Origin of the sequence: Shimia sp. R10_1, assembly GCF_017744095.1 — a bacterium.
GTDB lineage: Bacteria > Pseudomonadota > Alphaproteobacteria > Rhodobacterales > Rhodobacteraceae > Shimia.
Window position 1 is genome coordinate 1 of sequence record NZ_JAGHQX010000008.1, and the last position, 57,671, is coordinate 57,671.

Below are 57,671 nucleotides of genomic sequence, written 5' to 3' on the forward strand. Positions count from 1 at the left end.
CATAGAATAGCGACGCCTGCGCTTCCTGCCTCGGTCCCAACATCGCTCTATCCTCCCACTCATTGGAAGAATTGAATCAGCAGTTCATGCACCGATCAAGGATGAGTTTTTCAACAAAATACGCCCTTAACTCACGGCGTTTTGGCTTTTGTACCCCAAGCAGTTGTAAGCCAGGCGGGTAGTATCAGGAAAAATGCGGTCAACAGAGACGCTGCCAGCAACATGTCGTGGTACAATTGATGCGTCTGCCAGCCACCGATTGAGCGTTGAAACAGCTCGATTGCGATTACGGCAGTTGCGGTAAAGTAGGCGGTAGAGATCGTGTTCTCAACTGCCCGACGTGCAGGCGTAAGCTCGTTCCTAAGCCTTTCTCGGCTTGCAACTCGAAAGCGTTTTAGTCTCGCGAGCAGGCTTTCTTGCACGGGACTTTGATCGGGGATCGCCGTCAGCTCTACCGCCTTGTGCATTTCACGATACCGAGCTGTGATCAAATACGGATCCTCTTCTGGGTCGGATGGGTTGACATCAAGGCCGCTTAACTCGCGAATAAATCGACGCAGATGCAATGGCATCTGGGTAATCGCATTTTCGTAGTTATGTATCGTTTTTCCTGTGCATCCAAGAAGACTGCCCATCTCCTTCTGATTAAGCTTCATACTCTTCCTCAATCTAAAGAGCCTTTCACCATCCTTTGGGTGAGCTTTCGAATCATGCTTGTTTCTCACGTCGGTCCCGCCTTGCCCTGTCGCTGAGTTTTGCACACCCAGTTTTGCATTTTTCGAGCGGACGGTTCCAAAAAAGTTTTCTGGTCATAGACCAATGCGTCAAAAGCTGGCTTGGTTGAATTCACACGAAGAAATCCCCCTAACCGGAAAAAAATTTCCCCCAAACCGCTGGGGATGTCGTCGCCCGGCAATAAGTTAGACTTCTCAAAGGCTTGCGGGGGCACTCGGTTTACATGCAAAGTCCGCAAAGGTTCGCACCTAAAAGCGAACGGTGATGAGAGGACAAGCGAGTGACAGACCAAGAGCGGACCAGGCTGGAAGCCCACGAACGTCTGAAAATGTCCCTTAGACTGAATGGGACAAGCCTAGCCGCCGAAGCCCGCAAACTTAAAGTTTCCCGTACAACTCTGTCACTTGTGGGTCTTAGAAAATTAAAAAATGAGAGGATTGAGCAGGCTCTGGCAGAGGCCATTGGTGTACCTGTTTCCGAGCTGTTTGAGCCAACTGAACCACAGGAGGTCAAAAAATGAGCGAGTAAAGCTATGACATTAAAAATATGAGCCCTTCGAGAGCAGGGCTCCTGAAAGGCTCGTGCAAGAGATTAGGACCCCTTTGCACATCCTTCATGACCCAATTCTGGTGATCCGTCAACCGCGCTGATCGTTTCAGCGGGCGGGTCACCTTTTGTCTTAAAAAATGAAGAGGAGCCGAACGGCACGGGTACTATCCGCTGCCACGGCTAGAGATATGTCTAAAGATTACGACGACGATTTCTATCGTCCTCCCGCACCCACCACGGCAGGACTCATGTTTCCTGCGCGCTCAAAATTCACTGTGCGCGGTTTTACTTTGGCCAAGACGCCCGCCGAAATGTACTGGCGGCAGATTATTTCGGCCAGTCAACTTGAGCGGGTAACCTGCCTACTCGCACTGGCGGATCCCAAACTTTGGAACCTGCATGATCAGCCACGCCCCGTCAGCTATATTGACGGTTCAGGACGACAGCGTACTCATCGCTTCGATTATCTGGCAGAGCTCCGGGATGGATCGAGCGTGGCGATGGCGGTCAAGCCAGAAGAACGCGTCGAAAGGTTGAACTTCCGGGAAACGCTCGTCGCGATCCGCCGTGATCTGCCGATGGGATTTGCCGACAAAGTCTGCCTCATCACAGAGCATAATCATCATCCAAAAGAAGTACAAAATGCGGAGCTTCTGAATTTCTTTCGGCGCTGTCCGGACGAGGAAGCCGATCTTTTGGTCGCTGAGCTTGTTTCGGGCCTCACAGGCGAACTCTCGATTAGTGAACTCACAAAGCCGCTGGGACTTGGTGCGCGCGGGTTCCGCGCGGCATTCCGAGCCATCTACGCGGGGCTTCTAAAGGCCAATACGCGTGAACTCATCTCTATCAACACAATCATTTTCCCAGGAAAGGGCTGATCATGAAAGATATCCAGTTTCAACTCAACATCAGTCCTGAAGATGCCGTGCTTGGCAAGGGTGAGCTTCACTTTGTTCAAAAGGTCACAGACAGCACGGTGACTCTGCTTGCAAAGCAAGCGGGTGCTGTACCTCTGACGTTTGCCCATGCGGAGCTCGCGAGGTTACTCGAGGATGGACATTTCTCCGTCGAGTATGGCTATTTCTCGGATCGCCAAGCCTCCCGACGCGCGCGGGACGGACGGGCACTGCTTTCGCGTTTATCTTTGAAAACACAGGTAAAGGCCTTTGTTGCCGAAGCCTGGTGCGAGGCGATGAGTGAAGGGGAAGACGAAGAGTGGTTCAATAGATCATCCAAACGGTGGTTTGAGTTTCTGCCGAAGCTTCAAGATCGTGTGCAACAAAAGCTTCAGGATGGGTTGTTCAAGGCCTTGAACGGGGAAGAGATCGACCCGGGACTTCTGTCTTTCGTGCCCGGTCGCACTGGCATCATGGAAAAGTACCGCGAGTGGGAAAAGACCAAAGATCCGATGATTTTTGTGAAGAAATCCATCTTCAATGGCCAGAACGGTAAGCGCATCGACCCACGGGTCGAAGGAATTATTCAGATGGAGTTCACGAACTATCTCCATCCCAACGAAATCTATCCTTCGCAGGTATTGGATGCCGTAAATGGGGAAGTACGACGAAGGAACATTTCACTTGGCATCGCAGGTGAGGATCTTCTTCCTGAGGTCTCGTTGACCACAATCGGGCGCCGCATCAATGAGTTGGACCGGTTTGAGGTGTTGGCTGCCCGCAAAGGCGTTGCATATGCCAAGAACAAGCTGGGTGCCCATGTCGGCGGCATTAAGCTTCAAGCCCCATTACACCGCGTCGAAATGGATGAATGGGAAATCGATCTCATTGCAATCCTGCAGGGTGCCGGTATCGATATTACACATTCGAGCCTACGTGATCTTGCACTTGGCCGCTATTGGGTGTGCGTTGCCATGGACTCGGCAAGCCGCTCGATCCTGGGTCTCAAGCTGTCGACTAAGCCAAGTGCAGAAGACGCAAAAGCAGTCATCTGGATGGCATTGCGTAATAAGACTGCGCTAGCAGCCGGACTGGGATGTGAAACGGCTTGGGCGCAGCATGGTCACATCTATCAGGTTGCGGTCGACAATGGACCTGCCTTTGTGAACGTTGATTTTAAGTCCGCTCTCTCAGATTTGGCAATCGACTATTCGGTGTTGGCTGCTGGAGCTCCCAGGTTGAGAGGGAAGGTTGAGCGTGTGTTTGGCAGCCTTGCAACTTTGTTGATGCCCTATCTGACCGGGCGCACCTTTTCCAGTCCACAAGAACGAGGGGATTACCCGTCAGAAAAATACGCTGTGCATACCGCAGAAAGCATCTTGGAGTTGATGGTGCGGTTCACAGTTGATGTCTACCACAACCGTAAGCATCGCGGCTTGGAGTACGCTACGCCCAACAACATGTGGGATAAATTGGTAGCTGAGTTCGGCTGGTCCCCACCAATGAGCATGCACAAAATCCGACATATCTTGGGACTAAAATTCAAACGAAATACAGGTCCGCACGGCGTTCTGATGAACGGTGTGAACTACCATTCCGAACGGCTCGCAATGCACGTTCAAAAGTACGGTCCACAACTGGTCGAGGTCAGTATCGACCCCGAAGATATGGGGTACATTTCCGTGTGGCTTGAGCGCGGTGAAGACAGCGGTTGGTCGACTTTGCGGGCGACCATCGATGGGCTTGACGGAATATCGTTCGCGTCCTGGGAGCGTACGATCTTTGAGCTGCGCAAAAACAATCGCGCGGCCGCCAGCCTGACACAAGGTGTGGTAGACCGAGCTATTCGGCGGATCAAAGAGATTGATGCTGAGCAACGGGCGATGCGCCAGCTTGGCCCGATCAACCTTACCAGGGATGAAATCAAACGTGCCCAACGAGAAACGTTCTGGGGCCTGTCCCTAGGGGCAGATCCAAACATAGCCACCGGCGAAAGCGCGGCACTCCCGGAGCAAGAATTCGACCTCCTTTCCGATGAAATCCCCTACCAGCCAGGCCCGCCTCGTGAAGAACAGCCGGTATTGTCGGAGCCCAGCGAAGGCGAATGGCTCTTCAGCGATGAGTTGGACGACGAAGGCGGCGATCAGACGAGTTCAAACAACACAGATTCAGACGAGGAGAAGGGTGATGAATAAACACAGCAGGAAGTTCCAGTCTGACAAAGACGTCCGGAAAAAGGTGCAGAGCTTAAGAAAGCTCTACATCCCACGGCCAGAATTTGACAAGCTTGATGCGCGCTTTGGCAGCATCCTTGAGCAGCGTCGGGCAGATGAGGCTGATGGCGTCGTGTTCAAAGCCCGAAGCATAATGCTGGTGGGGCCATCCGGCAGCGGAAAAACCACCGCAGTTAGACAGCTCGTCCACAAATACGCACATCTGATGGCCGCGGACCCGGAGAAGGATATCTGTGAGTTTATTGGCCTACAGGTGCCCAGCCCGGCCACGATGAAGTTTGTTGGTGCCGCAACGCTGCGTGCGCTGGGATACCCGTATTCAGGCAACAAACAAGGCCCGGCAATCTGGGACCAAGTCAAAGAGCAACTCAAGCTTCGCCGGACGCTTTTTCTTGGGTTCGACGAGGCGCAGGATTTGGCCCGTTTCCAAACTGACAAAGAAAGACAATCTGTCGTCAATACTCTTAAATCGATGATGGAAAACTCCGTTTGGCCGGTTGGATTGCTGCTGTCCGGGATGCCAGACCTCAAGAAAATCGTAAATCAAGATGCACAGCTGGCGCGACGGGTTGATCCAATCCAAATCGGACGGCTGCATTCTCTGCGTGATGTCGAGCATGTCATCAAGATCGTACAAAGATATGCCGATCGGGCGCAGATCGATGTCGTGGCTTCGGTTAAGAATGAAGCCTTTGCCATGAGGCTCATGCACGCGGCGGACTATCAGTTTGGGCTCATGGCCGAGATCATTGTTTTGTCGGTGTCGCATGCATTGTTCACAGAAGGCTTCGAGGCAAAGCTGAGCATTCGGCATTTTGCAGAAGTCTATCGCGAGCGAAATGGCGCAGATGACTGGATGAACATCTTTGTCGCTGAGGACTATGGGCGCCTTAACCCGAGAAAACTCCTGGACGATAACGACAGTCCTGAAGATGGAGAAGATCCATGAGTGTCCCGTTAACCCTTAGTCTTCCCCTCATCGAGGGGGAGACCCCGACAGGTTATGTCTCTCGATCGGCGCATTTCTATCGGACCACACCACGTGACTTCTGTTCAGACCTTGGTATGCGGTGGCCCTTTCTTTGCAGCGGTCGAGACGATCAAATTGAACGTTTGGCGTGGCTCATCGATGTTACGCCGTCGCGCCTGCAAGACTGGATCACACGAAAGATTGCCGTTGGCCGCTATCAGGTCGCAAAAGCTTTCGCTAGCACGGGGGTGTTGCGGCGTACGGCGGTAAGGCTTTGTCCCCAATGCGTCGTTGAGGCATTAGATGAAAACGGGCCGTCTGGCATTTACCAGAGACTGGAATGGTCAGTGCTCTGTATCGAACGATGTGACCGGCACGGGTGCGCGCTCATATCGGTGCCTTCAACGCAGTATTCACATTCCACATATGATTTTGTGTCTCGGGTCCTGGAGCACAAGGAAGTGGTTCTCAGAGCCAGTCAGAATGCACCCACGTTGCCAGCTTCGGCCTTTGAAACCTACGTGCGTCGACGTCTGTCTCATGGGGCTGAGAAGGATTGGCTTCAGGACCTCGATTTAACCTATCTGCATCGCGCCAGCCTTTCCCTTGGCGCTGCGCTGTGTGGACAGACCAAAAATCGCTTGCGTGATCTTGACCCCAAAGACATGCACGAACTCGCAGGCGTTGGTTTTGACCGTTTGATCGCTGGGCCAGAGGGCTACAAGACGGCTTTGGAAGAACTTCTGCGGGCGAGTTCTGCGGAAAAGCCTTTTTATACAACTGACCTTGGTCCTCACTATTTTTGGCTCCGGGAAGTCTTCAAGGACCCTGAAATGGGGACCATGATCGACATAATGAGAGACCATGTGTTTGCAGTGTACCCGGTGCCCACCGACAAACAGGTGTTTGGAAAAAGTCCGCAGAAACGGGAATTGCTTACCATCGAGGAGGCACGCAAGCGCACAGGGCTGGGGGCGGTCACGCTCAAATTGATGCTTGGGTATCTTGAAGGCATACCGAAAGAAGAGGTTTTGAAACGCACCGAAATTTCTGCAGAGGAGACCCAAAGGGTGCGCGTATTTAAGGCCAAGTTAGCCACATTTGCCGAAGTGACGAAACAACTTGGTATTTTTCCTGAGCAGTTGAAAGCGCTGCAGAACCTGGGCGCTCTCACCACGCTCAAGCTGTTGTCATCCCGACGCTATCTCTTTCGTGCAGAAGTGGCTCAGTTGCTTGCTGATGTCGCGGCCTTGCCAGCGTCTCTTCCAGGCAAGTCTACGGCGCCCTTGAGAGAGTTTTGCCGTGTCAGGGGGATTCCTTTGGCGCGTGTTATCTCCATGTGGAAACAGGGCGAACTGAACGGGGCTCTCTGTGCCGGAATGGGAGACGGTTTGCATGCTATTGAAATTGACTGGGATGCGGTGTGCGACAGCAAAGCTGTTGACCAAGCGCGCGACCTGACGTTGCCCGAAACCGCGCGCCACCTTCAGATCAATGTAGGCTCCATTCGTTCGCTAAGAGACAACGGCTATTTGCGCGAGGTTTTGCATCAAAACCCCGACACCAATCGTGCAAAAACCTACATTGCCTTGTCGAGCATTCAGCAGTTCCAATCAAGATATGTTACGCTTGGGCAGATGGCGCTACGCCAGAAGATGGCAGCGATCCATTTGGCGCGACGGCTGGATCGTGAGGATGTGCCTCCGGTCAATTGTGGTGAGAGGCTGGTCCGCGTTTACGACAAGCGCTTGGTGCATTGGGAGTGAGTTGGCATGAGCGACAAAGAAGATATCGAGGAAGCAAGCCCACGGGAATCCGCTCGAGCAACTGAGCCGCGCGATACGTCTGACATCGGTTATGAGGAGCTGTTGGCCAGAATGCGGGCGCTTCAAAAAAAGGTTAAGTTGATGGGCACGATAGATCCGGATTTCGACATGAAGCACTTTTCTGATGAGCTATCTGATGAATTAGAAAAATAGCTGGGCTGGATTTGGGGCCAACGTTTTGGAACTTGAGGACTCAAATGCCGAAGACAGATTGTAGACAGCACCAGCTTTATCCGGCTGTCCTGCACTATGAGGGCGGGGTTTGAGGGTATTTTGTGCCTGAGATTGGCGGTGGAGGTGCTGGCAGCCGCAAAGCAGCGCTACGCGGTGCCCAAGAGCTTATAGAGTTGGGCCTGGCGAATCTGATTGCGCGCGGAGAGGTTGTTTCTCCCTCAGAGCTGTCAGATCAACTTAGCGCGGATGGCGGGCCGATCGTGTGGTTGCCTGTTGATGCGATAGGATCGGCCCTGTGAGGATGGCTCAACTGCCAGCATAAATAGGTAGCGTACTCAACCAGAGATCGCTTCACATAAAACCCGTTCAGAGACGTTCTCGGTTTGTTACAAAACCGACAAACATCCAGTGGTTGCAGAAATTTGCAATTGGAGATTCTTGGCGGATGGTATCAACAAACTGCATCCCCCAAACGCATAGCATTTCAACCTGTCATAACTCTGTGACAATCTCTTCCGGCTCGCGTCGCTTGAAGCACTCGTTCGATCCTTCGTTTCCTGACTTTAGGGCCGGATGAACTCAAAGAGGTAGGATTGCTCACAATCGCCAACTGGATGTATTCGCTGGTTATTGCTTTCTTTCTTGTTAGGGTGCAGCCGTTGCAGAATTAAATCTGCATTTGTTTTACACAGCGTTTGTTGGAGCTGACTTTTGATTATTCCATTTCATGTGCGAGAGATGCTTCGGCGCATAAAGGCGCGGTATGATGTTGAACGCACGCCCCAACAGATGGCCCCGAATGACGAAGGGTTTTCGCCTTTGCGCCCGTCTCGCACCGCAGACAACAAGACGGTGGCGCGGTTCTGGGATCATCTGAAACCCACGGCAAGCGATGCGGATCAGGCGCTGATCGCGGATCCGGCGGCGGTTGACGCTTCTGAAACCTACAGCGCGAATATCGAAAACTATATCGGCACCGTGAAAGTGCCGGTTGGCGTCGTTGGACCATTGCGGTTGAACGGTATGAACGCCAACGGGGATTTCTATGTGCCTCTGGCAACGACCGAGGCTGCTCTGGTCGCCTCTTACGCGCGCGGGGCCTATGCTGCGGGTCGCTCGGGAGGGGTCAGCACCGCCGTGCTGTACGAAGGTGTCCTGCGCACGCCCGCCTTTGTGTTCGAAGGCCTGTTGCAGGCCGGACAGTTCGTTGATTGGGTGGTCAGCAATATCGAGGATTTGCGCGCCGCGGCCGAGGCCACGACCCGGCACGGCAAGCTTGTCTCGGTCGAGCCATTCATCGACACCAATATCGTGTTCCTGATTTGCCGCTACACGACCGGGGACGCAGCGGGCCAGAATATGGTGACCATTGCCACGGATGCCCTGTGCTATGCGATCGTCGATCATTGCCCGATACCCATGGAAAACTGGTATATCGAGGGAAATTTTTCAGGCGACAAAAAGGCCTCGGCGCTTGGGTTGGTGACAGGGCGTGGCCGGAAGGTCAGCGCGTCGGTCACCTTGCCTGCAGATGTCGTTGAAAAGTCGCTTGGAACGAGTGTAGACGCCATGCTGGCCTATGGGCGGGTCGCCAATCTGGGCGCGCATCTGTCGGGTCAGCTGGGGGCGCAGGCCCATTATGCCAACGGGCTTGCGGCCTTTTACATCGCCACCGGGCAGGACGCGGCCTGCGTCGCCGAAAGCGCGATGGGCGTTACGCGGATGGAGCCCAAAGGGGATGATCTTTTCTGCTCGGTCACGCTGCCGAACATTCTGGTGGGGTCCGTGGGCGGCGGCACCGGTCTGCCCAGCCAGAGTGCAGCGCTGAACATCCTGGGGCTCAAGGGCGCGGGCCATGGGACGGCGTTGGCCGAAGTGGCCGCAGCCATTTGCCTGTGCGGAGAGATTTCGATTGTCGCCGCAATCGCTGCGGGCCATTTCACCCGCGCCCATGAAAGCCTGGCCCGCCAAAGATGAATGTGCTGGCGCGATTGTGGATCTATCAGGCCGAACGGTTTCCGTTGAAAAAGACCGTTCCGCTGTTGCTGGTGTTTTCGGCGGCCAGCATCTGTGTCTCGGCCCGGCTTTCGGATCGCCCGTTACCCGAATGGCCCGGGTTTCTGGTTGGATTTGTGCTGGCCATGGCGCTGTTTTTCCAGATGCGCGTTTGCGACGAGTTCAAGGATGCCGAAGACGACCGCCGCTATCGGCCCGAACGTCCCATTCCTCGCGGGCTGGTTTCCCCGACCGAGGTTCTGGTGCTGGGCCTGCTGACCCTGCCGGTGGCTGCCGCCGCTGCATGGCTCTGGTCCCCGCTGGTTCTGTGGTGCCTTGTGGGGGTTTGGGTCTGGCTGGCGGCGATGACTGCTGAATTCGGCGCGCCCGCATGGCTCAAGGCGCGGCCGGTGCTTTATCTGGTCAGCCATATGGCCATCATGCCGCTGATCGACCTGCTGCTGACCAGCATCGAATGGCTTCCCGCCGGAGGGGCCGCGCCACAGCTTTGGTTGTTCCTGGTGCTGTCCTTCGTCAATGGCTGCGTTCTTGAGATCGGGCGCAAGCTCTGGTCGCCCGAAAACGAAATTGATGGGGTCGATACCTATTCGGGCCTGTGGGGATACCGCCGCGCTGCCCTGATTTGGCTGTGTTGTGTTGGCCTGTCTTTTGTCTTTCTGGTGGGGACAGGGTTTGCGACGGGCGTGGGCTGGTTCACGGTTGCGGTTGGGGCCGTTGCGCTGTTGCCCTGCGGTCTGGCCGCGCGCAGCTATGTCAAGGCGCCGACCCCCGGTGCGCAGGACAGAATGGATACGATCGCCGGGCTTTGGGTGTTCTTTTGCTATGCCACAGCGGGCTTTTTGCCGTTTCTGATTGGAGCTTTCAGATGACCCTTATCGTCAGCCAATCCGATGCCACGGACCCGAGCCAGGTCGGAGGCAAAGCCGCCGCGCTGTCGAATCTGGCCCGCCATGGCTTCAACTCGCCTGCGTTTTTTGTCATCACCGACGCCGCGTTTCGCAAAGGCAAGTCGGGGCCGGTCGCGGCCCGTGGGCTGAAAGGCGCGCTGGATGCTGCGTTGGATGCGCTGGGTCCGGGGCCGTATGCGGTGCGCAGTTCCGGTCGGGCCGAAGACGGGGCAGACCACAGCCATGCAGGTCAGTTCGACACGGTTCTGAACGTCTCAGGCGGAAACGTGTTGGGGGCGGCGAAACGGGTATGGCAATCCGGGTTCGCAGAGACAGTCGCCACCTATCGCGCCGTCAAAACCGGGGGCGCGGCAGAGGCCCCGGCGATCATTGTTCAGCGCATGATTGATGCAACGGCGGCTGGTGTCGCGTTCTCGGCTGATCCCGTGACCGGGCAACGGAACACGGTGATTGTGTCCGCCGTCAAAGGTCTGGGCGATGCGCTGGTGGCGGGGGAGGTTGATGGGGAGGATTGGACCATTGGCCAAAATGGGCGCCCCGAATGCGCGCATGCGACGCCTCAGATCCTGACCCCGGATCATGCGCTTCGGGTCGCAGCGCTGGCGCGACAGGCAGAAGAGGCTTGTGGCACACCGCAAGACATCGAATGGGCGTTTGATGCGGATGGTCTGCATATTCTTCAGACGCGGCCGATCACAACCGCATTGCGGCCCGCGGCATTGCCGGATGAGTCGCTGACCATTTTCGACAATTCCAACATCGTCGAAAGCTATCCGGGCATGGTCAGCCCGCTGACCTATTCCTTTGCCGTGCATGTCTACGGGCGGGTCTATCGTGCCTTTGTGCGGCTGTTGGGCGTGTCAGACAAAGCCGTCGCGCGGCACGGGGCCCTTTTCGACAACTTCCTGGGGCGCATTGACGGGCGGGTTTATTACAATCTGGTCAATTGGTACCGCGCGTTGGCGTTGTTGCCAGGGTTTTCGCTGAATCGCGACTATATGGAGACGATGATGGGTGTGTCCGAACCCATGCCGTCTGAAATCACCGATCAGATCGGGCCGCCGCCCGCCAAAGGGGCGCGCAAGATATGGGAATACGCGAAACTGGCTGGGGTTGCGTGCGGCCTGATATGGCAGGCCCTGCGTTTGCCGCGCACCCGGCGCAATTTCTACAACAGGCTGAATGATGTTCTGGATCGTGATCTGGACATCGAAACGGCGAATGCGACCGAGTTGGCCGCTGAATACCGCGAAATCGAAAGCACTTTGCTGGATCGCTGGGACGCCCCGCTGGTCAACGATTTCCTGTGCATGATCGCCTTTGGCGCATCGCGCAACCTGCTGCACAAGTGGCTGGGGGAAGATGGGCTGGCGCTGCATAACGATGTCATGATTGGTCAGGGGGACATCGTCTCGGCGGAACCGGCGCAGCGTATTGCCCGGATGGCGCATATGGTCCGCGACGCAGGGATTGCGGATCATCTCAGCGCTGATTGCCGGTTGGAAACCCTGGACCCTTACCCCCCGATCAAAGACGAGGTCCAATCTTATCTGGATAAATTCGGCGACCGATGCACCGAAGAGCTGAAGCTGGAAAGCATACCGCTGCGCGACGACCCCTCGAGCCTGTTGATGGCGGTTGCAGCCAGTGCTGCCCGACCCGAAAGCGCACGGCACACGGGCCGTGAACCGGACTGGACATCCCTGTTCCCCGCCAACCCTGTGAAACGCCATCTGTCCAAATGGATCGTGGGCTGGGCCAAAGCCCGTGTCCGGGACCGAGAGAACCTGCGGTTTGAACGCACGCGCATCTTTGGCCATGCCCGACGTGTTTTCCTAGGGATCGGGCGCGAGTTTGCGGCACGGGGGCTGTTGGCCGAACCCCGTGATGTGTTTCACCTGACAACGCATGAGGTTCTGGGGGCCGTCGAAGGGTTCAGCCTGTCCCCGGACCTCAAAGCCATTGTCGCGCAACGCCAACGCGAAGATCGTGCATCGTCGGAACGCCCCGACCCGCCGGAACGCATCGAAATCCGGGGGCCTGCCATTGCGCCGATCTGGGCGGCTGCCGAACTACCCGAGGGCGATGGGGAACGGGTGAAGACCGGCACGGGCTGTTCGGCCGGACAGGTTACCGCCAAGGCCCGCGTGATCCGTGACCCACGCACCGAGGCATTGCAGCTCGGCGACATCCTTGTTGCAAGGCACACAGACCCGGGCTGGATTGCGGTGTTTTCGAATGCCTCGGCCATCGTTGTTGAACGGGGCTCCTTGCTGTCTCATTCCGCCATTGTGGCGCGAGAGTTGGGCATTCCCTGTGTCGTCGGCCTGAAAGGCGCGACGCAGTGGATCAGGGATGGCGAAACGCTTTCGGTTGATGGGGTGAGCGGCAAAGTGGAACGGTGCGATGAGGCAGAGTGAAATCGAATCCAAGGCAGATTTCGACCACATCCGATACGCGCAATTGTGGGAGGACGCGGATGTTCTGACCGCATCGCTGGGCGATTGTGCGGGTGGCACGCTGGTTTCCATCTGTTCAGCCGGGGATAACGCGCTGGCGATGCTGACGCTGGACCCGGCCAAAGTTGTGGTTGTCGATTTGTCCCCGGCGCAGATCGCCTGTTTGAAGCTGAGGATAGGCGCGTACCAGACCCTGACACACCCTGAATTTCTGGAACTGACCGGCTCGCGCTCCAGCAGCCGGCGCGCTGATTTGCTGTCACGCGCGCTGGGGGAGACCGACCCGGATACGCGCGCCTTTTGGATCGCGCTTACCCCTGAGGTCGTGCGCTATGGGATCGGTGGGGTCGGCAAGTTCGAACGGTATTTCCGCATCTTCCGTACCCGGCTATTGCCGTTCGTTCATTCCAGAAAAACGATTGACGATGTCTTTGCGCCGCGCTCCCCCAAGGCGCGCGAAGTCTTCTTTGACACGCGCTTTGATACCTTCCGGTGGCGGTTGCTGTTGAACCTGTTCTTCTCTCGGTTCGTCATGGGCCGCATGGGGCGGGACAAGGCGTTTTTTGATCACGTAGAAGGCAGCCCGGCCCAGCATGTGGCGCGTCGTATTCGCCATGCGGGCGTTGATACGGACCCGTCGCAAAACCCCTATCTGCACTGGATTTTGAAAGGCACGCATGGCGATGCCTTGCCGATGGCCTGGCGGCCCGAACACTATGACACGATCCGCGACCGTTTGGATCGTCTGGATATCCGTCCGGGATCGCTGGAGGCATTTGTCTCGACCGGTGAAAAGGCCAACGGGTTCAACCTGTCTGACATTTTTGAATATATGTCGCCTGACATGTTTGAAACGGTTTACGGCTCGATCCTGTCCGCCGCCGCGCCCAATGCCCGCCTGGTCTATTGGAACATGATGGCCCCGCGCCGTGTGCCAGCCCGTTACCAGAGCAAAGTGGAAACCCTTCGGGCGGTTGAGGATAAGCAGAAAACCCGCGATATGGCCTTTTTCTATTCGGACTTCGTTGTGGAACAGGTGCGTGCATGAGCGTTGCGGCCCAGATCCTGTTGGCTGTGATGTCCGTTCTGACCTTGCTGGGGTTGATGGCAGTAGTCCGGCGGCTGGCGCAAAAGGTCGGACTCAGCGGCGAAGTGCAACGGAAACTGATGCACGTCGGCACCGGGCTGTTTGCCATGCTGCTGCCGTGGATTTTCCCGGATCGCTGGCCGGTCTACATGCTGATCGGGGCGACAATGATCGTGATGCTGGTCTTGCGTTTGCCCCGTTTCTCAAAAGGTCTGGGGGCCGCCATTCACAGCGTCGAGCGGACGTCATACGGGGATTTCCTGTTGGCGCTTTCGGTGGGGCTTTGTTTCTTGCTGGCCGGTGAAAATACGCTCTACTACGTGCTGCCGATCGCTGTTCTGACGCTGGCCGATGCCGCAGCCGCATTGGCCGGGACCACCTATGGCACCAAACGCTATGTGGTCGAAGATGGCGACAAAAGCCTGGAAGGTTCGGTGGTGTTTTTCGTCGTAGCGTTGTTGGTTGCGATCATCTGTTTCCTGTTTTTGTCAAAACTGCCGCCGTCCAACATTATGATGCTGTGCCTGATGATTGCCGGTTTCGGCACCCTGGTCGAGGCGCAAAGCTGGCGTGGCTTTGACAACCTGTTCCTGCCGCTTGGCTTGTTGATTTTCCTGAAAACCCACTATCACAGCTCCTTGGCGGAACTGGCGGTGCTTGCCATTTTGTTCTTTGCCGCGTTGGTCAGTTTTGGCGTGGTGGGAACCCGGCTGGGCCTCAGCAAACACACGACCCGCGTGTATGTCGTTGCGGTTTTTCTGATGCTGGCCGCCGCAAAAATGCAAAACACGGTCCTGCCAATCCTGGTGCTTGCCGCACATGGCTGGGCGCGCACTGCGTCTCCGTGTGACAGCAAGTATCCTGATCTGGATATCGTGGCTGCCTTGGGCATTTTGGGTTTTGGTTGGCTTGCGGTGGGCAATGCGACGGGCTGGGATGCGATATCCATTTTCGGCCTCAGCGCCATGGGGTTGGCCATGGGGCTTTGCGCTGTGGCGTTGCGGGGCATACCTGTTGCGATACCGCTTGCGGCCGCTGTCCTGTTTCTGATCCGTATCTGGGTCGTTTCGCTGAACGCGGACCATTCGAACTGGGCCGAGCCTTTGACGGCTTTGTCGCTTGTCACTCTTGCCGTGACGGCGATTGTTCCTTTGGCGTTTCCGGATGTGTTTCAAAAGAACCGGGTGTCGCGGCTCACGCTCTTGGCGCTGCTGCTGCCGCTGACCTATTACATCTGGTCCATAGCCGGGGGTATCAGCGCCCGGATCGCTGACGGAGTTATTTCATGACGCAGGAAAGCATTCGTACCGACGGTGCCAAACTGGCCCTGTATCTGCAGGGCCCTGAATGGGATGGTGTGCCCGCGGCAACCATCGGTGACTTCTCATGCAAAACGCCCGAGGCCGGTTTGCACGCCCTGCATCAGGCCATCGAACGGGTCCGCAGCGCGGGGATTGACCGGATCATCGGTCCGATGTCCGGGGATACCTGGCACAGCTACCGGTTTGTCTCGGAAAGCGACGGATCGGCCCCGTTTCTGATGGAGCCGACGAACAAGTCACATGATCCCGACGTGTTCAAGGGGGCGGGTTTTGCGCCCATCAGCAGCTATTTCTCGGCGCGCGTTCCTTTGGCACAAACGGCCAGTTCGTCCTTGGCGGCAAGTGATGCGTTCACGGTCGAACCCTGGGACGGGACTGATCCCGAAGGTTTGTTCCGGCAGGTCTATCATCTGTCGGTCGAGGCGTTCGCGCAAAACGCGTTCTACAAACCCATCTCTGAAAGCGACTTTCTGGCGATGTACATGCCCGTCGTTCCGATGCTGAAGCGCGAGTTGATCTTTTTCGCGCGCCGCACGGACGGGTCATTGGCGGGTTTTCTGTTTGGCATCCCGAACTATGCAGAAGGCCCGAAACCCAAAGCCGCGATCCTGAAAACCTATGCCAGCCTTGAGCGGGGCGCAGGGCGCCACTTGGCCAGTCATTTCCATCAATCCGCCTTGGATCTGGGTTTTGACACGGCAATCCACGCGTTGATTCACGATGACAACCAATCAGCAGAGCGCAGCAGTGTTGAAGGGGGCACTGTGTTCCGGCGATATGCTCTGTATGGGCTGCGTCTGGATGGCTAACCTGCTGGACCATTTTGCCGACGCGGTCGCGCGGCACCCGGACCGGACGGCCATTGTTGAGGGCAATGGTCGCGAGGTTAGATTCCGGGACGTGCAGACACGCGTGCAGCAATTGGCCAGCAAGTGGGCGCGCAAAGGTCTGCGCCATGGCGACCGGGTTCTGCTGGCCATGCCCGTCAACGCGGATCTTTATGCCAGCCTTGCCGCCTTGTGGTCCTTGGGGGTCACGGTCGTTCTGCCCGAGCCTGCGATGGGTCTGGCCGGGTTGCGTCACGCGGCAAGAACAACCTTGCCCAAGGCGTTCTGCGCATCGGGTTACTTTGCGCTGCTCAGCTTTGTGGTGCCGGAGCTTTGGGGGCTGCCGCTGTTACGGCCGGGCCAAGGGCAAGGCGAACCCGATGTCGTGGATGTCCAAGACAGTGATGTAGCGCTTATATCCTTTACATCCGGAACCACAGGTCAGGCCAAGGCCATCCCGCGCAGCCACGCGTTTCTGATGGCCCAGCATGACGCCATCGCACCGCTTCTGGACAGTGACACGGCCGAGCGCGATCTGGTCGCGTTTCCGGTCTTTACCCTGATCAACCTAGCGGCCGGACGCACGACAGTTTTGCCGAACTGGAAGATGACCAAGCTGGATCACCTATCGCCCGATGGGTTGGCGGGCTGGATAACGAAGCAAAAGGTCACGCGGCTTTTGATCCCGCCGTCCCTGTGTGAAAAGCTCACGCAGTGCCAAGATACCGGCCAATTGCATACCGTCTTTACCGGCGGCGGTCCTGTCTTTCCCGACCTGACCCAAAGGCTGCTCAAACGGCCCGGCCTGGATGTAGTCTGCGTTTATGGCTCTACCGAGGCGGAACCGATTGCGCATCTTGATGCGCGCGACATCTCGGACCTTGATCATCGTGACATGGCGGCGGGCAGGGGGCTTTTGGTCGGACGCCCCGTTTCGCACATCAACCTCCGAATCCGAGACGACGAGGTTCAGGTGGCAGGAAATCACGTCAATGACGGCTATCTTGATCCAGCGCATTCCAGGGAAAACAAAATCAAGGACGGCACGACGATCTGGCATCGAACCGGCGACGCGGGTCAGTTGGATGAACAGGGGCGTTTGTGGCTGTTGGGACGATTGGGAAGTGATGTGAAAACCCCAACCAGACGCATCTTTCCCTTTGCCATTGAAATCGCTGCCAGCCAATGGCCGGGTGTGACGAACAGCGCGCTGATGAGCCTGAACGAGCGCCCCGTTTTGTGCGTCGAAGGGGATGCGGACAAGTTGCCAAACTGGAATAGGCTGGCGCAGGAGTTCGGCGTTGCCAAAGTGACCCACGTGAAAAAAATCCCCTTGGACAAACGCCACAGATCCAAGATTGACCGAGTGGAACTTGCTCACTTCTTGGGGTATTGATCTACAGTACTTTTCCCTTGAGTGTTCTCACGGAAAACCACAATTGAGTACGGTGTTGTTTTTGCCCGCTGGCCAAGCAGCAGAAAAGTCCGGCAACCTGTGGAAAGCAATTGCCAGCATAGCTGCGCGCCACATGAATGACCATTTCTCCCGCTGCAAGCTGGCAATCTAAGCTGCGAGAAAAAATCCAAGGGCAGTTTGGGCTCGTCAAATTTTTTTTGGGTGGATGAGAGGCTGATCGACCTGGGTCAGAAATGCTTGACGTTTGGGTCAGAATTGAATGACGCGATTTGCAGATTTATTGAGGTTTTGGCTGTCAATTGAGTTAAACATTAGTGACGTTCCACACAACTTGTTGTGAGACGACACATAGTTCTGTCATTTGCGACAGCACCTTTCCATTCTTATTGCTCGATGTTGAACCTCACATGACGTTGACCTTTGTGTCATAAACTGACGCAACATCTCCATTTTGCTCCCGCAGACTGTTTCGATTGATCTGACTTCCCTTTTCGGAAAATCAGGGCTGATTTGTAGGTTCAGTCGGCGCGCGCAAATTGGGGGACGTGGGCACTGTGTCTCTCGTCGTTCAATGATGCGATGGAGGATCTGCCCTCATGTTTTTGCGACTTATGGTTGCGTGGGGTGATGAGCAGTTGCTGCTTGGGTTTTGGAGAGCAAATTCCGGGTCCTTTCTCCGCTGGCTGAGCAACCGTAAAGCCCCGCCATTTTGAACCGAATTTTGCCCGACTGAGTGCGGTGCGGGGGGCGTTTCTTTAGGTTTTGTTAGCGTGTCAAACCTAGGTGCAGCGCTGGATTAACCAATCATTCGGTCAAAAAGAAAGCAAAGACATGAAAACCATTCTTGCAGCCGGCAGCCTCGCGCTGGCTAGCCTGTCTGGCACCGCCAGCGTTGCAGAAACCCTTGTCGTGGGCGTTGAGAACATCGACTATCTGCCTCACTACAAATGGGACGGAGAGTCCTACACTGGCTTTGCAGCTGATGTGCTGTCTGCCTTTGCGGCAGATGAGGGGCATGAGTTGCAGTTCAAAGCGCTTCCGATCAACCGTTTGATGCAGGCTGTGGTGTCCGGGGATGTGGATTTGAAGTATCCGGACAATGCCTATTGGTCAGCGGATCTGAAAAGCGGTGTTGAGATGCACTATTCCACTGTGGTGGAGACGACTGTGGAAGGGGTGATGGTGCCCCCCGCAAAGCTTGGTACACCGGTGGATGACATCACGCAGATCGGCACGGTTTTGGGCTTCACCGCCTTCTCTTGGCTCGACCGTATCGAGGTAGGTCAGGTGACGTTGACGGAGAACCCAAACTTCAGTGGCTTGGTGCGCCAAGCGCTGGCCGGGCGTATCGATGGCGCCTATGCGAATGTGCATGTTTTGAACCGGGTTCTGAGCGACATGGGTGAAGAAGCAGGGGCGCTGGTCTTTGATGAGAGCCTGCCGCATTCGCAAGCGGATTATCATCTGTCTTCCAGCACCCGCGCCGACATTGTTCAGTCGTTCAATGCGTGGCTTGCCGCCCATCAGGACACGGTTGCTGTTTTGAAAGAGAAGCACGGCTTCTGATCTGTCTGAACAAGAAAAACATGTGAAACGCCGATCATGGAATGGTTGGCGTTTCCTACTTTGTGGGCTGTGGTTTAAGGCATCTGCGAGATCTCTTTGGCCTGCAGCCAGACGCCGCCTTCTGGGCGCAGGGTCAGGATCATCACGGGTTTGGGGGCGCGCCCCGGGATGGGGGCGAAGTGAAACCGGCGCAGTAGGCTGGCGAGGATGATCACCGCCTCCTGAATGGCAAAGCTGGCCCCGATGCAAATGCGCGGCCCATCGCCAAAGGGCAGATAGGCATAGCGGTCTATGGTCTTGCGGTCGACAAAGCGGTCTGGATCAAAGGCGTCCGGATTGTCCCACAGTTGGTGGTGGCGCCCCAACGCATAGATCGGGATCATGACGGTGTCGCCGGGGCGGATCTCGCGGGCGCAGAGCGTGTCATGCCGCTGTGCCGTGCGGGAAATGATCCCGGCAGGCGGATAGAGGCGCAGCGTTTCATCGACGATCTGTCGGATATAGGTGAGTTGGGGTACATGATCGCCGGTGATCGGGGTATCTCCGCAGATTTTTGCGATCTCTGCGCGGGCTTTGGTCTGCACGTCTTGGTCGAAGGCGCAAAGATAGAGCGCCCAAGCCAGCGTCAAGGCGGTGGTTTCATGGCCCGCGACGATGAAGGTCAGCAGGTTGTCGCGAAGCTCGGCTGTGTTCATACGTTTGCGGGTTTCGGGATCTTCGCCCGCCAGAAGCAGATCCAGCAGGTCGGGCGTGTCTTTGGCGCCTCGGATGCGGCGCGCCTCAATGGCGTCATCGGCGACCTGTTTCATGTCTTTCATGGCATGGCCGGTGCGCAGGCGGCTGGGGCGGGGCACCCAATCGGGCACCCCCAACATGTCGAGCAGAGAGATTTTGCCAGCTTCGGCGATATAGGCGTCTATCGCATTGTGCACGGCGCCGCTGTCAAAGCTGCCATCGCCGGAGAAGGTGACTTCTGAGATCACGTCAAAGGTGGTTTTGACCATCTCATCCATCAGATCGACGGCGCGGCCAGAGGCGGATTGGATGCGATCGCCAGCACGGTCAGCCGCGTCTGCCATGACGGGTGCGAGGTTGGCGATATTGCGATGGGTGAACACAGGGGCCGCGGCGCGGCGTTGCCAGCGCCAATGGGCGCCTTCGGCAATAAACAGGCTGTCGCCAATCGCGGGGCGCAGGATGTTTTTGGTGGCTTTGGACTTGGGGTAATCGTCGACCTTTTCCAAAAGCATCTGCCGGATGGCACCGGGATCCATCACCATATGCCAGCGCAGGCCGGTGCGGCCCGTCAACATGGGCTGGCGCGTGGCGATGTCTGGGATGATGGAGAGCAGGTTGCTGCGCGCAGCTTTCAGGGAGCGCCACAGGCCGAGGGGCTCTGTCACCAACGGGGCCCGTACGGGCAGGGCAGGCGCGGAGGCGGGCTTGGCCCGCGCAGAAGGGGGGATATCATCAGGCATCTTGATCCTTATACGCAGAAGAGTAGGCGCAGGATCAGTGCAAAGAAAGGCCAAGATTGCGCGGGCGCTGGGCATGGGCTATGTCATCACCCAATCAGAATGAAGAGCAGTGGGAACAGCTTACATGGGCAGGATTGGGGTGTGTTTGGCGGCGTTGGCCGTGCTGGTGTCTTGTGGTGCCAAGAGCACAGAGGTGACCAGCGAGAAGCTCGATCTTGGTGACTTCACCATGGGGCACAACATTGTCGTTGCGCCGGATCTGCAAAAAGGCCCGCTGTCGCGTGAATTGCCCAAGGAGCAGTGGATCGCGTCGATGAAAGACGCCGTGGACAAACGCTTTGGCCGCTATGAAGGTGAGCGGTTGGTGCATTTTGGCATTAACCTGTCAGGCTATATGCTGGCGCAACGGGGCGTGCCGCTGCTGTTGTCCACGAAATCCGCGTTGATCCTGACGGTGACCGCCTGGGATGACCGGGCGGGCGGTAAATTCAATGCGGAGCCTCGCGAGATCATTGTGCTGGAGAGCTTTGGCAGTGGCACGGTTGTGACCTCCAGCGGCTTTACCATGAGCGCAGAGGAGCAGATGGCCAATCTGACGTTCAATGCGGCGCGCGAGATTGAGCAGTGGCTGCATGAGAATCGCGCCTGTCTGGTGGACAATGTGCCCCCTGAGGTGCTCGCAGAATGCTGGCCCACAGAACAGGATGAGCGCAAACGCGCAGAGTTGGAACGCGAGCTGCGTCGATAAAGAGCAAAGCGGCTTGATTTTTGGTGCGTAACCCAATATGTCGCGCGCGGTAGAGGAAATTGGGCCAAGTCCGGCCCCCCACAAAGTAGAAGGCGCCCGAGATGGCTAAGGAAAAGTTTGAGCGCAGTAAACCGCACTGCAACATCGGCACCATTGGTCACGTTGACCACGGCAAAACCACGCTGACCGCAGCGATCACCAAACAGTTTGGTGACTTCAAAGCGTACGACGAAATCGACGGCGCGCCTGAAGAAAAAGCACGTGGCATCACCATCTCCACTGCGCACGTGGAATATGAAACCGAAGCACGTCACTACGCACACGTTGACTGCCCAGGCCACGCTGACTACGTGAAAAACATGATCACCGGTGCGGCGCAGATGGACGGCGCGATCCTGGTTGTGAACGCAGCAGACGGCCCAATGCCACAGACCCGTGAGCACATCCTGCTGGGCCGCCAGGTTGGCATCCCTGCCATGGTTGTTTTCATGAACAAAGTGGACCAGGTTGACGACGAAGAACTGCTCGAGCTGGTGGAAATGGAAATCCGCGAGCTGCTGTCTGAGTATGAATTCCCAGGCGACGACATCCCTGTGATCGCTGGCTCCGCTCTGGCGGCTCTGGAAGACCGCGACGACAACATCGGCAAAGAGAAAATTGCTGAGCTGATGGCGGCTGTTGACGAGTACATCCCACAGCCACCACGTGCGACTGACCAGCCGTTCCTGATGCCAATCGAAGACGTGTTCTCGATCTCTGGCCGCGGTACTGTTGTGACCGGCCGTGTTGAGCGTGGCGTGATCAACGTTGGCGACGAAATCGAAATCGTTGGCATCAAAGACACTCAGAAAACCACCTGTACCGGTGTTGAAATGTTCCGCAAGCTGCTGGACTCCGGTGAAGCGGGCGACAACATCGGCGCGCTGCTGCGTGGTGTTGACCGTGAAGCGGTTGAGCGTGGCCAGGTTCTGTGTAAGCCAGGTTCCGTGAACCCACACACCAAGTTCGAAGCAGAAGCCTACATTCTGACCAAAGACGAAGGTGGCCGTCACACCCCGTTCTTCGCGAACTACCGTCCACAGTTCTACTTCCGTACAACTGACGTGACCGGCACTGTTGAACTGCCAGCGGGCACCGAGATGGTGATGCCTGGCGACAACCTGAAGTTCAACGTTGAGCTGATCGCACCGATCGCAATGGAAGCCGGCCTGCGCTTCGCGATCCGTGAAGGCGGCCGCACCGTTGGTTCCGGTGTTGTGTCCAAAATCGTCGAATAATCAGAGCCTCTGATTTTTGATGGAAAGGCCGTCCCTCGGGGCGGCCTTTTTGCTTGGGGAAGGGGCGGTTCCGCCAAGGTAAGAAAGCCGCCGAGAGAACGCATTTTGCGCGTTTTCCCTCTTGCCCTTCCCGCAGCACTGCACTACGAACCATCTCACGTTAGGGGTATAGCTCAGTTGGTAGAGCGACGGTCTCCAAAACCGTAGGTCCCGGGTTCGAGCCCTGGTGCCCCTGCCATTTCACAGAAATATTGATCACCCGTGGTCGCCGTCTTTGTCGGTGTATTCTGGCAATATGGTATCGCAGTTTGTTGTGGGCCCACGTGATAAACAGAAGCCCCTGCCCATCGCTTGAACGGGCTTGGCGATGCCTTTGCGGAGCAGAGTTCTTCCTAGTCATCACTGCTTTTTGGTTTGCGCCGATTGGTCACTGCCGCCGCTCATGAGGCGCGTTGACGCAAATCGGGCGCGGGATCCAAGCTGAGACGTTCCGCGCATTTGTCACAGCCTGAGAACTCCTGTGAAAGGGGCGAAGTGAGCCTTGATCAGGAGAGATTTTTCCCTTTATTATCGCTAAAATTGAAAAGGTCCGGCACGTACCAGGATCAGAGGTTTCAGGGCTCTACACCGTAAAATGCTGAAAAATGACCTAAAACTTTCAAAGTCCCAACTTGCGTGGATTAGGTAATGTTAACCTTTTCAGCCGTTAAACTGGGGGTTGAGAAAAGCGCGGTTTTGTCAGCATTATGAGAGTCCTTCAGGCCAACGCACCAGTAGAACGGCTGAGTGATCGTAAGATCGCGCATGCGCGCCGCAGTCGATTGCTGTGTGAGTATGTGAGTGATCGCGTGACGCAATTGCGCACGCGCCTGTTTCTGTACACATTTGGCTGTATTGTCTCGGCTTTTGCTGTCACGCCCACCTTGGCCGCGATCGGTTTTACGCTTGTGGTGACAGGGGACTTGATTGATTGCTTTGTCTTGCATCGTTTCGCATGTCGTTGGGCAAAGTCGGGACGTTTGAAGAAAGCGCAGCGGCTTGCTGGCGTTACGGGCTCGATGCAGGCTTTGACGCTTGTCGGGGGGGTGGCGCTTTATTTCTTTGGACTTGGGCAGGACGCCGATGTTCTGTTTGTGTTTGGTGCGCTTGGCATTGGTGCGGTGAATGCGGCGATTGCGCTCCCCAAAAAACCATCGGTGGCAATACCGCGCTTGTTTATCTATGGCTGTGCGCCTTTTGTCTTTATTGCGATACAAGCGCATCAAACCGGAGAGATCGCGCCCTTCTTGGTGGGCGATGCGGCTGGTTTGATTCTGGCGCTGTGCATTGGGTATGTTTTTGTCGCCTTTACCATGTCAGGCTTGGATAATTTTCGCATACGTGAGGATCTGGAAGCGCAGCGGTCTGAAACGCAAGCGGTTGCGGCGCGACTTGAAGCCCAACAGACGGAGCTTCGGCGGTTGTCACTGGTCGCGCGAAACGCCAACGACAGTGTGATTTTCACAGACAAGCAGCGCCGCATTCTTTGGGTCAATCATGCGTTCGTCCGGGTGACCGGGTATTCATTTGCCGAAGCGATCGGGCAACATATCGGTGAGCTTTTGGCGCGGGACGACCCAGACCAGCCAAAAGAGCATCCGATTGAAGTAGCGGTTGCGCGCGGGGAGGGGTTTCGGGGCGATTTTGAAAACATCCGCAAAGATGGACGGCCAATCTGGGTGGATGTGAACCTGTTTCCAATTCACGATGACACCGGTGAGGTGGAGTTTTTTATTTCCATCGAACGGGACGTGACAGACGCCCGCAAACTCGCAGAAGATATGATTCAGGCGCGCGAGGCGGCGGAGCAGGGCGCGCGGGCCAAGGCAGAATTTCTGGCCAACATGAGCCATGAAATACGCACCCCCCTTACGGGGGTTGTTGGCATGGCAGATCTGTTGGCGGAAACCGAACTTGACGCGGAACAGCAACGCTACACCGAAACCATTCGCGGGTCTTCCATGTCTTTGATGGCAATCATCAATGATATCCTGGATCTGTCCAAGCTTGACGCGGGCCGCATGGAATTGCATCCGGTGACATTCTCCCCGCATGCCTGCATCAAAGAAACGCTGGACCTGTTGAGCCCGTCAGCACACGACAAGGGGCTGTCGATCACTTTGGACGTAAGCCAGGCAACACCGGACTATGTCAAAGCGGATGATGGACGGATCCGGCAAATTCTGACCAACATTTTGGGGAATGCGATTAAGTTCACGGATGTCGGCGGTGTCGATGTCACGCTTTGTCATGAAGACACAGAAGATGGCCAGAGGTTGGTGTGGGTCATTCGCGACACGGGGATTGGCATTCCAAAGGAACAGCAGGACCAGATTTTTGACCATTTCACCCAAGCGGAGGCGGCGACGACGCGCAAGTTTGGCGGGACCGGTCTTGGCCTCTCGATCACGCGACATATTCTGGATGTGATGGGCGGCTGTATCTCGGTGCAGTCAGATCCGGGGCAGGGCGCGACCTTCCGCATCGAAATACCTTATGAAGACGCTGAGGCCTCTGAATTGGCGAAGCTGGCGACGGCCAGTGCGGATGCGCCTGAAGCCATTGCGCCGGGGTTGCGTGTTTTGGTGGCTGAGGACAACCAAACCAACCGCTACCTGCTTAAAAAGTTCTTGAAAGACCAGCCCATCGAGCTCGCGTTTGCGCACGACGGCTTAGAAGCTGTGGAAGCTGTTGAGGGCTTTGCGCCCGACTTGATCTTTATGGATATGTCGATGCCACGCATGAACGGTGTGGATGCGACACGTGCTATTAGAAAGATGGCGATCGCGCAGCCAACCATTGTGGCGCTGACGGCGCATGCGTTTGACGGGGAGATGCAGGCCTGTTTGGATGCGGGCATGGATGACTTTCTGACCAAACCCCTGCGCAAGGCGACGTTGCTGAACTGGATTGCGAGCCATCAGCAAAATGGGTTCATCACGGGCGCTGCTTAGTTGTGTGTCAGCGATCGCGCGCAAGAGTGGCGTTGCTTGTTTCCGAGAGGGTGTGCCGCTAGCGTGAAGCGCAATACTGAAGAAGATCGAAATGCCTGTTCGTGATCATGTGGCCTATGGCTCGCCATGGATACAAGGCTGACTGGGGGCCTGTTTGTTTCAGAAGTTGAGGCAGTTGTTTGTGCGCGACAGCGCTTTCCCGGTGCCAAAGCCTGACGCACCAATTTGTGTGGTTGGGGATGTTCATGGGTGTTTGTCCCTTTTTGAGCAGCTGTTGCAAAAGATTCCGCAGGATCATCAGGTGATATTGGCTGGAGACTACATCGACCGGGGTGAGCAGAGCGCCGGGGTGTTGCGAGAATTGAGCGCACGCACGGATGTGATGTGTCTGATGGGCAATCACGAAGAAATGCTGTTGCGATTTTTGCTAAAGGGCGCTGAAGAAGGTGGGCGCTGGATCCACAATGGTGGATTGGAGACTTTGGTGTCCTTTGGTCTTGGGTCGGCCAAATTGCACATGAGCAATGAAGAGCTGAATGCGTGCCGCGATGCTCTGATGGCGGAAATGGGGGCGCCTATGGTGACGTGGCTGGCAGAGTTGGAGAGTGCGGCCCTAACAGGTAATGTTCTTGTGTCTCATGCAGGAGCCAATCCTCATAAGGCGCCAAACGTGCAATCCAAAGACGCGTTGAGATGGGGGCACCCTGACTTTTTGCGGTCTCCGCGCAAAGACGGCATTTGGGTTGTTCATGGCCATACGATTGTAAAACAGGCGCGCGCGGAACGCGGCCGGATTGCGGTTGATACGGGAGCTTATGCGTCTGGCGTGTTGTCGGCTGTTTGTCTGGATGGAGGTCCGCCCCGGTTTATCACGGCGCAGCTGTGACGCTTTGGGCACAAGGCGGATGCGGGATGAAATGGCCTTTGAAAGGACACAATTGCTCGGCAGGCTGGTTTTGTTAGAACGATGGGCTATCTCGGCCCCATTATTGTGTGAGAGGTATGCGTGAGCCAATTAAAATATGGATATATGGGTCACACTGCTGACTTTGTAAAAGTTGGTCAGCGTGTTGGCGCGGCAAGCGCAAAATGCTGGCACTTACGCCGCAGCTGCGAAGTTTTGGTGACATGCCGCCGGGAAAACTTGCCTCGTATTTCGCGAAGCGCTAACACAAAAGACGTTGTTGTTCCTAGGATTTTTTAAATGCTTATTACACCAGTCCTTTTATGCGGTGGCTCTGGAACCCGACTTTGGCCATTGTCGCGCAAAAGCTATCCCAAACAATTTGTGCCTCTCGTGGGGGAGGAGACGCTGTTTCAGGCATCTGCCAAGCGCCTGTCGGGCGCGGACGGTGCATTGAGTTTTGCAGCACCTATTGTGGTGACCAACTCTGATTTTCGTTTCATTGTGCCAGAGCAACTGCAGGCGGTTGGCATCGATCCGGGGGCAATTCTGATTGAGCCTGCGGCGCGCAACACAGCGCCAGCGGTGCTCGCAGCGGCGCTGAAGGCGCATGATGACAACCCGGAAGCTGTGCTTCTGGTGGCGCCCTCTGATCACCTGATCCCGGATGTTGCAGCCTTTCATGAGGCGGTTGTGCGCGGACTTGCGGCTGTGCAGGAGGGCCAGCTTGTGACCTTTGGCATCACGCCGACCCACCCAGAGACGGCTTATGGCTATCTGGAGCTCGCGGGCGCAGCTGCCGAAGATGGTTCCCCGATTGCGCTGAAGCAATTTGTGGAAAAACCAGATGCGGAGCGCGCTGCAGAGATGTTGGCGGCGGGCACATTCAAGTGGAACGCAGGGATTTTCCTTTTTGCGGCCAAAGATATCATTGCTGCCTTTAAGACGCATGCTCCCGAACTTGTGGCCCCTGTGAGCACCGCTTTCTCGACAGCTGAACCCGATCTTGGGTTTTTACGCCTGGCGGCGGACCCGTGGGGCGAAGCCGACGACATTTCCATCGACTTTGCGGTGATGGAGAAAGCCGACAATCTGTCTGTGGTGCCTTTTGACAGTGCCTGGTCAGATTTGGGCGGTTGGGATGCCGTTTGGCGCGAAGCCGGCCCGGATGAGAACGGGGTTGTGGTGACGGGTGCAGCGACGGCGATTGACTGTTCTGACACTTTGTTGCGCTCTGACAGTGAGCGGCTGGAAGTTGTTGGGATTGGTCTGGACAATATCATGGCCGTGGCGATGAATGATGCCGTTTTGGTGGCTGACAAGTCCCGCGCTCAGGACGTGAAGAAAGCCGTCTCTGCCCTCAAGGCCAAAGGATCTAGCCAGGCGACCCATTTTCCGAAGGACCACCGGCCTTGGGGATGGTTTGAGAGTTTGGTCGTAGGAGACCGGTTTCAGGTGAAGCGCATTCTTGTGCATCCCGGCGCATCGTTGTCTTTGCAGAGCCATTTCCACCGTTCTGAACATTGGATTGTGGTGGAAGGCACCGCACGTGTGACGGTTGATGAGGATGTCAAACTCGTGACCGAAAACCAGAGTGTTTATATTCCGCTCGGGGCTGTGCACCGGATGGAAAACCCTGGCAAGGTGCCAATGGTCCTGATTGAGGTGCAAACCGGGGCTTATGTCGGTGAAGATGACATTGTGCGCTATGAGGATATTTACGCGCGCAGTTAGGGGCATCGCGTGCCTTCTATAGCTGGCCGGACCGCTTTTCCTTTTAGATGAAAGGCACACAATCTTTGTGTGGGATCTGCGAGGGCTTTGGGTTCGGCTTGCCAAGTGTTTAGTTTTGGGTGATGCGCTGATGAGACGAGTTGTCGTTTTGAACGATGCAAGTGTGGCGCGGGGCGGTGCGACGGGCCTTGCGATGAAGCAGGCGCGCCTGCTGTGTGAGCGCGGCGTTCAGGTGCTGTATGTGGCAGGAGATCGCGCGCCTGAGCATGCCCTTTTCCCCGACCATGACATAGATGTGCGCCACGTGGGGGGCATGGCCCTGATGAAGCGTGGCAAGGTCGCTGCGGCAACGCAGGGACTTTACAGCGGGGCCGCGCGCGATTTCGTGGCGCATTTGATTGCCGAGGAAGACACGCCTGACACGGTGTATCATGTGCACAGTTTTTCAAAGGCGCTGACGCCGTCTATTTTCTCTGCGTTGCAAACCGTGGCGGAGCGGGTGTTCATACATGGGCACGATTTTTTTCTGGCCTGCCCCAATGGTGGGTTTATGGACTATCAAAAGGAGCAGGCTTGTGAGCGCCGGCCTTTGTCCATGGGCTGCCTGAGCACACAGTGTGACAAACGCAACGGGGCACAGAAAGCCTGGCGCGTGGCGCGCCAGTTGGCGCTGCATCGTGCCATGCCGCGCACGTCGGCATGGGGGGGCATTTTGATGATCCACCCTGCGATGCGCCGCTTTTTTGAGATGGCGGGCTACGACGCGGAGGCCCTGCATACGGTGCGCAACCCCGCGCAGGCGTTGACCGCTGGGCGGGTGCCTGTAGAAGAAAACGACCGCTTCTTCTTTATTGGCCGTGTCGAAGCGGAAAAGGGCATTGAAGATCTCATTGCCGCGGCACAACTGGCACAGGCACCCCTGAGCGTTGTTGGCACCGGGCCACTGGAGGACAGTCTGCGCAAAGCCCATCCGGAGGTGACATTTTACGGATGGCAGGAGCGGGCGGAGATCGGGCGCGCCCTGATGGGGGCACGTGCGCTGGTTATGCCATCGCGGTATCCTGAGCCATTTGGGCTGGTCGCTGCGGAGGCATCGCTGTCTGGCTTGCCTGTTGTTTTGTCTGAGAGCGCCCTTTTGGGGCCAGAGATGGCGCAAAAGGGGTTGGGTTTTACATGCAATCCGCTGGACCACTCCGGATTGGCTGCGACCCTGAGGTCGGTCGCAGAGATGCCGCGAGACGAGATCATCGAAATGAGCACGGCAGGCGCGGCTGGGGACGGCGCACTTTGCACGTCGCCAGACAGTTGGATTGACACGCAGCTGGCGCATTACGACCGCGCCACAAAGCGGGGCTGAACGCCCATTTTGGTGCTGACAGCCGGGTGCCACTACCGCCTTTTTCAGCGCGATACGTTAACCAGAGATTCGAAATCGACTTGCGAAGCAGAGGTTTTGCCAAAAGCGAACCCTGCGTCAATTTGAGCGGTTTTCTTTTTGTTAATTTGTTGGGCAATTATTCGCTGAAGTTATTCGTAATTCCGCCTATTTCAATAAGCGGGGTGAAAACCCCTATTGTGGTTTTTTTATGGCATTTCGCAATTTTTGCGAGTGCATATGTTTTGTGAGTTTGAAGGGGGTGTTTCTGTTTTCTTAACGGGCAGGCCTGCGTGATAATGATTTTAATTTCAGCGTGTTGTTGCAGTTGGTCGCGTTGGGAGCGTGTGTTGAGGGGCGCAATAAGCACTATTATTTCCGCTGCGTGACCCGTCGAATTCTAAATCAGACAATTTCTTATTTCTATTCTGTCTAAGAAAATTGTCGGGAGTCTTCTTACTTTCGCCTAAGTTCGCCAATTTTTGGCCTTACCTTTTCTTTAGCAGTTTCTAATTAGTGAGCGCCGCTATGGCACCTGAAACTCTGTGAGAGACAGTAATATGAAGTACAAAGTTATCGAGCAGGCATCGGCAGAAGATCACTCTATTGCCGCGTCTGAGACTCCTTACTACCGGGATTCAGAATCACGAAAGAGCTGGTATCTGGAAGGGTCATATCGTTCGGATCTAAGAATTGATGTCGAGTCCGTTTGGGACGACTATACGGGCAGTGGCGTTTCCGTTGCCGTTCTGGATTCTCAAATTGATGCGTCTCATGAGGAGCTGAAAGCGGCCTATGATGATACGCGGGACTATGACTTTGATGCGGACACGGGGAAGTTCGACGCAGAGTCAGTGAATATCACCAATGGGCATGGCACGATGGTTGCTGGTGTCATTGCCGCAGAAGCGAATAATGGCGAGGGCTCTGCAGGTATCGCGCATGGGGCGGACCTGATTGGTCTTGCGATGAACTACAACAGCAGCGACGTAATCGACCAAGCTTTGGCGGGCATCCGAGCTGGCGCAAATTTTGACGTGTTGAACAACTCCTGGAGTTTCACCGCGAATTTTGGCGACAACTTCTCTCGCAATGATATGGAAGATGCGTTGATCCATACGGCGTCTGAAGGGCGCGACGGTCTGGGCACGTCTATGGTGTTCGCGGCCGGCAATATGGGGACTGACGGGACTTCGAACTACCACAACTTCCAGAACTCGCCTTACACCATTGCGGTGGGGGCAATTGCGCGGGATGGGGATGCCGCGAAGTTTACCTCGATCGGCTCCAACGTGCTGTTGTCTGCTGCAGGGGATGATGTTTTCACCACGTTGCCAAACCAGAGCTACAGCTCTGTTGACGGAACCTCCTTTGCTGCGCCCGCCGTTTCGGCTGTGATTGCGCTGATGCTGGAGGCGAATTCCGACCTCGGTTATCGCGACATTCAACAGATTCTGGCGCTGTCGGCGCGCAAAGACGGGCTGGCGCAGCACTCCTCCCATGGGGATGGATGGATCACGAATGGGGCGGACAACTTCAACGGCGGGGGCATGCATTTCTCTGATAGCTTCGGCTACGGCATGTTGAATGCCCACGACGCGGTGCGCCTTGCGGAAACCTGGACCGAGCAACAGACTTTGGCCAATCGCTCCACCGTGAGTGAGACCGTAAAGCTTGATGAGATGCTGGTGGCTGGCCAGAACGATCGCATTGAGGTTGAGATTGACATCAACAAGGCAATCCAGGCTGAGCATGTTCAGCTGTCAATGGATCTGTCGTGGTCTTTGACGGGTGATTTGAATGTCTGGCTGATCTCACCGGAGGGCACCTCCGTGCGTCTTGTTCATGACCTTCCTGAGCTTGAACGGGTTGGTAACGTCAAGAACTTCGAATTTGGCTCTGTTGCAAGCATGGGCGAGCTGTCCGCAGGAACCTGGACGCTGGTGATCGAAAACAACAACACCACGGCCACAGACAAAGATGGTGACCCGGTCGTCGGCCGTTTGCGCGGCGTGACGCTTGAAGTGCACGGCGACAAGCAAACGACCAACGATACATATGTCTACACCGATGAGTTTGGCATTCTGTATGATGGATCTGATCTGAAAGAGCGCGCTGTGCTGTCAGACACGGATGGTGGGATCGACTCTCTGAATGCGTCTGCTGTGACTTCTGGCAGCCAGATCGACCTGAGCGGTGCGCGCAAGTCTGTGATTGCCGGTCAGGACCTGAAGATTGCCAAAGCCAATATCGAAAACGCCTATGGAGGCGACGGTGCCGACACGTTGTGGGGCAACCAGCTTGACAACCTGCTGGACGCGGGGCGTGGCAACGACACAGTCCATCTTGGCGCAGGCGAAGATACGCTGGAAGGCGGTGCAGGGAACGACCAACTGGTTGTTGATGCCAAGGTTGGCAGTGTGCATGGGACTGTGCTGAACGCAGGCTCCTTTATGCTGGGCTTCGTGGCGAATACACTTTCGTTTGTGTCTGGCTTTGAAAGCTATCGTTTCATCGATGTGACCTACACCGTGAGCGAATTGAAAGCCTTCTTGTCTGGCGATTTGACGGGTCCGGGTGACTCAGATGGATCGAACGGCGGCGGCGAGCCGGATACCGGCGGCGACACTGGCAACGGTGGAGATACCGATACCGGAGGTGATACAGATACTGGCGGCGATACGCCTGACAACGGCGGCGACACTGACAATGGCGGTGACACCGGCAGCGGCGGCGATGGTGGCAATGACGGTGCCGGAGATGACACGGATGGGCTGCCGATCGACAGCGACCCAGATCACTATGAGATTGTTCTGGAGGGCTCTACGTCGGGTGAAACCCTGCGCGCGGGCTCCGGTGACACCTATTTGTCGGGTGAAGGTGGCGACGACTATCTGGTCGGCAAAGGTGGCGCGGACTACTTTGAAGGCGGCGAAGGCGCGGACAAGGTACGTGCCGGTGCGGGTGATGACGCAATCCTTGGTGGCATCGGTGAAGACACACTGCTGGGGCAAGATGGGGATGACATGCTTGTCGGTGGCGATGGCGCCGATGTGCTGCGCGGCGACGCAGGTAACGATACACTCCGTGGTGGAGATGGGGACGATGCATTGCAAGGGGGCGACGGGGCGGATGTCTTTGTCTTCTCAGCATCTGACGATATCGGGACGGACCGTATTTCCGACTTTGACCGGTCTGAAGGCGATGTGTTGATGGTTGTGGGGGTCGCTTCGAGCGACGCATCATTCCACTTGGTGGATCACGGCCGTGGCGCGCAATTGCAAATGCATGTGGATGGCGACATCGCTGTGTTGGCGGATATCTTGGGTATTGGTCTGACCGAGTTGAGCATTTCGCAGCAGGGCAGTGACAGCCTGTTGATTGCTTAAGGCGTTGAAAGCCGTCTCATCGGGTCTGGCAAATTAGACCTGATGCACGATTTGCAGATCAAAAACACCATTGGCAGCGTCCGGAGCTTTGAGCTTTGGGCGCTGCGTTTTTTGAATGGTCAGCGCGTAGATTTTTTGCGCTTTGGGTAAATGAGTGAAGTGCAATTCCGCTGTTTATTTAAGTATTTTCAATATGTTAAATGGATTAGTTTTGATTATAAAGTGCGTCGAAAAGTGTATTTCGTTCTTCAAGTATTGGGTTTCGCCCATGAGGAAAAATTGAACGAGAAAAATCAATCGATACTTGCGGTGCGCGCGATACAAAAGTGACGTCTTTGCCTCAATTTCAGGCTTGTGGAAAAAGTGCTGTACTTTCACCTAGAAACAAGTTGCTCTGATGTGGGGCGGAGTGCATACGTTGAGTGCATTTTAAAAAATTAGACTCATATAAAGTTAAAGGTGAACCCTGGCTTTTCAAACTCAAAATGACCTCAGCGTCAAAGCGCATCCTGGTCACAAAGTTTCACCATCGGGTTTTGACCCGGACGGAATAGAAATACGCCGCCTTTTCTCCGCGATTTGGCGACGCAAGTGGCTGATTGTGGCATCCACTCTTATTGTTTCTATTTTATTTTTTGCCGCAGTGAGCCGGGTGGTCCCGCTATATACAGCGCGAGCCAGTCTGATGTTGGATTCGCGCTCTGTGCAGGTGCTCAATTCCGATAACGTTGTTTCAGATCTCAATTTGAACAATCCGGTTATGGATACGGAAACCGCGGTGCTGAGGTCGAACTTGCTACTTGAGCGGGTGGTGCAGGAGATCGGCCCTGCGGCGCTTGCGCCAATTGATCCTGCGCTGCAACCTCCGGGACTTTTGGATCGTTTAAAAGGGCAGATCAAATCGACGATTGGCACTGTTCTTGGCATTGACGCCACGGAGACGGTTCAGATCGCAGCGGAGGATGCGCAGACCCGCCGATTGGTCGGGGCGATGCGCAGGTCAATGACCGTATGGCGTGAGGGGCAGTCTTATTTGATCGCGGTCTCTGTTGAGACGCCGGATCCCGAACTCTCCGCGCTGATCGCACAGACTGTTGTTGATACGTACATCATTCGCCAAGTTGAAATGCGCAACGATGTGATCCGCAGTGCAACCGCGTTTTTGACGGGCCGTATTGAAGAAACGCGCAAGAGTGTTGAAGCGGCGGAAGCGAGAATCGCAGACTTCCGTAGTGAACAGCTGGCGGAGCTTGGGATTTCTTCTGAAACGGTGGAGCGCCAGCTTCTGGAGCTGTCGACACAATTGGGCCTTGCACAGGCTGACCTTGCTCAAATTGATGCGCGCTACAACCGGATCATAAAGGTCATTTCGACAGACGGATTTGAGAGAGCTGCGGATCTGCTGACCACCGTGGACTTGCAAACCTCGTCGTTTGTTTTGTCGTTGCGTCAGCGCCTTTCGGAGGCAAATCGCCGCGAAGCTGAACTGGCGACTCGTTTTTCTGAGGACTATCCAGAGCGGGCAGTGATCCGTGCTGAAATTGATCAGTTACGTGAAGAACTGGCCCAAGAAGTGCGCAAAACGTTGGCAAGCTTGGAGAATGAGGCTGCGGTGGCGGCGGCGCGTGTTGCCTCTATCAGAGCCAGCGTGGTTGAGGTCGAAGAACGATCAAGCGGCATCTCCCGCGCGAATATCGAGATGCGGCAACTTGAGCGGGAAGCGGAAGCTTTGCGTGAAAACTATGAGAATATGCTGAATCGCCTGAGCGAAACGCGGTCAACTGAGCTGCTGCAGCGGGCCGATGCCCGCCGCGTGGAAAAGGCTACCGTGCCGGGGGCTCCGTCATCCCCGCGTGTTATGCTGTTTACGATCTTTGGTGCGGCACTCGGCTTTGCCATTGGTCTGATCGCGACGTTCATTTTGGCTGTCTCTCACATTGGCTTTGCCACGCCCAATGAAATCGAACGGGCACTCGGATTGCCAGTGCGGGCTTCGTTGCTGCAGGGCAAGCTACGCTCACGGCGAGCGCTGTTTCGGCTGCTGCATTCCGCGCCGTTCAGCCCCTATCTGGAGCGGCTGCGCCAGTTGCGCGCCATGTTGTTGGTGCTCAATCAGAATCCAGGGTCCGGATATTGTGTGCAGGTGACTTCTTCGATTGCGAATGAGAGCAAGACTTCCACGGTTATTTCGCTGGCCTGTCTGGAGGCCAGAGCGCAAAGGCGCTGTATTGTGTTGGATTTTGATTTTCGCCGGTCCAGCCTGTCGCGTGACTTGCGATTCAATGCGCCGTTTGACCTAGAAGATGTGTTGCAAAACCGCTGTCAGCCGGAAGAAGCCATTCGTCATAGTCGCGAGCTGGGGTTTGATCTGCTGACATTGAAAAAGGCGTCACCGCAGTTGGGCGAGCAGGTCGAAGTGCATCAGGTGAAGGCGCTGATCGATCATCTGAAAAAAACCTATGATCTGGTGCTAATTGATAGTGCGCCTGTTTTGCTTGTTGCGGATAGCATAAAAATTTCAACCCTGGCCGATACAGTTGTGTTGTTGGTGCGCCAGTACAAGACACCGCGTAAGGCAGCCATTCAAGCGGCACGCATGTTGAATGAGGTGGGCGTGAAATCCGTGCAGGTCGCGATGACCTTTGCCGACCGCGCCTCTGAGCAAGAGCTGTACGGCTCGTATTCGGGATACAATTACAAATAGGGGCGGTAGGGAGACGTTTCAGCGCGTTACATTTTTGTGTGTTTGCTGTGTTGAAAAGAGCGCAAGATCCCTGACGAAAATTGAACATTTGCCGCATTGCAGTACAGATTTTGTGATTGCGGGGAACAACATAAGATCATTTTAGATGAACGCACTTTCTCAAAAGCCGCATGTAAGCTGTTTCAACGTCAAGTATAGCCCCAACCTTGGGGATGGGCTTTTGTCGGAGTGTTTGGAGCACGCGCTGATTTCTTGCGGGGCCGCGCCAGACAGCACATCCATCGATCTGGCGGCACGGAAGCAATACGGGGATGGAATGGCTGGGCGCGGCGCGATCATGGCCTTTCTCAGCGCTTTGCCTGGCCCGGTTCGAGCGTCTGTTGTGCGCCTGCCTTTGTTTGTGCAGGGCGCGCGCAAATGGCGGCCGCATTACCGTACGGAGCTGACGGGATCGGATGCCATGGTAATCGGTGGTGGTAACCTGCTGGCAGATCTGGATCTGAACTTTCCGACCAAGCTGTCGTTGGCATTACAAGAGACCGCCGCACAGGATATCCCTGCAGCCATTTATGCCTGTGGTATGTCTTCTGGCTGGTCAGACACTGGATTGCGCATTGCGCGCGCGGCGTTTTCTGTGCCCAACTTGCGCGCTGTTTTTTTACGCGATGCGGCCTCTGTGGATCTGTGGAACGCGACATTTGCGGAGGCTTCCGGTCAAGAGGCACGCTTGGCGCGAGATCCCGGCTTGATGGCGTGTGATGTGTATCCGGCTGCGTCTCGACCGGCGCGGCAGCGGCCCGTTGTCGGGCTGGGGCTGATGAGCCCCTTGGCGATCCGCTATCACTCTGACGAGACAACCACAGAGACTTTCCTGGCCAATTGGTACATTGCTTTGGCGCGGGCGCTTATTCAGCGTGGATGTGAAGTGCATGTGTTTACCAATGGCAGCCCCGAAGACCGCGCTTTTGCAGAAACTGTGGAGGCGCCATTGCGTGCGCTGGGCGGGGAAGAAGATATTCGATTTGTCACGCAGGCTGACCCCAAAGGGCTGTGCGCCAATATTGCCAATTTCGACGTGATGATTGCGTATCGAATGCACGCGATTATTGCGGCCTATTCCTATGCCATTCCTGCGATTGCATTGGCGTGGGACCAGAAAGTTCTTTCGTTTATGCAGTCAGTTGAGCGGGATGACTGGTTGGTGAACCCCGAACAGCTGTCGCCAGAAGAATGTGCAACCCTGGCCGAATGTGCGCTTCGGGATGGGGTGGACCGCAAGACGCATGAGCGGGTGCTGGGTGAAGCGCGGGCTGATGTGGAAACACTGTTTTCTGTATTGAGGTGAAGAGATGCTGGCGTCAGAGGTGAACGACATGTCGGCTTTTCCGGCGGACTTTCGAGAGCGGACCAAAGACCTGAAAGTGGCGATTGTTCACTATTGGCTGGTGAATATGCGGGGCGGGGAAAAGGTGGTGGAGGCCTTGCTTGATCTGTTCCCACAAGCGGTCATAATCACCCATGTCTATGACCGAGACAAAATTAGCGACAAGATCAATGCGCAAGAGATTCGCGAGACGTTTGTTTCCCGCCTGCCGGGCGCGCGCAAACATTATCAGAAGTATCTGCCCTTTATGCCACGTGCCTTGGAGCAAATGGATTTGCAGGAATTTGATCTGGTGATTTCCTCAGAAAGTGGCCCGGCCAAAGGCATTATCCCGCGGCCTGACGCGACCCATTTGTGCTATTGTCACTCTCCGATGCGCTACATTTGGGATCACTACCATGCCTACCGCAGCTCTGCAGGACGTCTGGCGCGCATGGCGATGCCAAGTTTGGCACATCGGCTGCGGATTTGGGATGTCACGACGGCGATGCGGGTGGATCGATTTGCAGCCAATTCAGGATTTGTGTCCCAAAGGATCAAGTCCTTTTATCGCCGTGAGGCGGATGTGATTTTCCCGCCCGTTGCCTGTGCGGAGTTTGCACCTGTCCCTGCTGAGGAAGTGGGCGATCATTACCTGCTGGCCGGTGAGCTTGTGGCCTACAAACGGCCAGATCTGGCGGTGGATGCGTTTACCCAAAGCGGGCGTAAGCTTGTGGTGGTTGGCGACGGAGAGATGCGTGCATCGCTTGAGGCGCGGGCGGGATCGAACGTGACGTTTATGGGGCGTGTGCCGTTTGCTGAATTGAAGCGACAGTTCGCTTCGTGCCGCGCGCTTGTGTTTCCAGGAGAGGAGGACTTCGGCATCGTGCCGGTGGAGGTCATGGCCTCTGGTCGCCCTGTGGTGGCTTATGCTAGCGGAGGAGCGTTGGACACCGTTATTCCGGGTGTCAGTGGCGTGTATTTTGAGGGTCAGACCGTGTCTGATTTGAATGCGGCCATTGAGCAGATCGAAGCGAGCCCACTGTTGGAAGCATCCAGTGATATTCGCGCGCATGCATTGAAATTTGACGAGGCTGTGTTTCAAGCACAGTTTGCGCAATTTGCGCTGTCTGCGCTTGATGAGAAAGGCACTTGCAGGCGTTTTGACGGGGCGGGTGCGCATGCCGATCAAACGTGAGCTGAGCGATGGCAGCTGAAGGGCACGAAGATGGCGACCAAATCCTGATTTTGGGAGGCGGCATTGCTGGATTGGCAGCGGCAAATTCGTTGTCACTGGCTGGTCGAAAAGTCTTGGTGATTGAGGCGAGCGACCAGCTGGGCGGAATGCACGCGTCAAGAGATATTGGGCCATATACGTTTGATTTGGGAAGCATCTTCTATGAAGATACGGCGTCACTCCTGAATTTGGCGCCGGGCCTGCGTGACCTTTGTCTGCAGAAAAAGCGCACACAGCGACGCATTTTGCCAGACGGGACGCTTCGCCATTACCCGATCGAGCCTAGGGACGTTTTGGGGTGGCCCATTGGCAAATTGATGTGCGCTGGATTTTCCATGGCATGGGCGCGCCTTTTCAAACGCCTGGATGGCTCATTACAAGGGATTTGCGCCGCGCGGCTCGGGCCTGTCCTGTTCCGAGAAACTGGCTTGCGCGACTACACGGTGCATTTTAACCGACTGCCACCTGAAGAGATCGCCGAAGCATTTTATCATGAGCGCATGAAGTTTGTGCATCAAGCCACCGAAGTTCGCCGTGTGTTCAGATCTGCGTGGCGCGCTTTGCTGGGCCGTCCGTTTCGGGCCAAGCCCCGCGCCCCGCTCTATTATCGCCCGCGATCTGGCTATGGGACGCTTTTTGAGCGCATTGAAAACGTGCTTCGGGCGCGTGGTGTGGCGTTTGTGATGGGGGCAGAGGTGACACGGATCGTTCAGGATGGCGACGGTGCGATTGTCGAAACCTCTGCTGGGTCTTTCTCTGGAGCCGGGGTCGTGGGGGCGATGTCCGTTGATGCGTTGCATGAAGCCTGTTTTGGAGAGCGCAGCGGCTTGGAAAGTCTTGATCTGTTGTCTTTGTTTGTTTCTGCGGAGACGCTGTCTGAGGAGGCGGGGGATGTCCTGTTCAATTTCCACAGCGGGGGGGGATGGAAACGTGCAACGATCTATTCGCGCCTTTACCCGGATGCGGATGTTACGCGAGAGTATTTTACCGTTGAGTTGACCGTACCGAGGGACGAGGTGCCCGACGCGCAGGGTGCTTTCGACCGGCTCACTGAGCACCTTTCAGAGCTTGGGATTGCGACTGGTTTGCGCCTGGAAGGATCACATGTATCCGCGGGCGCCTATCCGCTGCTGTTGCGGGGCAAAGGGGCGCAGGCGCAAACCGTTATCAAACGTTTGCAGGATGCTGGGGTGCATCTTGTTGGGCGGCAGGGGCGTTTTGAATACCTGCCAACCTCCAGCAAAGTTATTGCGCGCACCGAAGAGGAACTTGAAAATTCAGGCTTGTGAGGCGGAACAGTGCATTAAGTCTTGCGATATTGCAGGCGGTTCGAGGTAGAGTGTTCGTAGATTTTGAAAAGGATTATAAAATGGCGAGCTTTGTCATGCGTGTTGCGCGCTTTTTGAGTGTTGCTGTGTTGGCAGTTGGTGCACAGCAAGGCCAGGCGGAGTCTTATCGCATGGTTCCCGGCGATCGTGTGCTGATGACGTATTCTGCACAGGGTGTTTCTTCTGAGATGACTGTAAACATCGACGGTGAGTTGCGGCTGTTGGGCATTGGCGGGGTCAAGGTCGTTGGAGATACGTTGGATGAAGCCGAAGCGCGGCTTGGGGAAAAGATTGCGGCCGAAGGTGTTTTTCTAGACCCTAAAGTGTCTTTGCAGGTTTTGTCCTATGCTCCGGTGATTGTGTCGGGGGATGTGACGTCGCCGGGGCAATACCCTTATATTCCCGGGATGACGATCGCATCAGCGTTGGCGCTTGCGGGGGGGAGCGAGTTTTCCGGAGTTAACCGGTATGAGCTTGAGCGGGCGCGGATTGAAACCACCGGCGCGATCAGAGCGATCAATCTGGAAATCGCCGGATCCGTTTTGCGGATTGCACGATTGGAAGCTTTGCTGGCAGGGCAGCCGGAGATTGTTGTTTCGGATGCGCTGAATGCACGTATTCCTGCACCAAATGCCGTGGCAATGGATCAGCTGCGGGACGCGGAGGAAGGTTTGTTTGTGACCACGAGCCAACTGGTGACGGAAGCATTGGAAAATTACGATCAAGAGATCGAGCTGCTGGGGCGGCAACTCGCTTTGTTTGAGAACCGGATCGCAGTGCAGCAGGACATTGTTACGACCACAGAACGTGAGCTGAAAAAGGCACAAGATTTGCAGACCCGCGGCCTTCAAACAGCGACCAGATTGGCCTCTGTGGAACAGCGAGATGCGGACGCACGTGCCCGTGTTCTGGAGTTGGAAGCCGCACGGATTGGGGCGGTGCAGGCCCTGGCTGAAGCGCATCGCGCGCGTAACCTATTTGAGAGCCGCCGCCGGGAGGGCTGGCTGGAGGAGCTGCAGACAGCGCGGCTCAGCCTAAGTGACAGCGAAATTGACTACGCTCGCAGGCTTGAGCATCAGGCCGCACTGTCTGGCAATGTCGTGAGTGCAATCATGGCCAGTGAACTGCTGACGCCTGAATTTCAGATCGTATCATCGCGCGAAGGGCGTGAGGCAGAGACCACAAGCGATCTGAACGATATTCTGTTGCCGGGGGAGCTTCTCATTGTACGGTTGCAGCACTCTGGAAACTAAGAGGGGCCCACGGGTGAGTTGACGCCGCAGGCAGGTGATGCGCATGGTTTGCGCACACCTGATTTTGTGTGAAAACGACGGTTGCCAGCAGGTCTATTGGGTTTGGGTCGTGGCCCGCTCTAAGGTGATGCGGTACCGAGTAAGGTCCCCGCGCTGACTTTTGCCTGCAGCAACAACAATCTCCAGTGTGTCGCCAGATTTCATGCTTAGGGGTTTGCGCTGTATTTCTACCGGATTGTCGTGGGAAGCGCGTTCCTCCAGAAGTGGTTCGCCATTCCGCGAGAGGCGGACGATGACGCCATCTTCGGATTTTTTGCCCGGTTTGAAATGCGCGGTGAGGGTGATATCCTGAGGATGTTCGGCCGTGAAGACGTGTACAATGTCTTTGGAGGTTGAGGGCAGCAACGTTTCAGCAGTGAGGCGAATGCCCTTGTGATCTGGATGGCCGCGCCAAGGGACCCAGGGCACGTTGGGGCGATCTTGACCAGGCATAGTGAGCAGTGGGACGGTTTTTTTGCCTTCTTTCGCGAAGCGGTCAAATCCGTCACCTTCTGCTTTGTGCGCGTTTTTTTCTGGATAGGAAAACTGATAATAGCTGTCTGCGATCAAGGGCAGTTCTCCGAGCGTGAACGGCGTATCGCTGTCTGAAATGACAATGATCGGCGTCTCGGGATCCAGAGACTCTGGGGGAGAGGAGACAGGTTTGCCGCTGAGATCAAACACCTGCGCTGCGTCGCCTAGCTTGAAGGGGCGCGCGGCCCCCCAAATGACATATGTGTTGTTGCCAAACTTACATCCGTACGTGAACTGGTCTTCGGAGATGTCCGTGACCACTTTGCCTTCCATGTGTTTGGCCACCGTGCGGTAGGCCAGGCCTGCGGAGGTGAGGCGGCCATTTGGCGTGAAGAGGGGGACAGTGCGTCTGCCCCGCAGGTTGGCAGGAAACCACATGGCTTTGGTGACGCCAGCAAGTGCAAATTGACAATAGTTTTTGACGAGATGGTTGCCCGCCGATTTCACGCTGTCGGTCCCAAATTCGGTCACTTCAAACGGCATGTCTTTCAAACTGGGGTGCCAGCGCAAAACGGCCATCTGGCGCGTGAATTGCTCCGCAGGGGTGCTGTAGGGATGGATTGCAACAGCATCCATCCATTTTCCGCCACCTGAATCCATGATCTTCCAGAGCCAGCTGCCTGGAAGGGAGTGGGTTGCACCACCAAGAATGCGAATGTCTGCGCGGCCGGCACGTGCGCCCTGTGAGGCCGCCTTAAGCATTTTCAAATAGGCCTGAGATCTTTCAAGTGGTGCCATTTTTTCCAAAGGACCACGCACGAAATTGCGGCCGTTAAACTCATTTCCCACTTCGAGTGTCTCAATTACTGGAAAGCGGCCAATGACTTCTTTGGTGTATGCTTCCAATGCGTTGAGCGCTTTTTTGGACTGGGGTGTATGACCATTGTCGTAAAGGGGGTTTCCCCAATTGATGACGAGCGTCAGTTTATTTTTGTCTTCATCCAGTAAGTCTTTGTATGCGCGTCGCGGGCCTGAGAACTCATAAAAGCCGGGCTTTTTTTCAACGCGTGCCCAATTCATACCGTCACGCAAATGTTGCACCCCAAGACTGCGCACAAACCCAAGTGTCTGTGGCTGAATTCCCTGAGAAAAATTTGTGACTGCGCCCAGGGTCGGGGCTTTTTGTTGCGCATGAACAATTGGCGCGGCCAAAAATATTGTCGCGATAACGCTAAAGCACTGTTGGGCAATGGGTAACATATAACAATCCGTACATTTTCTACGCACAGTTTGGCAAATCCAACGTAAATTTCCATGAAAAAGACGTGCCCACCAATAGGAAACGCTTTGTTTGTCAAAACTTTGTTAGAAAAGAGGATAATGGCAGTAAGTAATTTTCGGTATATTGACCTTGAAGGCGTATTTGCGCAGAAATCGATTTATTGATGTTTGTGAATTTGGCTTAAGGTTTTGGGCAAAGGAATGTTTCGTGCGGGATCTAGATAATCGCATTGCTGTTGTGATTTGTTCGGTCGGCAGGCCAGATGAGCTGGCGGATTTGGTGCCGCATCTTACAAAACAGACGCGTATGCCCGACCGCGTGGTATTTGTTGTCACCAAGCCAGAAGACGCACCACAAGATCTGACAGCGCCCTTTTCAGAGGGGACAGAGGCGGTTGTGCTTTATTCGGACAAAGGGCTGACCAAGCAGCGCAACATGGGGCTGGATGCAGTCCAGAATGACTGCGATCTGGTTGTGTTCTTTGATGATGATTTTGTTCCATCGCGCTATGCTCTTGAGGGCATAGAAGGTGCTTTCGCCGCCTGGCCGGATGTCAATGGCATGACCGGTCATCTGATTGCCGATGGTATCAATGGTGGCGGGTATGAGGCTGCTCAGGCTGCGGATATGGTCGCGCAATATGATACGACGCCAAGGTCTGAGCCGACTGTGCTGCGGAGCGGGCTGGTGGGGCTTTATGGGTGCAATATGGCCTATCGGTTGTCCGCGGTGGGGGAAACGCGCTTTGACCCCGCACTGCCGCTGTATGGATGGCAGGAAGACATCGATTTTGCGGCACAGATTCCGGGGGAGCGCATCAAAACCGATGCATTTAGCGGCGTTCATTGCGGCACGAAAAATGGCCGTGAGACCGCGGGTGCGCGCCTTGGCTATAGCCAGTTGGTGAACACTTGGTATCTGTGGCGCAAGGGCACAATGAGCGGACGCTTTGCGTTCAAATTGGCGGCGCGCAATATGATCGCAAACCATGTGAAGCTGCTGCGCCCGGAGCCGTGGATTGACCGTAAGGCGCGCGCTATTGGAAATTGGCGCGCTGTTAAAGATATACTGACCGGAATTGCGCATCCAGAACGTATCCTGGAGTTCTAACGGATCTCTCTTTTTGACGGCGGTTAGCGCACTGAGCGCTGAATGCAAATTGTCAGCAAATTATTGCCTCTTTAATTGGAGCTCTGTCGAGCGGCAGATCTCTGGTTTGGATCGCGTATGACGGTTGTGTGTTTTCCTTGTGGGATAATTCTTGAAATTATTAGTTGATTTCCTTTGTTGATGGATTTGTCTCCTCCGGGAGTGGCCAGGAGGCGTTACTTTGTAATCACTGAATTTTTTGAGATATTTGGTGCGCCCGAGCCATGAGCTAATTCTTTTCGTGGCATTTTGTATGCCTTGGCGAATCACCTTTGAAAGAGTCGTTTTGAGTGCTGAAAATCAAAGTGATTTGCAGTTCTTTCATGCCTGTTTTTTGAGAAATTGGCCCGTGAAACGGCAATGTTTGCGTGGTGTAGATCGGCAAAAAATGGCTAAGTCCTCAAAATTGCTTGAATTGTTTCTAAATTATAAACTAATTCTTCATTTTCTTGGCGAATCACCTTTGCCATGGTAAATATTAATGGACAGCTCTTTTCAAAACTTGGGCTGCGTTTTTATAAAAACGACAGGTTTGAGTGGGCTGCTAGGACTAATTCGATTGATGGTCACGCAAAGAAATTTTAATCAAATTTGTTTGACCGCGAGCAAGAAATTCTATTTGGGAAGGTAATATGGCTACTGTAATCAATGGTGACGGGGGCGACAACGCGCTCGGTGGTGGTGCGGGTCCTCTCGTACTTAATGGCCTTGAAGGTAACGACACGCTTACCGGCAGCGCTCAGGAAGATACGCTAAGAGGCGGCATCGGGAATGACAGCCTTGATGGCGGCGATAGTGTAGACGTGTTGAATGGCGGTGGCGGTCTGGACCGCATGGACGGTGGAGCTGGTAACGACCGTATGCGCGGCGACGGCGGCAATGACCGCATGGATGGCGGCGAAGGCAACGACAAGATGTACGGCGGGAAAGGCAACGACCGCATGGAAGGCGGCGAAGGCAATGACCGTGTCTATGGCCAGGATGGCAGCGACGCTGTATCCGGTGGCGATGGCGATGACGTCATTTTCGGCGACAGCGCGGGCGACGGCAACGATGACGAAGGCTTTGCGGACTTCTTTGTCTTCGACAACGACGATGGCAACGACCGTGTGTTCGACTTTGAAGAAGGCATTGACCAAGTATACCTGTCCGACGCGGTCGATACGTCCGGCGTGACCGTGAACTTTGATGGTAACAACACTGTCATGACTTACGGCGCAACCACTGTGACCTTCTTTGACTCTGAAGTGACTTTGGCTGATATCATTACTTCCGCCGATTTCGCGACAGTTGAGGATCTTCCATTTGCGTAAGACTGCGTAAAACGGAGAGTGAAAATCAAAAGAGCCGAGGGATACCTCGGCTCTTTTTTTGTTTCAAAGCAGTGGCTTGATGCATCGCCACAGGCGGTTGCCAGCATTGGCCCAAGTGAGATCCTGCGCGCGAGATTTTCCGTTGTTGCGCAGAGTGTTGGCCAGTTCAGGATCTTGCAAAACCTTAAGCAAAGCTGATCGCCATTCCGCGGTATCTTCTGGGTCGATCAAAAGCGCGGCGTCGGCGCATACTTCAGGCATTGCGCCTGCATTGGCTGCCACCACAGGTGTGCCACAGTGCATGGCTTCAACAGGTGGGAGACCGAACCCTTCTGTTCGGGAGGGGAAAGCGAAAACGGCGGCATGGGAATAGAGCGTTTTGAGTTCGCTATCGGATACGAATCCTGTAAACACAGTGCCTTCAGGTGCGTGCCATCCCTGTGCCGCATAGGCTTCTGGGCCGGGGCCTCCGGCAACCACCAGTTTAATGTCGCCCGGGAGCGCAGGAGTCATGGCCTCAAAGACACGAGCGATGTTTTTGTAGCCTTTGGCCGTGCCCAGAACCATCACGTAAGGCTGTGCGTTGAGTTGGTGCTTGTCCAAGATCGCCGGGTCGTGCTCTGCGTCGATGATATGGTCGGTTCCATTGTGAACCACGTCAATTTTGTTGAGATGTCCGACACGATGACGCGCCAAAGACTGGCGTGAAAACTCAGAGACGGTCAGCACCCGCCGTGCCCTTGCGCCAATCAGAGGGAGCAGCGCACGATATGCAGTGGCCTGGCGACCGGTGTAATCTGATGGGAACAGATAGGTTTGCGCATCATGGATCATGACAACTGAGTTGCCGTGCAAAACAGGGGCGAGATTGCAAAAGTTGACAAGCAGGCTTTTGCGCGCAAGGCGGGGCAAAGTGAGCATTTCCCAACCCTGACCTGCACCAATTTTACCGGGGCAAACTTCAGGAACCAAGAGTGGGAAATGTGGATCCGTGTCTACGCTGCGCGGTGTGAGGAGCCTGACGTGGTGCCCCTCTGATCGTGCCCGCTCAATCAAGAGGGAGGCATAGTGAGCCGCTGTGCGGTGCACCCCATTCAAAGACGCCCCCAGAAATTTGCCGTTTATAACGATTTCAGTCATAAAATTATTTACCAAGTTTATAATTGGCTTCCTAAATTACAATTGTTGGGCATTCCGCCCAAAATAACCAGCGCGACAACGGCTTAGCGTTGCATAGGTTTCGCAAAGCCGTATGCTATTGAGTGTTTGCTGGCGCAGCAAATGTATTTTTTTTGAAGGGGCGTTTCTGTAGGGAATGCCTGATTACGTGGATTAAAAATATGGATGTTTCTGTTTCCGCTCTACCGCCTTTGCCAAAGGATGAGGCGCTTCTGAAACTCATGCCGAATCTGTTTGTGATTGGCGCTTCTAAATCGGGATCTAGTGCGCTTCATGCCTATCTAAAGGCTCTGCCAGGGGTGCAGATGAGCCTGGAAAAAGAGCCCTGTTTTTTTGTGGATCAGTCGGAGTTGGAATCTGCTTGGCCAATTATGGCGCGCGAATCCTGTAGCCACGAATGGGAGGCTTACCTCAGGCTTTGGCAGGGGGGCGAAGATGCAACATATCGTGGCGAAGGCTCTGTCTATTACAGTCAGTGGCCGCATAGATCCGGTATTGCTGCGCGTATTGCGAAAGCCGCACCTGACGCGCGCATTATTTATACGGTGCGCGAGCCTGTTTCCCGTGCAATTGGCCATTATTGGCAAAGATTCAAAGAGTTTCAGGAAACCCGCTCAATAGAAGAGGCAATCCGGGAAGATCCGCTTTACCGGGATACTTCTGACTATGTTCTGCAAATGGAGGAGTATCTGCATCATTTTGATCGCTCGCAGATAATGGTTGTTGTTGCGGAAGATCTACGCGCGAAACGCCGCGAGACTTTGGCCGAAGTGATCGATTGGCTTGGATTGCCGCCTTATGAGTTTGAGGAGGCCGAGATTACAGAGCGGCATAAGTCGCCACCGACATCGCGGCGCGAACGTTTGCCTTTTGTCAGTACCATTCGCAATTCGGGTGCTTGGCGGACTATGCGGCAGATGCTGCCAACAAGTGCGGTCAATTTCTTGCGGTCTCAAGCCACTGTGACATTTGACAAAAAAGATGTGGATGAAACGGCTGCGCGGGCTTATTTGGCGGCTTATTTTGAGCCAAAGATGGCTGGCTTTGAAGAAGCGATTGGTCGCCCATTGCCGGAGTGGCGCAGCGCGATCGCATCCTACACATAGCAACGGCGCTGCTGCGTCCGCTTTCAATGAGCCGCGATTTCTGCGGATGCGATCGCGGACGTGGCTGCCCCATCCAGAGCTTCGTTGTGTAAGCGATAGTCTGCCGCGTAGTAGTTTTGGATGAAATTCTCTACATCGTTGCCGAGGTCTACAGCTGCATAGCTGCTTGAGGCAGATGTAAAGAGGCCGCTGTTCATCCAAAGAGGGTGAAGCGCTTTCTTGACGCTGCGCGGCATCAACGTGCGGCCGGCAAAGCGCGCCATGGGCTGGATGGTTTTTGCCCATTTCTTTGGCTGTTTGCGTGCGTGATCGTGGCCGATGTCAATAGACAGGCCGGTGGTTGTCTTCACCCAGTCACAAAGCATTGCCGTGTCTTTTACCGCAAAAATGCCTGTCACCATTCGTTGACCATCCAGGTGGGTGAAGTCGACCTGTCGAACGAAGTGTATGTAGGTTTCATCATAAAAGCGGTCGCGCGCAGACAGCCAATCGCAAACATTACGGGCCTCTTCAATAACGGCGGGATCATCGGCGCGAATGGCACCCGCGTCATGAAACTCTTTCATGCGTTGCATCAAAGCGGATAAAAATCTGGAGCGCGGCTCTCGGGTGAGTGCGAAAGTGGTGGCGCCTTTAAAGGCGGACCAGGTGTTTGGCAGATGCTCTGCAATCAGCCACAATGGCATGTGAGACGGCTTAAATTGCCCGAGCTGCGTGTGATGAAAATCGCTTTCTACAGCCTCTTCCGCGGCTTGTTCGGAGATATTCAGATCTTCCGCCAAGGCTGTGTAGGACAAGCCGCCACTTGCTTTCAGAGCTTTGACGACGCTCATGCCGCCGTTTTTGGGAATATGAACAAAATAAGCATTTGAAGAAGGGATATGGCGCATGTTTGGCCTCTGACTGATTATAGATTTACGTTGGATTTCATCCAGAAAATACACTGAGCGTGAACACACGCAGCTTTGAGGAAATATAGAGAACAACCCCGCCAAGCGCAGCCGCCAGCATCAAACCGACCGACAAGGCGGTGAGCTCGGCTGTGAAAAGGTCTTGTAGATTGGACCAGAGTGCTGTGAGCAACAGGTAGTACAGCCCCACGATGGCGAGGGCTGTTGCGAAGCTTTGAAAAGCGGGGCGGGTTTCGATGCCTGCGCGATGTAGGACCATAAGCGCAGACAAGGAATTGAGCATCATGATGGCCGCTTGGCTCCATGCCAGGGCCGCGAGGCCAAATGGCGACGCAATGAGCACCGATGCAATCGTCAGTATGGTCCATACCAAGTTAAAAAGCGCCACCAAGCCAGTGCGATCGCGTGCAGCAAGAGCTGGCTCTAAAATCAAGCTTCCGACGTTGAGGACCGAGCGTACCGCGATGGCGGCTGTGACCGTCAAGGCTGCAAGGTAAGCGGGATCGAAGAAGAATTCGACCACAGTTGGCGCCATGACGACCACGACCGCAGCGACAATTCCTGTGAGCAGTACGATTGAGCCGGTGAATTTTTTAAGCGGTGTGCTGAGCTCGGCGTCTTTGCGTGCCGCCGCGCCGAACTGGGTTAAGGCAAAGCTGCGCAAGGGCTGTGCGACGATGTCGGTCGCACCAGAGGCAAGCCGGTTTCCGAACCGGTATAGGCCCGCCTCTGCGGTGGTGAACATCAAGCCAAGCATAAGGTCGCCAGAGTATCGGGACAGGAAGTTCAAGAACCTTGCCCCATAAAGGCCGCCTGAGAATTTTGTGGCCTGCCGCGCCAGATCCCGGCGAAACACAAAGCTGGGCCGATCTGGAGAAAAGAGCAGGTACAGCAGGATCGCCGTCAAGACGCGCAGATAGCGAAACGCGACGAGGGCAAACAAAGACTGCCAGGTCCACAACAAGATTGCGCCGCCGACCAAAGCGACAAGATTTTGCGCAAACATGATTGAAAAGTGGGTGTTGACGGCGCCCCTACGCAACAGGACTGCGGAAAACCAGGCGCCAGCGCCGGCCACTGGTTGAATGGCGGCAAGGAGAACAAGCACCGGAAAAAGATCGGGCGCATCAAAGACCCAAGCCAATGGCCAGGCAAATAATGCCAGCAAAGAAGCCGCCAACGTTGCCAGGCCGGTGATCATCCAGAAGGCGGTGCCCAATACCAGTTTGTCATCTTCTTTGGCATTCACGATCCATTGGTAGAACCCTGAATAGGTCATCGTCTGGATCAAGGTGATGAACACGATGGCCAGTGCATAAACGCCATATTCAGCAGGCGCCAGAAAGCGGGCGGCCAAAAGAGTGATTACGAAAGTGGCGACTTGCTGGAGTGATCTGGCAATGAGAGCAAAAAGCGCAAGCCCGATGCGTTTCATGCGGTTCGGACTCGCATCCGCGGTTCCGGAGGGGGAGTTTTTAGTCATGATATAAAAATGCTATATAAATAATGCTTTTGGAGCATTTAATTGTCACTACTCAAAAAATAAAATCTGCAGAGCACGCTGCCATGCCTTACGCGTTGCATACAACATAAGGGGCGCGTATTCCTACAATTAATGCAGATTGTTGAAAGCACATTTATATCGTTGATTGTCCTTGCTGCGGTTTTAAGCAGAGGCCCCTTTGTTGGGATCAACTATTTTTTTGCAGTCATTCCTTTTGGAATGATGGCGGCAATCAACCTGCCTGCGATTGGCGGTACATCTTTGATGACCTACGATCTTGTTTTGTTAAGTTTGGGTGCAATGCTGATTTTGCGGCGTGGGATTGCCGATGACATCATGCGCCTTATGGCGCCGGGGCAGCCGGGTCTGACGCTATTGCTTTTTTATATTTATGCCGTTTTCGCCACGATGTTTTTTCCCAGGATTTTTGCGGGAGAAACTGAGGTTTTCGCAATTGGGCGGGTGGCCGGGCAGGTGGGAATTGTGTCCCGACCTTTGGCGCCCAATGGCGGGAACCTTTCCCAATTGGTGCGCATGACACTGGCGGTTATGGCGTTTCTGATCCCAGCAATTGTTGTGATGCGCCAGGGCGGCGTGAAGGTCATTTATCGCGCAATGCTGATTGTTTCGCTTGTGCATGCGGGGCTGGGCGTATTGGATTTGCTCACGCAGGCGACAGGCACATCTTTCTTACTGGAGCCGATCCGCACCGCAAACTACGCGCTGACCCTAGGCCAGCGGATGGCGGGGCTTGACCGGATGATTGGAGGATTTCCTGAAGCCTCTTCATATGGCTATGTGTCGTTGGGGCTCTGGGGCTATTGGTTGGGCTATTGGTTCCACAACAAGGGCAGATCCAAACTTCCTGGCATTATGGTCTTGGTTTTTGCCTTCCTTGTGATCCGTGGCACGTCATCTTCGGCCTACGTCGGGGGAATGCTGTTGATTGTGGTGTTTGCTGTGATGCGCTTGCGCGAGATGGGGCTTTCGCAAAACGGTTTGATTGATCGGCGGCTGGCGGCCGTTGGGGTCTGTGTCGTTGCGGTGCTGCCACTCATGATTATGAGTCTGTATATGGCCTATGCGCTTTCTCAAGGATTTGCGGATTTCATCGATCGCTCTTTGCTCAACAAGCTGGAAAGTGACTCCGGAACGGAGCGTATGGGGTTCAATCTGCAAGCTTTGCGGAACTTTATGGATACTTGGATGCTTGGGGCTGGGTTGGGATCTGTGCGTGCGTCCAACTGGATTGCTGCGGTTTTGGGCACCACAGGGCTGATTGGGCTGGGGCTGTTGGTGACCTATTTGGCACAATTGTTTTCAATGTCTGCACGCGGCGCATCTGACGAAGCCAAGCATATGATGATCGCTCTAAAGATGGGGATGGCGGGATGCTTGGCGCGTGCGCTTGTGGTGAAGGGAACGCCCAATTTAGATTTCATATTTTTCGCGATGGCGGGTTTTCTTTCGGGTTTGGCGATTAATTTAATGGCCAAGTCTCGCGGTCCTGTATCTGAGACAGGAGGGACGGATGGAGGGCTCTTCGCTCCCGGGGCATAAGTCCGGACGCTTGCATTTCATTCAATATCTGCGGGGCGTCGCGGCGATTATGGTGTTGGTGCACCATGCGCTCAATGCGAGAAGAGGGGTGTCTCTACCTTTTGAAAGTGATGTGAACGTCGGTCGCTTGGGGGTGCTGATTTTTTTTGTCATCAGTGGGTTTGTGATGATGCATGCCTGCCGAAACGAGGCCGTTGGAGACTTTCTCAAACGGCGTTTCATTCGTATCGTGCCTTTGTACTGGTTGCTTACTTTGGTCTACCTCGCGGTTCTTTTGCCCAATGATCTTGCTGCGGGTGACCCGTTCAGGCGAGCTGGCGCATTGGTGCAGTCTTTCTTTTTTATCCCGCATTGGCACACCGGGGTGCCGACCGAAATATGGCCAGTTTTAACACCGGGGTGGACGCTCAATTATGAGATGTTTTTCTTTTTTATCTTCGCCATAGGCATCGGGGCGGGGCGACCGGCTCAGGTCAGTACTGCGATTCTGTGTGCGTTGGTTGCGGTCGGCTGGCTTGTGCCGATGAGCTCACCCATCTTGATGACCTGGACCAGTGCGTTTCTTTTGCTATTCGTCGCTGGGATGTTTTTGGCATTGCTCTGGCAGCAGTTTGATTTTTCGATTGTGCGCTGGGGGCTGCCCGTTGGGCTGTTGATCGTTTTATTGGAGGCGATAGATTGGGTGCCGCAGGAATGGGGTGTATTTGCATATTTTCTAGCAGCGATAATGGTTGTTGCTGGTACCTTGAGTTGTGAAGAACGTTATCCAGAAACGAGACTTAAGTTTCTGGGGCTTCTGGGGGATTCCAGTTATTCGATTTATTTGTCACATACGATCCTTATGATCCCCTTATACAAGGTGTTGCAATTTTTGCCTTTGTCGGGCTGGCCACAGTTTTTGGTGGTTTTTTGTATTGCGCTGGCAATCTGCACAGGATGTGGGATCTTGCTATATCGGACCGTGGAGCGCCCGGTAACGCGTCGTTTGAGAATTGTATTTGATAAGCCTCATTCGAAAGGGAGGTAGACTTGATAAGAGAAGTGATCAAAGGCGTTGCTGGTTCGAGTGCCGCAAGACTTTCGCCGCAGTGTGATTTTTCGAAATCGATTTTCATTCTGGCGCATATGAGATGCGGATCAACGGCCCTTTCCAATATCCTGTGCTCACGCCCGGAGATTAGCGGGTATGGAGAGGCGCATATACGCTACGATAAAGAAGCATCTCTTGGTCGATTGGTTGTAAACCAGACGCTTCGCCGCGCCTGGAAACCCAGGGCGCCGTACCTTTTTGATAAGATCTTGCACAATCGTCATGATGCAAACGCTCCAGACGCATTCTATCAAGGGCGCGCAATTTTTGTGATCCGCCCGCCAGGTGCGGCGATTGCTTCTATACGGAAGCTATATGCAGACCTCGGACGTGACGAGTATGGCTCTGACGCGCTGGCAGCGGACTACTATCTGGCGCGGGTTGGTATGATGGCGCACCACTGGGCGCGGTTTGACGACGCGCACAAAATTGGAATCACGCATCGCGTATTGCTGACAGAACCGGAACGCGTATTGGCCCAGATTTCAGAACGCTTTTCTTTTTCGCCAAAACTTGAAAATCGGTATGAGAGTCCGGCAGCGTCGCGCAAAGGTGGTGGAGGTGATCCCACCGTAAGCGGCAAATATACACGCATTCAGGCGATCACAGCCGCGCCCAAAGCCGATCCGATTGATGATTTGCAGATTTCGGACCGATTGCGCAGCGATGTCGTGGCTGCCCACGAGAACTTTGTTGACCTTATAAGCGCCAAAGAAATGGCAGAGGATGAATGCGTGGGTTAGCGCCTGCCCAGAGTCATTTCTGAGCGCGATTGTCGCTATAACGATTTTTGGCGGCTTGCGTTTTGGTCGCATTTAAACATCTCACCAACGTCTTTAGAGCCGTGTTTTTCAGTGGTGAGTGTTCGGCGAATCTTTGCCGAAAAAGTCTCGATTGGGTGGTTTATGGTGGTCTATTGGGGGCAGGGATTGTTTCCGATTTTTAGTGTAGTTCATCTGATTGCTTTTGAGTGTTGATCTTTGTGATGCTGCAAGTGCTCGGTTTTTGTGCGGATGCCTTGTGGAATAGTTGCAAAATATTCAACTAGTGATTGCTTTTTCGCTCGTGACATTATGCGTATTCTTGTTCCAGCTATGCTGTGTATTCCGCTATTGGAAGTGTTCTAATCCGCAGTTTCGGTCCTTTTACGATGGGTCAATTTCGGCGTATTTGCAGTAGATTTCATTGAGTACCTATTTGATTAATAATAATTTTCATTTTTGATTGAGCGTTGAGTGAGTTGCGAGCAGAGACGTTTTTCGGTCTGAAGTTTACATTTTGACAAAATGAGAATGGCTCCAATTTCTTCTTTTAAATGAACGGAGGGTGGGTGGCTTGTCGCTCTCTGCGGTGCAGAAAAAAATCTCGATTTTGAGAAGTTAAAATTTACTTAAAGCGAGAATCGGAATAGCTTCAAAAGCACTACAAAAGACTTTTCGTAAAATCCCTGAGTTCTATTTGAGTTTTGGTCATGAAAGATATTGTGGAAGAACGCCTATTGTTCGCAAACCAGAGCTTTTCTGGTACTCAAGAACACAAACGAACATCCGGCACCGCGCTTCGCAATTCGGCGAACTATTTTTATCGCCGCTATGGAAAACGGGCCTGTGATATTATTCTGGCCGTTTCCCTGCTGCCCGTTTTGGTTCCGGTTATTTGCGTTTTGTGGGCTGTCACCGCGCGTGATGGCGGGAGCGGGTTTTTCGGACATGTGCGCGTCGGTCAGAATGGGCGCAAATTTAAGTGCTGGAAAGTCCGGACGATGGTTGTGGGCGCCGAAGAGAAATTGAAAGCCTATTTGGCTGAGAATCCTGAAGCCGCAAAAGAGTGGGCTGAAAACCACAAACTGGCTGATGATCCCCGGATCACGAAGTTTGGAAATTTTCTTCGGAAAACCAGTTTGGATGAATTGCCGCAGATTTGGAATGTTCTGACGGGTGAGATGGGGTTTGTCGGGCCGCGCCCAGTTGTTGAAGATGAGCTGAGTAAGTACGGGAGCGGTGCACGTTTCTACCTTGCGCAGAAGCCCGGTATCACTGGGTTGTGGCAGGTATCTGGCAGAAACAGTGTTTCCTATGATGAGCGTGTTGCCATGGACTTCGAATATCTGCAGCGAACAAGCTTTAAGTTTGATGTCAGCATTTTGCTCAAGACTTGGCAAGCTGTGGTGAAGCGCACTGGCTGCTGAGTATCGGCACAAGTGTTATTTTGTGAAGGCGCTCGTTTGAGCGCCTTTTTCTATTGAAAGTGAGCGTTAAAACTGGCGCACGCCCAACTAACTTAACTTGCGAACAGTGTTCTGCGAATCTGGGAAATTGGAGGCGAGTACCGGAATCGAACCGGTGTACACGGATTTGCAATCCGCTGCGTCACCACTCCGCCAACTCGCCATCCGTGGTGTTTCGAGTGTGTCTCGAAAGTGGCGCATACATGGGCCGAATCTTGGGTGGGTGCAAGCCCCTTTTTGAGAATGACGAGAAACATGAAGCGAAAAAAACGTTGTTAGCATCGGATGATGCCAACGGGAGCGGAGGCAGACTTGTCACATACCACGGAAAAGACACGTTGATTCCGTTGCCGCGCCTTCTCTGTTGTGGCAAGACTGCTTTAGCGACGCAGCAGTGCATGAGAGTACAATGGCCGATTTTGCCCAGCTTCGCACGACGATGGTGGATACGCAGGTGCGGCCATCCGACGTGACAAAATACACGGTTATCGACGCTTTGCTGTCGGTGCCCCGGGAAGCCTATGTGCCCTCAGGTCAGCGGGCAGCTGCGTATGTTGATGGCTGTGTGCCATTGGGGGCGGAGCGTGTTGTTCTGGATGCACGTACTTTGGCGAAGATGCTTGATGCCCTTGATGTTCAGAAAGACGATCTGGTGCTCGATGTGGGGGCTGGTTTGGGGTACTCTTCAGCCGTCGTCGCGCATATGGCGGAAGTGGTCATCGCTGTGGAAGATGACACTGATCGGGCAGCTGAGGCGCAGAGCAATTTCAACGAACAAGGTGTGGACAATGCGATTGTTCACTGCGGACCTCTGTCAGAGGGGGCCATGGCGCATGGGCCCTATGATGTGATTTTGGTGCAAGGCGGTGTGCAACAATTGCCTGACGGGCTTCTGGGGCAGTTGAAAGACGGAGGCCGGATCTGTGCGTTGTTCGTAGAGGGCGCTCTTGGCATTGCGCGTATCGGATACAAGTTAGATGGCAAGGTGAACTGGCGTTTCGCGTTCAATGCGAGCGCTCCGGTGATGCCTGATTTTGAGAAACATCGTGCGTTTGAATTATAAACAGAACAGGCAAACAGCGCGGATACGGAAAGAGGCAGTTACTATGTTTCACTTTTTGAAGAAGACAGCCAGACGTGGCGTTGCTGCATTGGCGCTCAGCACCAGCTTGGCAGGTTTGGCAAGTGCAGAGACGCTTTCAGATGCGCTCGCAGCTGCGTATGAACACAGTGGCTTGCTGGAGCAGAACCGTGCGCTTTTGCGTGCGGCCGATGAAGACGTCGCGGCCACGACGGCTCTGCTACGCCCAATCGTGGATTGGTTTGGCAGTGTAAACTATGACTATGTGGGAACACGGTCTGCCGCCACAGGAACGCGGACGACCGGCTGGACGCCTGACGCGACCTTGGGCATCTCCGCAAGTATCCTGCTTTATGACAATGGCGCTTCAAAGTTCGCTGTCGAATCTTCCAAAGAAACGGTGCTGGCCACCCGTCAGGGACTTGTGTCGGTCGAACAACAGGTTTTGTTTGACGCCGTGCAGTCGTTCATGAATGTGGTGCGTGACGATGAGATTGTTGATCTTCGCATCAACAACTTACGTCTCTTGGAGCGAGAATTGCAGGCCGCGCAAGACCGCTTTGAAGTGGGTGAAGTGACCCGAACCGACGTGGCCTTGGCAGAAGCGCGTCTCGCAGGGGCGCGTGCGTCTTTGGCTGCGGCGCAGGGTGATCTGGCTGCGAGCGAAGAATTTTATGCGGCAGCCATTGGCACCCGGCCTGGAAACCTTGTGACCCCCACGAGCCTGCCGAGCGCGGCGAACTCAATCGAAGAGGCAAAGGCGGTTGCGATCCGGTCCCATCCCGACATGCTGCGCGTTCAGCATGAAATCCTCGCATCGGAGTTTCTGGTCAACCGTGCGCGTGCCGCATTGGGGCCGACAGTGCGATTTGATTCCCGTGTTTCCACTCGCCGGGTGCTTGACGAGAACACGTTCCAAGATGGGATTGATCTCGGGGTTACACTGAGTGGGCCAATTTATCGCGGCGGTCAGCTGTCGGCTTTGTTGCGTCAATCCATGGCGCGTCGCGATGCAGTGCGGGCGTCGCTGCATTTGACACGGCACAACATTCGCCAGCAGGCCGGGACAGCTTGGTCGCGTTTCATCGCGTCAGGGTCACAGATTCAGGCCAGTGTTCGACAGGTTGAAGCTGCGCGTATTGCCTTTGAAGGTGTGCGCGAAGAGGCCAAGCTTGGCGCGCGTACCACGCTTGATGTTTTGACTGCTGAACAAGACCTGCTTGATGCGGAAGCAGATAGAATCACTGCACAGGCGACACAAATTGTGGCGGCTTACGGTGTTTTGTCTTCGATGGGTTTGCTGACGGTTGATCACTTGAACCTGCGAGTCGAACGCTATGATCCCGAGGCCTATTATAACTTGGTCAAGAACGCGCCTGCTTTGAGATCTGAGCAGGGGCAGAAGCTCGACCGTGTACTTAAGGCAATTGGTAAACAATAACATTTTTCCTATCGGTTGTGCGGTGGTTCGCCGCTCGCTACACTTCCTGCGGGGTAAGAGCGGTGATCACGTATGTCTGACGCGGTAACGAATACGGAAATAGAAGACGTGCTGACATCAATCCGACGATTGGTGTCAGACAATAAGGGTGCTGAGGAGCGCGCAGATGGCTCTGCGGTCGATCAATCAGAAACCCCTGTTGAAACACAGACTGTAGCTGAAGAAGCTGTTGAAGAAGATGCGCCAGAAGCGTTGATGCTGGTTTTGACACCAGCTTTACGTGTGGCTGATGCGGAAGATGCGGGTTCTGACACGCTGAGTGGTGCGATTGACAGCGCTGATGAGTTTAGCTTCGAGGAGGCGCTTGCCGAGGAGCTTAGGGCTGACATTCATGAAGCAGCTGAAGAGGCGGGTGATGTCGCTTCTGGCGATGCGTTTTCTGATGACGATCCGTTGGATGCAGAAAACGTTAGCGATGCGTTGCCTGAAGAAAGCGATGCTCATGAAGCGCGAGAGTGGCTTGATGCAGACAGTACAGATCATGGA

42 protein-coding genes and 2 tRNA genes (1 of these 44 running past the window's edge) are annotated in these 57,671 nt (G+C 54.9%); 37 read left to right on the forward strand and 7 right to left on the reverse strand.

Features of this window, described 5'->3' with window-relative positions; translation table 11 throughout:
• Positions 1-131: 131 nt before the first annotated feature.
• Positions 132-656, reverse strand: coding sequence for a hypothetical protein (locus J7413_RS14975; RefSeq protein ID WP_209099621.1), 525 nt, complete (start codon positions 654-656; stop codon positions 132-134).
• Positions 657-1,015: 359 nt separating this feature from the next.
• On the opposite strand from J7413_RS14975, the gene J7413_RS14980 reads away from it, so the two are divergent.
• The 14 genes from J7413_RS14980 (at position 1,016) to J7413_RS15045 (ending at position 18,986) form a co-directional block, all read left to right on the forward strand.
• Positions 1,016-1,255: a helix-turn-helix domain-containing protein gene (locus J7413_RS14980; protein ID WP_209099623.1), complete on the forward strand. Its 240-nt coding sequence runs from the start codon at positions 1,016-1,018 to the stop codon at positions 1,253-1,255.
• 217 nt (positions 1,256-1,472) lie between these two features.
• Positions 1,473-2,162 (forward strand): hypothetical protein, encoded by a 690-nt coding sequence (locus J7413_RS14985; protein ID WP_209099625.1) that lies wholly within the window; start codon positions 1,473-1,475, stop codon positions 2,160-2,162.
• A gap of 2 nt (positions 2,163-2,164) precedes the next feature.
• Positions 2,165-4,375 carry a DDE-type integrase/transposase/recombinase gene (locus tag J7413_RS14990; RefSeq protein WP_209099634.1) on the forward strand — a complete coding sequence of 737 codons (2,211 nt, stop codon included), beginning with the start codon at positions 2,165-2,167 and terminating at the stop codon, positions 4,373-4,375.
• A complete protein-coding gene (locus J7413_RS14995; protein WP_209099636.1) occupies positions 4,299-5,363 on the forward strand; it encodes a TniB family NTP-binding protein in 1,065 nt (354 codons plus the stop codon). The genes J7413_RS14990 and J7413_RS14995 overlap by 77 nt, the downstream gene beginning before the upstream one ends.
• Positions 5,360-7,150 (forward strand): TniQ family protein, encoded by a 1,791-nt coding sequence (locus tag J7413_RS15000; RefSeq protein WP_209099638.1) that lies wholly within the window; start codon positions 5,360-5,362, stop codon positions 7,148-7,150. The genes J7413_RS14995 and J7413_RS15000 overlap by 4 nt, the downstream gene beginning before the upstream one ends.
• Positions 7,151-7,156: 6 nt before the next feature.
• The gene (locus J7413_RS15005; protein WP_209099640.1) at positions 7,157-7,363 is read left to right on the forward strand and encodes a hypothetical protein; all 207 of its coding nucleotides are present in this window, start codon (positions 7,157-7,159) and stop codon (positions 7,361-7,363) included.
• Positions 7,364-8,095: 732 nt separating this feature from the next.
• The gene (locus J7413_RS15010) at positions 8,096-9,361 is read left to right on the forward strand and encodes a hydroxymethylglutaryl-CoA reductase (protein WP_209099642.1); all 1,266 of its coding nucleotides are present in this window, start codon (positions 8,096-8,098) and stop codon (positions 9,359-9,361) included.
• Complete coding sequence (locus J7413_RS15015) at positions 9,358-10,269, forward strand: UbiA family prenyltransferase (RefSeq protein ID WP_209099644.1); 912 nt, start codon at positions 9,358-9,360, stop codon at positions 10,267-10,269. The genes J7413_RS15010 and J7413_RS15015 overlap by 4 nt, the downstream gene beginning before the upstream one ends.
• Positions 10,266-12,728, forward strand: a complete 2,463-nt coding sequence (locus J7413_RS15020) for a PEP/pyruvate-binding domain-containing protein (protein WP_209099646.1) — start codon at positions 10,266-10,268, stop codon at positions 12,726-12,728. The genes J7413_RS15015 and J7413_RS15020 overlap by 4 nt, the downstream gene beginning before the upstream one ends.
• On the forward strand, positions 12,715-13,815 hold the full coding sequence (locus J7413_RS15025) for a DUF3419 family protein (RefSeq protein ID WP_209099648.1): 1,101 nt from the start codon (positions 12,715-12,717) through the stop codon (positions 13,813-13,815). Before J7413_RS15020 ends, J7413_RS15025 begins: the two co-directional genes overlap by 14 nt.
• Entirely contained in the window at positions 13,812-15,143 is a 1,332-nt protein-coding gene (locus J7413_RS15030) for a hypothetical protein (protein ID WP_209099650.1), read from the forward strand. The genes J7413_RS15025 and J7413_RS15030 overlap by 4 nt, the downstream gene beginning before the upstream one ends.
• On the forward strand, positions 15,140-15,985 hold the full coding sequence (locus J7413_RS15035) for a hypothetical protein (protein WP_209099652.1): 846 nt from the start codon (positions 15,140-15,142) through the stop codon (positions 15,983-15,985). Before J7413_RS15030 ends, J7413_RS15035 begins: the two co-directional genes overlap by 4 nt.
• Positions 15,978-17,399, forward strand: a complete 1,422-nt coding sequence (locus tag J7413_RS15040) for an AMP-binding protein (RefSeq protein ID WP_209099654.1) — start codon at positions 15,978-15,980, stop codon at positions 17,397-17,399. The genes J7413_RS15035 and J7413_RS15040 overlap by 8 nt, the downstream gene beginning before the upstream one ends.
• A gap of 852 nt (positions 17,400-18,251) precedes the next feature.
• Positions 18,252-18,986 (forward strand): transporter substrate-binding domain-containing protein, encoded by a 735-nt coding sequence (locus J7413_RS15045; RefSeq protein ID WP_209099656.1) that lies wholly within the window; start codon positions 18,252-18,254, stop codon positions 18,984-18,986.
• Between the two features lie 74 nt (positions 18,987-19,060).
• On the opposite strand, the gene J7413_RS15050 is transcribed toward J7413_RS15045, so the two are convergent.
• A complete protein-coding gene (locus J7413_RS15050; protein WP_209099658.1) occupies positions 19,061-20,464 on the reverse strand; it encodes a cytochrome P450 in 1,404 nt (467 codons plus the stop codon).
• Positions 20,465-20,588: 124 nt separating this feature from the next.
• Between J7413_RS15050 and J7413_RS15055 the strand changes: the two genes are divergently transcribed.
• From J7413_RS15055 to J7413_RS15115, 13 genes are all read left to right on the forward strand, one after another.
• Positions 20,589-21,212 carry a hypothetical protein gene (locus tag J7413_RS15055; protein ID WP_209099660.1) on the forward strand — a complete coding sequence of 208 codons (624 nt, stop codon included), beginning with the start codon at positions 20,589-20,591 and terminating at the stop codon, positions 21,210-21,212.
• A 101-nt stretch (positions 21,213-21,313) separates the two neighbouring features.
• The gene (gene tuf / locus J7413_RS15060) at positions 21,314-22,489 is read left to right on the forward strand and encodes an elongation factor Tu (protein WP_209066146.1); all 1,176 of its coding nucleotides are present in this window, start codon (positions 21,314-21,316) and stop codon (positions 22,487-22,489) included.
• Between the two features lie 162 nt (positions 22,490-22,651).
• A tRNA-Trp gene (locus J7413_RS15065) sits at positions 22,652-22,727 on the forward strand.
• A gap of 508 nt (positions 22,728-23,235) precedes the next feature.
• On the forward strand, positions 23,236-25,482 hold the full coding sequence (locus tag J7413_RS15070) for an ATP-binding protein (protein ID WP_209099662.1): 2,247 nt from the start codon (positions 23,236-23,238) through the stop codon (positions 25,480-25,482).
• 229 nt (positions 25,483-25,711) lie between these two features.
• Positions 25,712-26,368 (forward strand): metallophosphoesterase, encoded by a 657-nt coding sequence (locus tag J7413_RS15075; protein ID WP_348538768.1) that lies wholly within the window; start codon positions 25,712-25,714, stop codon positions 26,366-26,368.
• 318 nt (positions 26,369-26,686) lie between these two features.
• Entirely contained in the window at positions 26,687-28,120 is a 1,434-nt protein-coding gene (locus J7413_RS15080) for a mannose-1-phosphate guanylyltransferase/mannose-6-phosphate isomerase (RefSeq protein ID WP_209099664.1), read from the forward strand.
• A 130-nt stretch (positions 28,121-28,250) separates the two neighbouring features.
• A complete protein-coding gene (locus J7413_RS15085; protein WP_209099666.1) occupies positions 28,251-29,477 on the forward strand; it encodes a glycosyltransferase family 4 protein in 1,227 nt (408 codons plus the stop codon).
• Between the two features lie 578 nt (positions 29,478-30,055).
• A complete protein-coding gene (locus tag J7413_RS15090; protein ID WP_209099668.1) occupies positions 30,056-32,884 on the forward strand; it encodes a S8 family serine peptidase in 2,829 nt (942 codons plus the stop codon).
• Between the two features lie 556 nt (positions 32,885-33,440).
• The gene (locus tag J7413_RS15095; protein ID WP_348538769.1) at positions 33,441-35,588 is read left to right on the forward strand and encodes a polysaccharide biosynthesis tyrosine autokinase; all 2,148 of its coding nucleotides are present in this window, start codon (positions 33,441-33,443) and stop codon (positions 35,586-35,588) included.
• A gap of 145 nt (positions 35,589-35,733) precedes the next feature.
• Positions 35,734-36,933 carry a polysaccharide pyruvyl transferase family protein gene (locus tag J7413_RS15100; RefSeq protein WP_209099672.1) on the forward strand — a complete coding sequence of 400 codons (1,200 nt, stop codon included), beginning with the start codon at positions 35,734-35,736 and terminating at the stop codon, positions 36,931-36,933.
• Positions 36,934-36,937: 4 nt separating this feature from the next.
• The gene (locus J7413_RS15105; protein ID WP_247743557.1) at positions 36,938-38,149 is read left to right on the forward strand and encodes a glycosyltransferase; all 1,212 of its coding nucleotides are present in this window, start codon (positions 36,938-36,940) and stop codon (positions 38,147-38,149) included.
• Between the two features lie 8 nt (positions 38,150-38,157).
• The gene (locus J7413_RS15110; protein ID WP_209099674.1) at positions 38,158-39,477 is read left to right on the forward strand and encodes an FAD-dependent oxidoreductase; all 1,320 of its coding nucleotides are present in this window, start codon (positions 38,158-38,160) and stop codon (positions 39,475-39,477) included.
• An 80-nt stretch (positions 39,478-39,557) separates the two neighbouring features.
• The gene (locus J7413_RS15115; protein WP_209099676.1) at positions 39,558-40,769 is read left to right on the forward strand and encodes a polysaccharide biosynthesis/export family protein; all 1,212 of its coding nucleotides are present in this window, start codon (positions 39,558-39,560) and stop codon (positions 40,767-40,769) included.
• A gap of 93 nt (positions 40,770-40,862) precedes the next feature.
• Here J7413_RS15115 and J7413_RS15120 read toward each other — a convergent pair whose 3' ends face one another.
• Positions 40,863-42,362 carry a hypothetical protein gene (locus tag J7413_RS15120; protein ID WP_209099678.1) on the reverse strand — a complete coding sequence of 500 codons (1,500 nt, stop codon included), beginning with the start codon at positions 42,360-42,362 and terminating at the stop codon, positions 40,863-40,865.
• Between the two features lie 409 nt (positions 42,363-42,771).
• Between J7413_RS15120 and J7413_RS15125 the strand changes: the two genes are divergently transcribed.
• The gene (locus tag J7413_RS15125; RefSeq protein ID WP_209099680.1) at positions 42,772-43,674 is read left to right on the forward strand and encodes a glycosyltransferase; all 903 of its coding nucleotides are present in this window, start codon (positions 42,772-42,774) and stop codon (positions 43,672-43,674) included.
• A gap of 671 nt (positions 43,675-44,345) precedes the next feature.
• Positions 44,346-45,026 carry a calcium-binding protein gene (locus J7413_RS15130; protein ID WP_209099682.1) on the forward strand — a complete coding sequence of 227 codons (681 nt, stop codon included), beginning with the start codon at positions 44,346-44,348 and terminating at the stop codon, positions 45,024-45,026.
• A gap of 63 nt (positions 45,027-45,089) precedes the next feature.
• Here J7413_RS15130 and J7413_RS15135 read toward each other — a convergent pair whose 3' ends face one another.
• Positions 45,090-46,166 (reverse strand): glycosyltransferase family 1 protein, encoded by a 1,077-nt coding sequence (locus J7413_RS15135; RefSeq protein ID WP_209099684.1) that lies wholly within the window; start codon positions 46,164-46,166, stop codon positions 45,090-45,092.
• A 200-nt stretch (positions 46,167-46,366) separates the two neighbouring features.
• On the opposite strand from J7413_RS15135, the gene J7413_RS15140 reads away from it, so the two are divergent.
• A complete protein-coding gene (locus J7413_RS15140) occupies positions 46,367-47,311 on the forward strand; it encodes a sulfotransferase (protein ID WP_209099686.1) in 945 nt (314 codons plus the stop codon).
• Positions 47,312-47,334: 23 nt separating this feature from the next.
• Here the strand turns inward: J7413_RS15140 and J7413_RS15145 are convergent, their stop codons facing one another.
• Both J7413_RS15145 and J7413_RS15150 read right to left on the reverse strand, forming a co-directional pair.
• A complete protein-coding gene (locus tag J7413_RS15145) occupies positions 47,335-48,201 on the reverse strand; it encodes a hypothetical protein (RefSeq protein ID WP_209099688.1) in 867 nt (288 codons plus the stop codon).
• Between the two features lie 37 nt (positions 48,202-48,238).
• Positions 48,239-49,705, reverse strand: a complete 1,467-nt coding sequence (locus J7413_RS15150) for an oligosaccharide flippase family protein (protein ID WP_247743558.1) — start codon at positions 49,703-49,705, stop codon at positions 48,239-48,241.
• A gap of 243 nt (positions 49,706-49,948) precedes the next feature.
• Here J7413_RS15150 and J7413_RS15155 point away from each other — a divergent pair, with 243 nt between their 5' ends.
• The 4 genes from J7413_RS15155 to J7413_RS15170 all read left to right on the forward strand — a co-directional run bounded on the left by J7413_RS15155 (position 49,949) and on the right by J7413_RS15170 (position 54,564).
• On the forward strand, positions 49,949-51,286 hold the full coding sequence (locus J7413_RS15155; RefSeq protein ID WP_209099690.1) for a hypothetical protein: 1,338 nt from the start codon (positions 49,949-49,951) through the stop codon (positions 51,284-51,286).
• Entirely contained in the window at positions 51,258-52,313 is a 1,056-nt protein-coding gene (locus J7413_RS15160; protein WP_209099692.1) for an acyltransferase, read from the forward strand. The genes J7413_RS15155 and J7413_RS15160 overlap by 29 nt, the downstream gene beginning before the upstream one ends.
• 332 nt (positions 52,314-52,645) lie before the next feature.
• Positions 52,646-53,119 (forward strand): hypothetical protein, encoded by a 474-nt coding sequence (locus J7413_RS15165; protein WP_209099694.1) that lies wholly within the window; start codon positions 52,646-52,648, stop codon positions 53,117-53,119.
• Between the two features lie 728 nt (positions 53,120-53,847).
• Positions 53,848-54,564: a sugar transferase gene (locus tag J7413_RS15170; RefSeq protein WP_209099696.1), complete on the forward strand. Its 717-nt coding sequence runs from the start codon at positions 53,848-53,850 to the stop codon at positions 54,562-54,564.
• A 128-nt stretch (positions 54,565-54,692) separates the two neighbouring features.
• On the opposite strand, the gene J7413_RS15175 is transcribed toward J7413_RS15170, so the two are convergent.
• Positions 54,693-54,766 (reverse strand) — tRNA-Cys (locus J7413_RS15175).
• A gap of 246 nt (positions 54,767-55,012) precedes the next feature.
• Here J7413_RS15175 and J7413_RS15180 point away from each other — a divergent pair.
• The 3 genes from J7413_RS15180 to J7413_RS15190 form a co-directional block, all read left to right on the forward strand.
• Positions 55,013-55,666 carry a protein-L-isoaspartate O-methyltransferase gene (locus J7413_RS15180; protein WP_209099698.1) on the forward strand — a complete coding sequence of 218 codons (654 nt, stop codon included), beginning with the start codon at positions 55,013-55,015 and terminating at the stop codon, positions 55,664-55,666.
• Positions 55,667-55,709: 43 nt separating this feature from the next.
• The gene (locus J7413_RS15185; RefSeq protein ID WP_209099700.1) at positions 55,710-57,125 is read left to right on the forward strand and encodes a TolC family outer membrane protein; all 1,416 of its coding nucleotides are present in this window, start codon (positions 55,710-55,712) and stop codon (positions 57,123-57,125) included.
• A 72-nt stretch (positions 57,126-57,197) separates the two neighbouring features.
• Positions 57,198-57,671, forward strand: partial view of a hypothetical protein gene (locus tag J7413_RS15190; protein ID WP_209099702.1) — the 5' end (the start) only. Its footprint extends 498 nt past the window's final position; 474 of the gene's 972 nt are visible here — the first part of the coding sequence; its start codon is at positions 57,198-57,200; the stop codon falls past the right edge of the window.

Bases quoted from the DNA above. Each gene is read 5' to 3' on its own strand.
- J7413_RS14975 (WP_209099621.1), bottom strand. From the start codon at position 656: ATGAAGCTTAATCAGAAGGAGATGGGCAGTCTTCTTGGATGCACAGGA.
- J7413_RS14985 (WP_209099625.1), top strand. From the start codon at position 1,473: ATGTCTAAAGATTACGACGACGATTTCTATCGTCCTCCCGCACCCACC.
- J7413_RS14990 (WP_209099634.1), top strand. From the start codon at position 2,165: ATGAAAGATATCCAGTTTCAACTCAACATCAGTCCTGAAGATGCCGTG.
- J7413_RS14995 (WP_209099636.1), top strand. From the start codon at position 4,299: ATGAGTTGGACGACGAAGGCGGCGATCAGACGAGTTCAAACAACACAG.
- J7413_RS15000 (WP_209099638.1), top strand. From the start codon at position 5,360: ATGAGTGTCCCGTTAACCCTTAGTCTTCCCCTCATCGAGGGGGAGACC.
- J7413_RS15005 (WP_209099640.1), top strand. From the start codon at position 7,157: ATGAGCGACAAAGAAGATATCGAGGAAGCAAGCCCACGGGAATCCGCT.
- J7413_RS15015 (WP_209099644.1), top strand. From the start codon at position 9,358: ATGAATGTGCTGGCGCGATTGTGGATCTATCAGGCCGAACGGTTTCCG.
- J7413_RS15020 (WP_209099646.1), top strand. From the start codon at position 10,266: ATGACCCTTATCGTCAGCCAATCCGATGCCACGGACCCGAGCCAGGTC.
- J7413_RS15025 (WP_209099648.1), top strand. From the start codon at position 12,715: ATGAGGCAGAGTGAAATCGAATCCAAGGCAGATTTCGACCACATCCGA.
- J7413_RS15030 (WP_209099650.1), top strand. From the start codon at position 13,812: ATGAGCGTTGCGGCCCAGATCCTGTTGGCTGTGATGTCCGTTCTGACC.
- J7413_RS15035 (WP_209099652.1), top strand. From the start codon at position 15,140: ATGACGCAGGAAAGCATTCGTACCGACGGTGCCAAACTGGCCCTGTAT.
- J7413_RS15040 (WP_209099654.1), top strand. From the start codon at position 15,978: ATGGCTAACCTGCTGGACCATTTTGCCGACGCGGTCGCGCGGCACCCG.
- J7413_RS15045 (WP_209099656.1), top strand. From the start codon at position 18,252: ATGAAAACCATTCTTGCAGCCGGCAGCCTCGCGCTGGCTAGCCTGTCT.
- J7413_RS15050 (WP_209099658.1), bottom strand. From the start codon at position 20,464: ATGCCTGATGATATCCCCCCTTCTGCGCGGGCCAAGCCCGCCTCCGCG.
- J7413_RS15055 (WP_209099660.1), top strand. From the start codon at position 20,589: ATGGGCAGGATTGGGGTGTGTTTGGCGGCGTTGGCCGTGCTGGTGTCT.
- tuf (WP_209066146.1), top strand. From the start codon at position 21,314: ATGGCTAAGGAAAAGTTTGAGCGCAGTAAACCGCACTGCAACATCGGC.
- J7413_RS15070 (WP_209099662.1), top strand. From the start codon at position 23,236: ATGAGAGTCCTTCAGGCCAACGCACCAGTAGAACGGCTGAGTGATCGT.
- J7413_RS15080 (WP_209099664.1), top strand. From the start codon at position 26,687: ATGCTTATTACACCAGTCCTTTTATGCGGTGGCTCTGGAACCCGACTT.
- J7413_RS15085 (WP_209099666.1), top strand. From the start codon at position 28,251: ATGAGACGAGTTGTCGTTTTGAACGATGCAAGTGTGGCGCGGGGCGGT.
- J7413_RS15090 (WP_209099668.1), top strand. From the start codon at position 30,056: ATGAAGTACAAAGTTATCGAGCAGGCATCGGCAGAAGATCACTCTATT.
- J7413_RS15100 (WP_209099672.1), top strand. From the start codon at position 35,734: ATGAACGCACTTTCTCAAAAGCCGCATGTAAGCTGTTTCAACGTCAAG.
- J7413_RS15105 (WP_247743557.1), top strand. From the start codon at position 36,938: ATGCTGGCGTCAGAGGTGAACGACATGTCGGCTTTTCCGGCGGACTTT.
- J7413_RS15110 (WP_209099674.1), top strand. From the start codon at position 38,158: ATGGCAGCTGAAGGGCACGAAGATGGCGACCAAATCCTGATTTTGGGA.
- J7413_RS15115 (WP_209099676.1), top strand. From the start codon at position 39,558: ATGGCGAGCTTTGTCATGCGTGTTGCGCGCTTTTTGAGTGTTGCTGTG.
- J7413_RS15120 (WP_209099678.1), bottom strand. From the start codon at position 42,362: ATGAATTGGGCACGCGTTGAAAAAAAGCCCGGCTTTTATGAGTTCTCA.
- J7413_RS15130 (WP_209099682.1), top strand. From the start codon at position 44,346: ATGGCTACTGTAATCAATGGTGACGGGGGCGACAACGCGCTCGGTGGT.
- J7413_RS15135 (WP_209099684.1), bottom strand. From the start codon at position 46,166: ATGACTGAAATCGTTATAAACGGCAAATTTCTGGGGGCGTCTTTGAAT.
- J7413_RS15140 (WP_209099686.1), top strand. From the start codon at position 46,367: ATGGATGTTTCTGTTTCCGCTCTACCGCCTTTGCCAAAGGATGAGGCG.
- J7413_RS15145 (WP_209099688.1), bottom strand. From the start codon at position 48,201: ATGCGCCATATCCCTTCTTCAAATGCTTATTTTGTTCATATTCCCAAA.
- J7413_RS15150 (WP_247743558.1), bottom strand. From the start codon at position 49,705: ATGACTAAAAACTCCCCCTCCGGAACCGCGGATGCGAGTCCGAACCGC.
- J7413_RS15155 (WP_209099690.1), top strand. From the start codon at position 49,949: ATGGCGGCAATCAACCTGCCTGCGATTGGCGGTACATCTTTGATGACC.
- J7413_RS15160 (WP_209099692.1), top strand. From the start codon at position 51,258: ATGGAGGGCTCTTCGCTCCCGGGGCATAAGTCCGGACGCTTGCATTTC.
- J7413_RS15170 (WP_209099696.1), top strand. From the start codon at position 53,848: ATGAAAGATATTGTGGAAGAACGCCTATTGTTCGCAAACCAGAGCTTT.
- J7413_RS15180 (WP_209099698.1), top strand. From the start codon at position 55,013: ATGGCCGATTTTGCCCAGCTTCGCACGACGATGGTGGATACGCAGGTG.
- J7413_RS15185 (WP_209099700.1), top strand. From the start codon at position 55,710: ATGTTTCACTTTTTGAAGAAGACAGCCAGACGTGGCGTTGCTGCATTG.